The following is a 55,424-nucleotide window of genomic DNA, read 5'->3' on the forward strand; positions in this document are numbered from 1 at the left end:
GGCGCATCCGATCATCCCGTTCATCACCGAAGAGCTGTGGCAGAAGGTGGCCCCGCTGGCCGGCCGCGCCAAGGGTGATGGCTCCGAAACCATTGCGCTGCAGCCCTACCCGCTGCCGGCGGTCGCCAAGATCGACGAGCAAGCCGAGCAATGGGTTGCGCGCCTGAAGGAAGTGATCGATGCCTGCCGCAACCTGCGCGGCGAGATGAACATCTCGCCGGCCCAGCGCATCCCGCTCTATGCCGAGGGCGACAGCGCCTTCCTGAAGGCGGCTAGCGCACATATCCAGGCACTGGCGAAACTTTCCGAGGTGCGCGTCTTCGAAGATGAAGCTGCCCTGCAGGCTGAAGGCGCCGGCGCGCCGGTCGCCATTGCCGGGGGCAACCACCTGCTGCTGAAGATCGAGATCGATGCCGCCGCCGAGCGCGTGCGCCTGTCGAAGGAAGTCGAGCGCATCGGTGGCGAAATCGGCAAGTGCCGCGCCAAGCTGTCCAACGAGAGCTTTGTCGCCAAGGCACCGCCTGCCGTGGTGGCGCAAGAGACGCAGCGCCTGGCTGATTTCGAGCAGACGCTGGCCAAGCTGCAGGGCCAGCTGCAGCGGCTGCCGGCCTGACGGCACGGCGGCCGCATTCACGCCCCTGCCTGCCGGGGGTTCTGTCCGGCTTCGTCAGACAGAACCGGACAGACGGCGCCCGCAATGGCTGGCAGGGTTATGGACTGGAATCTGAGAGGTACACCTGATATGGAAAATCGCGTCACCAAGGCTGTGTTCCCGGTTGCGGGCCTGGGCACTCGCTTCCTGCCGGCCACCAAGGCCAGCCCCAAGGAAATGCTTCCGGTGGTGGACAAGCCGCTGATCCAGTACGCCGTGGAAGAAGCCATGGCCGCCGGCATTACCGAGATGATCTTTGTCACCGGCCGCTCCAAGCGCGCCATCGAGGACCATTTCGACAAGGCCTACGAGCTGGAAGTGGAGCTTGAGGCCAAGAACAAGCAGGCGCTGCTGGACGTGGTGCGCTCGATCAAGCCCGCCAACGTCGAGTGCTTCTACGTGCGCCAGCCCGAAGCGCTGGGCCTGGGCCATGCGGTGCTGTGCGCGGCCAAGCTGGTCGGCGACACCCCGTTCGCGGTGATGCTGGCCGATGACCTGATCGACGGCAACCCGCCGGTGATGAAGCAGATGGTGGATACCTTCAACCACTACAACTGCTCGGTGCTGGGCGTCGAGGAGATCACGCCGGAGCAAAGCCGCTCCTACGGCGTGATCGACGGCCGCGAGTGGGATGCGGACGTGATCAAGGTCTCGGGCATCATCGAGAAGCCGGCACCGGAAGATGCCCCGTCCAACCTGGGCGTGGTTGGCCGCTACATCCTGACCCCGCGCATCTTCGAACACCTGCGTGACCTGAAGCCGGGCGCCGGCGGCGAGCTGCAGCTGACCGACGCGATCCAGTCGCTGCTGGGTCAGGAGCAGGTGCTGGCCTACCGCTACCAGGGCCGCCGCTATGACTGCGGCAGCAAGCTGGGCTACTTGAAGGCGACCGTTGAATTTGCCTTGAAGCACCCGGAAGTCGGGGCTGACTTCAGCGCCTACCTGGAATCGCGCGAGCACCTGACCGGCATCGGCAGCTGATCGCGCTGGCCCTGCAAACAAGGAAAAAGCCGCTTTCGAGCGGCTTTTTCCTTGTGCAGTCCCGCCAGGTGCGGGAGCCGTATGCCGGTCAGCGGCGGCGCATGTAGAACACAAACACCTTGTCCACTTCCGAGTGCGACAGCAGCTCATTGCCGGTCTGCTTGGCAAAGGCCTGGAAATCGCGCGTGGCGCCGGGATCGGTGGCCAGCACCTTGAGCACGTCGCCGCTGGCCATGTCGGCCAGGGCCTTCTTGGTGCGCAGGATCGGCAGCGGGCAGTTCAGGCCGCGCGCATCCACTTCTTTCTGGAACTCCATTCGTCTCTTCCTTCGATTCTGGGGGCTGGGCGGCTGGCCGGAGGCCAGCCTCACCACCGGTATTGTAGCGAACCCCCGACCAGGCTGAAGTCGTGCGGGCGGCGCGGGTCGGGAATGTCGGCGCCGGTCTGGCGGTCGAAGAAGCGCACCGGATAGCCGCGCGCGGCCAGCCAGTCGGCCACCGCGAAGCCGGTGCCGGCCGACCAGACGCGCACATCCTCCGGCGCCACCAGCTTGTAGTCGGCCAGCTCCTCGGACAGCGCCACGGTGCCGGTCGCCTTGACGTGGTAGGCGATGATCAGCTCGTTCTTGCGCATGAACTCGTAGACGCCGATCAGCGACACCGACTCGGTATCGAGGTTGGTCTCTTCCTTCAGTTCGCGCGCCACGCCCAGCTCGGGCGGCTCGTCGCGCTCCAGGAAGCCCGTCACCAGCGCGAACATGGTCTCCGGCCAGGCGGCATTGCGCGCCAGCAGCAGCTTGTCCTGATACTCCACCACCGCCGCCAGCACCGGCAGCGGGTTGTTCCAGTGCACGAAGCCACAGTCCTGCTGCACGCAGGCGTGGCGTTCGCGCCCGGACAGCGGCAGCACCTCCAGCGGCGCGCCGCACTGCGGGCAGAATCGGTATTGCATTTGGGGGCTCCTGAAGGGGTCTCGTCGTTATAGGTATGGGATGCCGGTCAGGCGCCGCACGCCGTGCGCATATCGGTGGCCAGCGCCTCAACCGTCTGCGGCTGCAGGTCCCATGAACACATGAAACGGCAGCCGCCAGCGCCGATAAAGGTATAGAAGCGCCAGCCCCTGGCGCGCAGCGCCTCGATCGCGGGCAGCGGCAGCTCGGCGAAAACGGCGTTGGACTGCGTCGGGAACATGATGCGAACGCCCGGAATATCGCTGATGCGCTGCTGCAGCAACTGCGCCATCGCATTGGCATGGCGCGCGTTGGCGAGCCATACGTCGTTCTCGAGCAAACCCAGCCACGGCGCGGAGATAAAGCGCATCTTCGACGCCAGCTGCCCGGCCTGCTTGACGCGGTAGGCAAAGTCCTCGGCCAGGCGGCGGTCGAAGAACACCACCGCCTCACCCACCGGCAGGCCGTTCTTGGTGCCGCCGAAGCACAGCACGTCGACGCCGGCGCGCCAGGTGATCTCGGACGGATGCACGCCCAGCGACGCCACCGCATTGGCAAAGCGCGCGCCATCCATATGCACGCGCAGCTGGCGGCGCTTGGCGATGGCGGCGATCGCGCGCACCTCTTCCACGCTGTAGACGGTGCCAACTTCAGTCGACTGCGTCAGCGACACCACCTTGGGCTTGGGGTAATGGATATCGGAGCGGCGCGTGACCAGCGCCTCGACCGCGTCCGGCGTGAGCTTCCCGTCGGCGCCGGGCGCGGTCAGCAGCTTGGAGCCGTTGGAGAAGAACTCCGGGCCGCCGCATTCATCGGTCTCGATATGCGCCAGCTCGTGGCAGATCACCGAGTGGTACGACTGGCACAGCGCCGACAGCGCCAGCGAGTTGGCCGCCGTGCCGTTGAACACGAAGAATACTTCGCAATCGGTCTGGAACAGCTCGCGGATACGGTCGCAGACCTTCTGCGTCCAGGTATCGTCGCCATAGGCCTGTTCGTGGCCGCTCGCGTTGGCTTCCAGGAAATACTTGAGCGATTCGGGGCAGAAGCCGGCGTAGTTGTCAGAGGCGAAGTGCTGCATGGTGTTCAGTGTGGGGCTGCGTGGAACCTTACTTCACTTCTTGTCGGCCCAAAGCTCGCCGCCGGTGGCCCAGTTCTCGCGCTTGATGTCGGTGATGATGATGTCGACGGCCGAGGCCGAGCAGCCCAGGGTTTCGCAGCTGACGCGGGTCACTTCCTCGACAAACTTGCGCTTCTGCTCGATGGTACGGCCCTCAAACATTTCGACGTGGAAAGTCGGCATGCAATGCTCCTTTGATGAATGTGGTTGAGTCGCGGCGGGAAACCAGTCCCGCTCAGTCCCGGTATGAAGGATCGATTCTATCCAGTTTGCGCAGCAGCGCGGGCCACTCCATCACGCCTTCGACGGCGCCGTTGTCGTAGAGCTGCTCAGAGGTCTTGTCCGCCACGGCCGCGCCGGGCTGCACCAGCGCACCGCCCGCCTGCGCGGCAATCTGGACCTCGCAGGCCTTGATCAGCGTCGCCATCAGCACATAGGCCTCGGCCACGGTGCGGCCCACCGTCAGCGTGCCGTGGTTGCGCAACAACATGGCCGGATGCGCACCCAGCGATGCGGTCAGCCGCGCGCCTTCGGCCGGGGTGAAGGCCAGGCCCTCGTAGTCGTGATAGGCCATGCGGCCGTGGAAGCGCATCGCATGTTGCGACAGCGGCAACAGCCCGGCGGCCTGTGCCGATACGGCAATGCCGGCGGTGTTATGCAGGTGCATCACGCACATCGCGTCGGCGCGTGCCGCATGCACCGCGGCGTGCAGCGCAAAGCCGGTCACATTGACCGGATGCACGGTCTCGCCGACGACCTCGCCGCGGCCATTGATCTTGACCAGGTCGCTGGCGCGGATCTCGTCGAACGCAAAACCGAAGGGATTGATCAGGAAGTGGCCGGGCTCGCCCGGCACCGTGGCGGAGATATGGGTGTAGATCAGGTCATCCCAGCCCTCGCGCGCGGCCAGGCGGTAGGCGGCGGCAAGGTCGACGCGCACGCGCTGTTCTTCGGCGGAAACGGGCTGGATGGGGGCACCCGCGGCACGCGCGGGCTGCAAGGCAAAAGACATGGGGTCGCTCCTGCGCCGCCCGGTCTCGCGTGCCGGGTACGGCCCCGGCCTTCTGTGCCGCGCCACGGGCTGCGCGCTGGGCGCGGCAGCCGCTCGCGTGGCGCGCCTGGCGGCAAAGGCAATACTTTAGCGCACCTTGCCGATCAGCTCCGGGCGGTCCCCGCCGGCCAGGCGCGGCGCATCCAGGCGAACACCAGCGCGCCGAGCAGCAGCGCCGCCGCCGCGCACGCCAGTGAACTGGCGAAGCCCCCGGTGCGTGCCACCAGCGCGGTCGCCAGCGGCGGCCCGGCGATCTGGCCCAAGCCGTAGGATGCCGTCATCAGGCCCATCAGCCGCGCCGCGTGCGGCCCCCACAGGCGCCGCGCCTCGCGCATCGCAAAGGCCACCAGCGCGGTGAACGGCAGCCCCGCCAGCAGGCTGCTCAGGGCAAAGCCGGCCACGGTGGGGAACACCACCGCGATCGCCACGCCCAGCGCCTGCATGCCGTACAGCAGCGTCAGCAGCTTGCGGTTGTCGTGCGCCATGCCGACCCGCGTGGCCAGGAACGCGCCCACCGCCACGCCCGCGCCGAAGATTGGCCAGAACAGGTCGGCCCAGACCGTGCCGGGCAGCGCCTCGCGCGCAATCACCGGCAGGAAGGTCGCGGTGATGATGTAGCCGAAGCCGGCCAGGCCGTAGGCAAAGGTCAGCGCCCAGGTCTGGGCATCGAGCCGCGCGGCGGCGGTATCGGCTGCCGCCTGGGACGGTGCAGCCGCTGCCGCCACCGCAGGCTCCGCGACGAAGATCCGCCAGACCGCCGCCACCAGCACCACCGCCAGCGCCGTGAAGGCGAGCCAGCCGTAGTCCGCGTTCCAGCCCGCGCCCACCATGCCGGATGCACCGAGCCCGGTGACGACAATGCCCAGCCCCGGCCCGCAGAAAATCAGCCCGGCGAGTTCCGGCTTGCCCAGTTCGGCCAGCCGCTGCAGGCACCAGCCCGAGGTGTAGACCAGCACCACTGCGCTGGCCACGCCTGCGGCGGCGCGCCACAGCGACCAGGCCGGCATGCCGCCCGGCAGGGCCATGCCCAGCGTCAGCAGCACCGTTGCGACCAGGCCCCAGCGCACCATGCGCACCGCGTCGGGCCGGATGAACATGCACACGGCGGCGCCGGCGAAGTAGCCAATGTAGTTGACCGTGGCCAGCCAGCCGCCCTGATGCAGCGTGACGGTGCCGTCATGCAGCATCATCGGCAGCAGCGGCGTGAAGGCAAAGCGGCCGATGCCCATCACCACCGCCAGCGACACCAAGCCGGCCATGGCTACCGCCACCGCGCCGGCTTCGCGCCGTGCCGACGCCCGGGTGGCCAGGCGCGCAGCGGCGGGGTGTTCAGGGTCGAGGCTGTGGGGGTTCGGCATGGCTGGGGCTGGCGGGGGCAGCGGTTGCATTGCGATGCCTGTATGCTACGCTGGCTTTATCATCCCCAAAAATGAATTATCAAGATGCCATGCATCTTGATAAGAGATGGATAGCCTCAGGAGTCCCGCATGGACCTTGCCGCCCTCGAAATCTTCCGCGCCGTCGTCGAAGCCGGCGGCATCACCCGTGCGGCCGAGCGGCTGCACCGGGTGCAGTCCAATGTCACCACGCGCATCCGCCAGCTGGAGCAATCGCTTGGGGTCGACCTGTTCGTGCGCGACGGCCGGCGCATGGTGCTGACGCCATCTGGGCAGACCCTGTTCGACTATGCCTGCCGCATCCTCAGCATGACCGAAGAGGCACGCCAGGCCGTGCTGCCGGCGCGGCCGCACGGCCGGCTGCGCATTGCCTCGATGGAGAGCACCGCCGCCAGCCGCCTGCCCAATGTGCTGGCCGCGTACCACCAGGCCTGGCCCGACGTGCAGCTGGAGCTGGTGACGCTGGCCACGCGCCAGGCGCTGGATGCGCTGGCACGCTTCGAGGTGGAATGCGCCTTTGTCGCCGAGCCACTGACCGACCCGGGGCTGAGCGCGGTCCCGGTGTTCGAGGAAGAGCTGGTGGTGATCACGCGCGATCGCCATCGCCCGGTACACACCGCGGCCGACCTGGAGGTGCCGACGCTGCTGGCGTTCGAGCCCGGCTGCAACTACCGCGCCCGGCTGGAGAACTGGTATGTGATCGGCGATGCGCCGACGCCGCGCGTGCTGCAACTGAGCTCGTACCATGCCATCGTCGCCTGCGTGGCAGCCGGCATCGGTGCGGCGATCGTGCCCCGCTCGGTGCTGGGGCTGTACCGCGACCTGCCCGCCATCCGCCAGCACAGCCTGGGCGCGGCCGGCCGCGTGCGCACGCTGCTGGCCTGGCATCCGTCCATGGCCAGCGCGGCCCTGCATGCGCTGATCGACACCCTCACCACCGAATCACCCGGCCCCTCGGCCAGGCCCGACCTGGCGGCGGCCTGAGCGCCTGGCGCGGGGGCCCGAGGCAGCCCGCGTGCAAGATGTGCCCGGTGGCCTACACTTGAAGTGGCGCCATCACGGCACCTCGCGTGCCCCGCCCCCCTCATGAAACCTGCCACCGCGCTGCTGCGGGTCCTTCGGCCGATGTCCGGCCGGCTGCTGGCCGGCCTGGCCATGGTGTGCGCCGCGCTCGCCGCCCTCGCCGGTCCAGGCGCCCGTGCGGGACCGCCCTCCGGCGCCTCGGCGCCCGCCGCCACGGTCACGACCACGGCAACCGCGCCGGTCTACGTGATTCCGCTCAAGGGTGCGGTCAGCCCCGCCAGCGCCAGCTTTATCCTGCGCAGCATGGAACGCGCGCGCGCGGGCGGCGCTCAGCTGGTGGTGCTGGAAATGGACACCCCGGGCGGGCTGGACGCGTCGATGCGCGAGATCATCCAGGCCATCCTGGCCTCGCCGGTGCCGGTGGCCAGCTATGTCTATCCCGGCGGCGCGCGCGCGGCCAGCGCCGGCACCTACATCCTCTACGCCAGCCATATCGCGGCGATGGCGCCGGGCACCAACCTGGGCGCGGCCACCCCGGTGCAGGTCGGCATTGGCGGGCCGCAGAAGCCCGAGGCCCTGCCTGGCGCCAAGCCCGCCTCGGCCCCCGCCAGCGAGCCCGCAGCGGGCGACACCATGGCGCGCAAGCAGATGCACGACGCCTCGGCCTATATCCGCGGCCTGGCGCAGCTGCGCGGACGCAACGCTGAATGGGCTGAGCGCGCCGTGCGCGAGTCGGTCAGCCTGTCCGCTGACGAGGCCCTGGCCCAGCGCGTGGTCGACCTGGTCGCCCCCGACCTGCCCGCGCTGTTGCGCCAGGTTGAAGGCCGCACGATCACCGCTGCCGGCGGCAAGGCCAGCGTGCTGCGCACTGCCAATGCGCCGGTGGTGACGCTGGAACCCGACTGGCGCAACCGCTTCCTGGCCGTGATCACCGAGCCCAGCGTGGCGCTGCTGCTGATGATGATCGGCATCTACGGCCTGATCTTCGAGTTCTCCACGCCGGGCATGGTGGTGCCCGGCGTGGCCGGTGCGATCTGCCTGCTGGTGGCGCTGTTCGCGCTGCATATGCTGCCCGTGAACTACGCCGGGCTGGCGCTGGTGGCGCTGGGCATCGGCTGCATGGTGGCGGAGCTGTTCCTGCCGACTTTCGGCGCATTGGGCGTGGGCGGCATCATCGCCTTCGCCTTTGGCGCGGTGATGCTGATCGAAACCGACGTGCCGGGCTTCGGCGTGCCGCTGCCGATGGTGGCGGCCATGTCGGCATTGTCCGCGATCTTTGTGTTTGGCATGTCGGCGATGCTGGTGCGCGCGCGCAAGCGCCCGGTGGTCAGCGGCGCCGAGGCGCTGGTCGGCATGCGGGGCGAAGTGCTGGACGACCTGCGCGAAGAAGGCTGGGCCTCGGTGCGCGGCGAGACCTGGCGCGTGCACAGCGCCAGCCCTTTGCCGCGCGGCACGCCGGTGGTTGTCACCGCGCGCAACGGCCTGGTGCTTGAAGTCATCGCGGCCGGCAACGCCCCCCTTGCTCCGCCCCCCCCATCCCAAACGACGCCAGACAAGGGAGCCTGACCATGGCCTACGGATTCAGCTTCGGCGGTGTGATCTTCCTGCTGGCACTGCTGGTGATCACCTCGTTCCGCGTGCTGCGCGAATACGAACGCGGCGTGGTGTTCATGCTCGGACGCTTCTGGCGGGTCAAGGGCCCGGGCCTGGTGCTGCTGATCCCCGCCGTGCAGCAGATGGTCAGGGTGGATCTGCGCACGGTGGTGATGGACGTGCCGCCGCAGGACGTGATTTCGCGCGACAACGTCTCGGTGAAGGTCAATGCGGTGGTGTACTTCCGCGTGGTCGATCCGGAGCGCGCCATCATCCAGGTGGCGAACTTCCTGGAAGCCACCAGCCAACTGGCGCAGACCACGCTGCGCTCGGTGCTGGGCAAGCACGAACTGGACGAGATGCTGGCGGAGCGCGAGAAGCTGAATCTGGACATCCAGCAGGCGCTGGACGCCCAGACCGACGGCTGGGGCATCAAGGTCTCGAACGTCGAGATCAAGCATGTCGACCTGAACGAAACCATGATCCGCGCGATTGCGCGGCAGGCCGAGGCCGAACGCGAGCGGCGCGCCAAGGTGATCCATGCCGAGGGCGAACTGCAGGCTTCGGTGAAGCTGCTTGAAGCGGCCCAGATGCTGGCGCGCGAACCGCAGGCCATGCAACTGCGCTACCTGCAGACGCTGACACAGATTGCCGGGGACAAGAGCTCTACCATCGTCTTCCCGCTGCCGATCGACATTCTCAACCGGCTCGCCGGCAAGCCGCCCGGCGACGAGCGCCCATAGAAAATGGCGCCGAAGCGCCATTAGCAGTTGCCGGGCCTGAGAGGGTCGCCCCCCTCAGCCAGTCAGATCTTGCCCGCCACCCACTCGCTGACACCTGCCAGCGCCTGCGGCAGCTTGGCCGGCTCGGTGCCGCCAGCCTGTGCCATGTCGGGACGGCCACCACCCTTGCCGCCCACCTGCTGGGCGACAAAGTTGACCAGCTCGCCAGCCTTGACCTTGCCCGTGGCATCGGCCGTGACGCCAGCGATCAGGCTGACCTTGCCGTCGGACACCGCACCCAGCACAATGGCCGCGCTCTGCAGCTTGTCCTTGAGCTTGTCCATGGTCTCGCGCAGGGTCTTGACGTCGGCGCCGTCCAGTTGCGCGGCCAGCACCTTCAGGCCCTTGATGTCGACCGCCTGCGCGGCCAGCTCGTCGCCCTGCGAGGCGGCCAGCTTGCTCTTCAGGCGTTCCAGCTCCTTCTCCAGCGCGCGCACCTGGTCCTGCACCTGGCCGATGCGCGGCACCAGCTCGGACGGCTGGGCCTTCAGCACGGCGGCGGCTTCGTTCAGCCTGGCATCCAGGCCCTGCAGGTAGTGCAGCGCGTTGTCGCCGGTAATGGCTTCGACGCGGCGGATGCCGGCGGCAACGCCGCCTTCCACCACGATCTTGAACAGGCCGATATCGCCGGTGCGGTGCACGTGGGTGCCGCCGCACAGTTCCTTCGAGGTGCCGATCGACAGCACGCGCACGTCGTCGGCATACTTCTCGCCGAACAGTGCCATCGCGCCGCTCTTGACCGCGTCGTCGAACGGCATGATCTCGGCGTGCGTGTCGTCGTTGCGCAGGATCTCGGCGTTGACAATCTCTTCCACGCGGCGGATCTGCTCGTCGGTCAGCGCCGCGTTGTGTGAGAAGTCGAAGCGGGTCTTGTCCGCATCCACCAGCGAGCCCTTCTGCTGCACGTGGCTGCCCAGCACTTCACGCAGGGCCTTGTGCATCAGGTGGGTGGCCGAGTGGTTGCGCACGGTGCGCGCACGGCGCTGCGCGTCGACCTGGGCCGACACGGCGTCGCCCACCTTGAGCGCGCCGCTTTGCAGCGTGCCCTGGTGGCCAAACACGTCGGCCTGGATCTTGGTCGTGTCAGCCACGGTGAAGACAGCATTGCCTGCCTTCAGCACGCCCTGGTCACCGGCCTGGCCGCCGGATTCGGCGTAGAACGGGGTGTTGTCGAGCACTACCACGCCAGTCTGGCCCGGCTGCATGGCGTCGACCGCGGCGCCGTCCACATATAGCGCGGTGACCTTGGCCTGCGGCAGTTCCAGCTTCTCGTAGCCGTGGAACACGGTCTTGTCGCCGGCGTACTCCAGGCCGGCGGCCATCTTGAACTTGCCGGCGGCGCGCGCCTGCTCGCGCTGGCGGTTCATGGCCGCGTCGAAGGCGGCCTCGTCCACGCCGATTTCCTGCTCGCGGCACACGTCCTGCGTCAGGTCCAGCGGGAAGCCGAAGGTGTCGTGCAGCTTGAATGCGAGTTCGCCGTCCAGCGTCTTGCCACCCTTGAGCTTCAGGTCGGCCAGCGCGGCGTCCAGGATCGACATGCCGTTCTCGATGGTCTCGAAGAAGCGCTCTTCCTCGGCCTTCAGCACTTCGGTCACGCGCGACTGCGCCTCGGCCAGCTCGGGATAGGCCTGGCCCATCTGCTCGACCAGATCGGCCACCATCTTGTGGAAGAACGGGGTCTTCTGGCCCAGCTTGTAGCCGTGGCGGATGGCGCGGCGGATGATCCGGCGCAGCACGTAGCCGCGGCCTTCGTTGCCGGGGATCACGCCATCGACGATCAGGAACGAGCACGCGCGGATATGGTCGGCAATGACCTTGAGCGAGTTCTGGTTCAGGTTGTCGATATGCGTTTCACGCGCGGCGGCCTTGATCAGTGCCTGGAACAGGTCGATCTCATAGTTGCTGTGCACGTGCTGCAGCACCGCGGCAATGCGCTCCAGGCCCATGCCGGTGTCCACGCACGGCTTGGGCAATGGCGTCATGTTGCCCTGCTCGTCACGGTTGAACTGCATGAACACCAGGTTCCAGACCTCGATGTAGCGGTCGCCGTCTTCCTCGGGCGATCCGGGGGGGCCGCCCCACACGTCCGGGCCGTGGTCGTAGAAGATCTCCGAGCACGGGCCGCACGGGCCGGTGTCGGCCATCTGCCAGAAATTGTCCGACGCGTAGCGCGCGCCTTTGTTGTCGCCGATGCGCACGATGCGCTCGGCCGGCACGCCCACTTCCTTGGCCCAGATGTCGTAGGCCTCGTCGTCTTCCGCGTAGACCGTCACCCACAGCTTTTCAGCCGGCAGCTGGTAGGTCTTGGTCAGCAGTTCCCACGCGTACAGGATGGCATCGCGCTTGAAGTAGTCGCCAAACGAGAAGTTGCCCAGCATCTCGAAGAACGTATGGTGGCGCGCGGTGTAGCCCACGTTCTCCAGGTCATTGTGCTTGCCGCCGGCGCGCACCGAGCGCTGCGCCGACGTGGCGCGGGTGTACGGGCGCTTGTCGGTGCCCAGGAACACGTCCTTGAACTGCACCATGCCGGAGTTGGTGAACAGCAGCGTCGGGTCGTTCGCCGGCACCAGGCTGGACGAGCGGACCACGGTATGGCCCTTCGATTCGAAGAACTGCAGGAACTTGCTGCGAATGTCTGAGACTTTCATGGGATGGCGGACGCTTGCCCTGGCGTGGCCGGGCGCGACGAATCAGTATGGGATTTGCAAACCGTTGATTATACGGGCAAGGCAGCCTGCCGGGCACGCCAGGCATGGCGCCGCGGAGCCGGCCGGCTATCGCCCAAATCCCATCGCCGAAAGAGCCCCCTAAAGCACTCAAAGCCGCACCGGCGATTTGCCGGTGGTACAGTGCAGCCAACCCGCGCCGGCCTCTGTTTGCAGGGGCGCGCCGACCTCGCGCTGTTCCGACCGATCCCCCGCCTTACCCACTGCACTGACTACCGCCATGGGAGCTTTAAGCCATCTCCGCGTCCTCGACCTGACCCGCGTTCTCGCCGGGCCGTGGTGCGCCCAGAACCTTGCCGATTTCGGCGCCGACGTGATCAAGATCGAGCGCCCCGGCGCCGGCGACGACACCCGCACCTGGGGCCCGCCCTGGCTCAAGGACGAGGACGGCCGCGACACCGCCGAAGCCGCCTACTACCTGGCCGCCAACCGCAACAAGCGCTCGGTGACCTGTGACATCAGCACGCCGGAAGGCCAGCAGATCGTGCGCGAGCTGGCGGCGCAGAGCGATGTGGTGCTGGAGAACTACAAGGTCGGCCAGCTCAGGAAGTACGGCCTGGACTACGAGACGCTCAGGCAGGTCAAACCCGACCTGATCTACTGCTCGGTCACCGGCTTCGGCCAGACCGGCCCGTACGCCGCACGCCCCGGCTACGACTTCATCATCCAGGGCATGGGCGGCTTCATGAGCCTGACCGGCGAGCGCGACGACCTGCCTGGCGGCGGCCCGCAGAAGGCCGGCGTGGCCATTTCCGACCTGATGACCGGCCAGTACGCCACCATCGCCGTGCTGGCGGCGCTGGCGCACCGCGACCGCACCGGCGAGGGCCAGTACATCGACATGGCGCTGCTGGACGTGCAGGTGGCGATGCTGGCCAACATGAACACCAACTACCTGGCCAGCGGCGAGGCGCCGCGCCGCTGGGGCAATGCGCACCCCAATATCGTCCCCTACCAGACCTTCCAGGCCGCCGATGGCTGGATCATCGTGGCGGTGGGCAACGACGGGCAGTTCCGCAAGTTCGTCACCGACGGCGGCAAGCCCGAGCTGGCCGACGACCCGCGCTTTGCCACCAACCCGCAGCGCGTGGCCAACCGCGACGTGCTGGTGCCAATCCTGGCCGAGATGGTGCGCCCGCGCACCCGCGCCCAATGGATCCGCGACCTGGAGGCCGCCGGCGTGCCGTGCGGCCCGATCAACACCCTCGACGACGTGTTCGAGGACGACCAGGTCAAGGCGCGCGGCCTGCGCGTGGACCTGCCCCACCCCAGCGCCGGCGAGGTCAAGCTGGTGGGCAGCCCGATCAAGATGAGCGCCACGCCGCCGCAGGCGCTGCGCCACCCGCCGCTGCTGGGCGAGCACACCGACACGGTGCTGGCCGACACGCTGGGCTACAGCCCTGAGCAGATCGAAGCACTGCGTGCAAAGGGTGTGCTGTAAGATTCTCCTCCTGCCGGCGGCCGGCCCTGGTGTCCTGGCCTGCCGCCGGTGCCTTCCCGAAGCAGTTCAGTCCCCACTGAAGCAAAGGCAAAGGAGAACCCATGCTGACCGACGCCATACTGGCTTTCCTGCATTTCCTTGCGATCTTCGTCCTGATCACCCTGATGGCTGCCGAGGCGGTGGTGTTGCGCCCGGAAATCACGCCAGCCGCGGTGCGGCGCCTGTCGCTGTACGACCTGTTCTATTTCCTGTCGGCGATGGTGGTGCTGGGCACCGGCCTGCTGCGCCTGTTCTACGGCGCCAAGGGCGTTGACTTCTACCTGCACAACCCGTGGTTCCACGCCAAGCTGGGTGTGTTCGTGCTGATCGCGCTGTGCTCGCTGCCGCCGACCTTTGCCATCGCGCGCTGGCGCAAGCAGGCGCGCCGGCTGCTGGATTACGTGCCGCCGCCGTCCGAGCTGAAGGCCGCCCGCCGCTGGGTGATGATCGAAGCCCACCTGCTGATCCTGCTGCCGCTGTGCGCGGTCATGATGGCGCGGGGCATCGGCGCCAGATAAATATTCCAATCCCCCTGAAGTCCGAGACATGCTGAAGAAACTGCTTGCCGCCGCGCTGACCGCGGCCCTGCTGCCCGCCGCCGCCGTGGCGGCCACCAATGCCTACCCGACCAAGCCGGTCCGCTTCGTGGTGCCCTACCCCGCCGGCGGCCCGCTCGACACCGTCGCGCGCGCCATCGGCGAGAAGCTGCGCGACAGCCTGGGCCAGCCGGTGGTGGTCGAGAACAAGCCCGGCGCGGGCGGCAACCTGGGCGCGGACTACGTCGCCAAGCAGCCGGCCGACGGCTACACCATCGTCATGGGCGCGGTGGCCACGCACGCCATCAACCCGACGCTGTTCAGCAAGATGCCGTACGACCCCGTCAAGGACTTCGCGCCGATCACGCTGGTGGCCGACGTGCCTAACGTGCTGGTGATGCACCCGGGCAAGGCCGCCGAGCTGCACATCAACAACCTGCGCGACCTGGTCGCGTACGCGCGCAAGAACCCGGGCAAGCTGGACTACGCCTCGGGCGGCAACGGCAGCGCCGGCCACCTGTCGGGCGAGCTGTTCAAGAGCATGGCGAAGATCAGCATGGTCCATATCCCGTACAACGGCGCGTCGCCGGCGCAGCTGTCGGTGCTGTCGGGCCAGACCGACCTGATCTTCGACAACCTGGCTTCGGCCTCGGCCAATATCAAGGCGGGCAAGCTGAAGGCCTTTGCGGTCACCACTGCCAGCCGCGCCGCGGCCTTCCCGGAACTGCCGACCATTGCGGAAGCCGGCAAGGGGCTGGGCCTGGAAGGCTTCGACATCTCGACGTGGTTCGGCGTGTTCGCGCCGGCCAACACCCCGCGCGAGATCGTCGAGCGGCTTAACCATGAGATCGTGGCAATCCTGAAGACCGACGAGATGAAGGCACGCCTGGCCCGCATCGGCGCACAGCCGGCACCGACCACACCCGAGCAGTTCGCGGCGCTGATCCAGCGCGAACTGAAGAAATACGCGCAGATCGTGAAGGTGTCCGGGGCGAAGGTGGACTAGCGAAAAAGGCGGCCATGGCCGCCTTTCTTGTTCCTACTCCGCTTCGGCGCCCTCGCCACTGCGCGCGCCGCCATCCTTTTTCCGCCGCGGCCATAGCCGCCCGCCCGAATCCCCCTCCAGCCGCGGCAGCAACAGCCCCACCTGCAGGATTTGCGCGCCCTCCATGCGCGTCACCGTCAGCGGCAGGCCGGCGATCTCGACGCTGTCGCCCTCCACCGGCGGCGAGGTGAACGCTCGTAGCATGGCAGCCTCCAGCGTCAGCGGCGCTTCTTGCGGCGTCAGCGCGCGCGTGCCGTACAGCACCGCCACATCGCGCAGCAGCGCATCGCCCGACAACAGGAAATCATGCGAGGCCTGCTCCCAGGTGGGCGCGCGGCCCAGCGCCTGGAACAGCGCCGACAGCATCGGCAGGGTCGTCACCGGCGCCAGCACCGAGACGCTGTCGCCGGCGCGCAGCACGGTCTGGTCCAGCGCCGCCAGCGCATCGTCGCGCGCCACCGTCAGCAGCCGGCAGCGCGGCGGCAGCTCCAGCTGGTCGGCGCGCACGTTCTCCACCGGCGCATTGGGCCCCACCTCGAACTGCATCACCTCCAGGATCGGCGCGCGCGTGCCGCGCAGGCGCGAACGCGCCAGCGGCTCGGGGTAGCCGGGGCGCCGCACCCGCGCCAGGCGCGCGGCCACCGACACCGTGGTGCCCTGGAACAGCAGGCTGGCCAGCACCACGGCAAAGGCGATGCGGAACAGCAGCCCCGCTTGCGGCACCTCGCGCAGCAGCGGAAACAGCGCCAGTACGATCGGCACCGCGCCGCGCAGGCCCATCCAGGCGATAAAGCCGGTCTCGCGCGCATTGAAGCGGAACGGCAGCAGCGCCAGCCACACCGCCACCGGCCGCGCCACCAGCATCAGGAAGGCCGCCACGGCCACGGCCGGGCCGGCCACCTCCCAGATCCGGTGCGGCGCCACCAGCAGGCCCAGCAGCAGGAACATGGCCGACTGCGCCAGCCAGGCCATGCCGTCCATGGCGCGCATGGTGTCCGACGTCACCGCGCGCTCGCGGTTGCCGATCAGCATGCCGGTCAGGTACACCGCCAGGAAACCGCTGCCGCCGGCGCTCTGCACGAGCGCGAACACCATCGCGCCGCCCGAGCACAGCAGGATCGCCTGCAGCCCTTCGGCCACGCGGATGCGCTCCAGCACGCGGGCCAGGCAATAGCCGAGCGCCAGGCCGAGCAGCCCGCCCACGCCGAACTGCACCAGCAGCCGCGTGACCAGGCCCAGCGGCGTCAGACCGTCAGGCGCGGTCAGCCATTCGATCAGTGTCAGGGTCAGGAAGATCGCCATCGGGTCGTTGATGCCCGACTCGATCTCGAGCACGCTCGCCACCCGGTCCTTCAGCCGGATGCCGCTGCTATTGAGCATCGAGAACACCGCGGCCGCGTCGGTCGAGCCGACGATGGCGCCAAGCAGCAGCCCGAGCCGCCAGTCGATGCCCAGCAGCCACGCGGCGAACACGCCGACCAGCGCTGCCGTCACCAGCACCCCCACGGTCGCCAGCGACAGCGAAGGCTTCAGCGCCACCCTGAAGGTGGCAAAGCGCGTGCGCAGCCCGCCATCGAGCAGGATCACCGCCAGCGCCAGGTTGCCGACCAGGAAGCTGAGCCAGGTGTCGGAGAAGCGGATGCCGCCCGGGCCGTCCACGCCGGCCAGCATGCCCACGGCCAGGAAGACCAGCAGGAACGGCACGCCCAGGCGTGCCGAAAAGGCGCCCAGCACGATGCCCAGCGACATCACGACGGCGCCGATCAGGATGACGTGGTCGATGCTCTCCAAACCGCTCCTTGCGTTGCATTGTGGTCCCGTTGCGGAACCTTTCAGCCAGTCTTCGGCCGTGCGGCGGAAGAACGCCCCGGATGATAGCGCAGCGGCCCCGCCACAGCCGGGCGCTTTGGCCGCCAGGCCGCCTCCAGCCTGGCTCGGCAGTGCTTTTAAGCGCTAATTCACTAGGGGATACCCTCAGCATGACCCTGTTTGCAGACATCTGAAAGGTAGCTGAAAGGTCGTCCCCTTAACTTCCACCCTGCCCGCGGGAGGGCCCCGCCCACGGCCTGCATTCATGCAGTGCAGCAAGGGACCCGCCACAGATTTCATGTGTCTTATCGAGGAGATTCACTTTGCGCATACGTAGCCAAAAGGACTTCGCCTCCGGCCTGCTGTTTATTCTGGTCGGATTCGGCTTTTCCTGGGTCGCACGCGGCTATTCCATGGGAACCGCCGCAAAAATGGGACCGGGATACTTCCCGTTCTGGCTTGGCATTGTGCTCGCCCTGCTGGGCGCGCTGGTGCTGTGGGGTTCGCTGTCTTCCAAGATGGAAGAAGACAACCTCGCCCGCTGGGACATCAAGACGCTGCTGTGGATCCTCGGTTCGGTGGTGCTGTTCGGCCTGCTGCTCAAGCCGCTGGGCATGGTGCTGTCGGTGCTGGTGCTGGTGCTGGTGTCGTCGATGGCCAGCCACGAGTTCAGCTGGAAGGGCGCCATCCTCAACTCGATCATCCTGGTGCTGATCAGCCTGGGCGCGTTCGTGTACGGCATCAACCTGCAGATGCCGGTGTGGCCGGCTTTCCTGGCAAGCTAAGGAGGCCGCCAACATGGAACTTCTCGCCAACCTGGGTCTGGGCTTTTCCACCGCCCTGACCTTCCAGAACCTCGCGTACGCCTTCCTGGGCTGCGTGCTGGGTACCCTGATCGGCGTGCTGCCGGGCCTGGGGCCGCTGGCCACCATCGCCATGCTGCTGCCGGTGACCTACACGCTGCCGCCGGTGGCCGCGCTGATCATGCTGGCCGGTATCTACTACGGCGCCCAGTACGGCGGCTCGACCACCGCCATCCTGGTGAACCTGCCTGGTGAATCGTCCTCGGTGGTGACAACCATCGATGGTTACCAGATGGCAAGACGAGGGCGAGCGGGGGTGGCGCTAGCGACAGCGGGCCTAGGCTCGTTCTTCGCCGGCTGCGTGGCCACCCTGATCCTCGCCGCCTTTGCCGCGCCGCTGTCGGAACTGGCCTTCAAGTTCGGCCCCGCCGAATACTTCTCGCTGATGGTGCTGGGCCTGATCGGCGCCGTGGTGCTGGCTTCGGGTTCGCTGGTCAAGGCCATCGCCATGATCGTGCTGGGCCTGCTGCTGGGCCTGGTCGGTACCGACGTGAACTCGGGCGCCGCGCGCTTCTCGTTCGACGTGCCTGAACTGACCGACGGCCTGAACTTCGTCTCGGTGGCAATGGGTGTGTTCGGCTTCGCGGAAATCATCGCGAACCTGGAGCAGAAGGAACATCGCGAAACCTTCACCGACCACATCACCAACCTGTTCCCGACCAAGGAAGACTTCAAGCGCATGATCCCGGCCGTGCTGCGCGGCACGATACTGGGTTCGGCACTGGGTATCCTGCCCGGCGGCGGTGCGGCGCTCGCTTCGTTTGCAGCCTACTCGCTGGAAAAGAAGACCTCGAAGTACTCGCATGAATTCGGCAAGGGTGCGATCGAAGGCGTGGCGGGTCCGGAATCGGCCAACAACGCCGCGGCACAGACTTCGTTCATCCCGCTGCTGACGCTGGGCATTCCGCCCAATGCCGTGATGGCGCTGATGGTCGGTGCGATGACCATCCACAACATCCAGCCCGGTCCGCAGGTGATGACCAGCAACCCGGCGCTGTTCTGGGGCCTGATCGCTTCGATGTGGATCGGCAACTTCATGCTGATCGTGCTGAACCTGCCGCTGATCGGCATCTGGGTAAAGCTGCTGAAGGTGCCTTACCGCTACCTGTACCCGGCCATCCTGACGTTCTGCTGCATCGGCGTGTACTCGGTCCAGAACACCACCTTCGACGTGTTCCAGACCGCGGCCTTCGGCGTGATCGGCTACCTGTTCATCAAGCTCAAGTGCGAACCCGCGCCGCTGCTGCTCGGCTTCGTGCTGGGGCCGATGATGGAAGAGAACTTCCGCCGTTCGCTGCTGCTGTCGCGCGGTGACTTCAGCGTGTTCGTGACCCGTCCGCTGTCGCTTGGTCTGCTGATCGCGGCTGCGGTGCTGGTGCTGGTCGTGGCAATGCCGTCGATCAAGTCCAAGCGCGAGGAAGCGTTCCAGGAAGAATAAGCAGGGAATATCGTCGGCCCCAGGGCTGGCGGCACAACACACTAAGGGCACCGCAAGGTGCCCTTTTTTTGTGCTTGCCGACTACGTTATGGCTGGTTCCGCCCCACCGCCACCCGCCCCCCGACAACCTATATTGATAGGACTCGGACAACGGTCGCGCTGCGCGCGTCGGAGGTTGAAATCATGACCATGTCTACCACGCTGGCGAGATGCCTGAGCAAGAAGCAGAGCCAGTTCGACACCGTTCGGCACCCCTACAGCCTCAGCAGCATGGCCACTGCGCAGGCCGCACACATTCCCGGAGACCGATTGGCCAAGACCGTCCTGCTGGAAGACGGCAGCGGCTACGTCGCAGTCGTGATTCCTTCGACTCACCACCTGAAACTGTCGGAGATCTGCGAGCAGACCGGCCGCAAGCTGTCGCTGGCGCATGAGGATGGCGTGCGCGAAGTGTTCCGCGACTGCGACCACGGCGCGATCCCGCCGGTTGGCATGGCGTACGGCACGCAGACCTGGCTCGACGACAGCCTGCTGACGCACCCCGACGTCTACTTCGAGGCGGGCGACCACCAGGAACTGGTGCACATGAGCACCGGGCAGTTCCTCGACCTGATGGCCGACGCGCGGCGCGGGCATTTTGCGCACAGGATGATGTAGACCGGGCATGCCTTGGCAGGCCACGCGGCCGGCGCTTGCCGGCCGCTTTTCTTTGCGTTGGCAATCGCTTCGCCAAGCCGCTCACGCGCGGATGGCAAAAAGCTGCCGCCGCCGGCCACGCTGACCGGCGAAGAATCTTCGCTCACCTCGCGGACCCGGCCCCGTCAGGGCAATGACAGCCCTGACGGGACCCGGCGACCGCTCAAGCGACGTCGAACCGGTCGAGGTTCATCACCTTGACCCAAGCGGCGACGAAGTCCCGGACAAACTTCTCCTGCGCGTCCTCGCTTGCGTAGACCTCGCAAAGCGCCCGCAACTGGGCATGCGAACCGAACACCAGATCGACCCGGGTACCGGTCCACTTCTTCGCACCGGTCTTGCGGTCAAGCCCCTCGAACACGTCGCGGGCTTCCGACAGCGGCTTCCATTCCGTGCGCATGTCGAGCAGGTTGCGGAAGAAGTCGTTGGTCAGCGTTTCCGGCCGGTCGGTGAAGACGCCATGCGCATCCTGCCCGGTATGGACGTTCAGCACGCGCAGCCCGCCGATCAGCACCGTCATCTCGGGCGCGGTCAGGGTCAGCAATTGCGCCTTGTCGATCAGCAGCGCCTCCGCCGGGATGCTGTACTTCTGCTTGAGGAAGTTGCGGAAGCCGTCTGCCTTCGGCTCGAGCGCACCGACCGATTGCACGTCGGTCTGTTCCTGCGAGGCGTCCATGCGGCCCGGCGTGAATGGTACGGTCACGCGATGGCCGGCCTTCTGCGCCGCCTGCTCGATCCCGGCACCGCCGGCCAGCACGATCAGGTCGGCGAGCGAAATTTTCTTGCCGCCGGACTGCGCACCATTGAACTCAGCCTGGATCCCTTCGAGCACCTTCAGCACCTTGGCCAGCTTCTCGGGTTCGTTGGCTGCCCAGTCCTTCTGCGGCGCCAGGCGGATGCGCGCCCCATTGGCGCCACCACGCTTGTCCGAACCGCGGAAGCTGGAGGCCGAGGCCCAGGCGGTCTGCACCAGTTGCGAGACCGGCAGCCCCGACGCCAAGATCTTCTGCTTGAGCGCGGCGATGTCCTGCTCGTTGACCAGCGGATGGTCGACCGCCGGGATGGGATCCTGCCAGATCAGCTCTTCGGCCGGCACTTCCGGGCCGAGGTAGCGGGCGCGTGGGCCCATGTCGCGGTGGGTCAGCTTGAACCAGGCGCGGGCAAAGGCATCGGCGAGCTGGTCAGGATTCTCCAGGAAGCGCCGCGAGATCTTCTCGTAAACCGGGTCCAGACGCAGCGAAAGATCCGTGGTCAGCATCGTTGGCCGCAGCTTCTTCGACGGATCGTAAGCGTGCGGAATGGTTTCCCCGCCATCCTTGGCCACCCACTGGTTGGCACCGGCGGGACTCTTGGTCAGCTCCCATTCGTGGCCGAACAGATTCTCCAGATAGCTGTTGCCCCACTTTGTCGGCGTATTGCTCCAGGTCACCTCCAGCCCACTGGTGATGGTGTCGACGCCCTTGCCGGTGCCAAAGGTGCTTGACCATCCCAGGCCCTGGTTTTCAAGGTCGGCGCCCTCGGGCTCGGCCCCGATGTTGTCCCCGGCGGGACCGGCACCGTGCGTCTTGCCGAAGGCATGCCCGCCGGCAATCAGCGCGACGGTCTCCTCGTCGTCCATGGCCATGCGCGCAAAGGTTTCGCGGATATCGTGCGCCGCGGCGAGCGGGTCAGGGTTGCCTTCCGGGCCTTCCGGGTTCACATAGATCAGGCCCATCTGCACGGCGGCCAGCGGGTTCTCCAGGTTGCGTTCCTGGTCGGTGCGGCTGGCCTCGGCGCCATGCATTTCCTCGTCGGCGACGATCACGCCCTCGTCGTCGTACTTGCCGGCGGCACCCTTGCCGTAGCGAAAGTCACCGCCCAGCCAGGTCTTTTCATTGCCCCAGTACACATCCAGGTCCGGCTCCCAGGTGTCTTCGCGGCCACCGCCGAAGCCGAAGGTCTTGAAGCCCATGGTCTCGAGCGCGACGTTGCCGCTCAAGATCATCAGGTCGGCCCAGGAGATCTTCTGGCCGTACTTCTGCTTGATCGGCCATAGCAGGCGGCGCGCCTTGTCCAGGCTGACGTTGTCCGGCCAGCTGTTGATCGGCGCGAAACGCTGCTGGCCGCGCCCACCGCCGCCACGGCCATCGCCAATGCGGTACGTGCCGGCACTATGCCAGGCCATGCGGATGAGCAGCGGGCCGTAGTGGCCGAAGTCCGCCGGCCACCAGTCCTGCGATTCAGTCATCAGCGCCGCCAGGTCCTTCTTCACCGCCGCCAGGTCGAGGCTCTTGAAGGCTTGCGCATAGTTGAAGTCCGCCCCCAGCGGGTTGGACTTGCTGGAATGCTGGCTGAGCAGGTCCAGGCGCAGTTGCTTTGGCCACCAGTCGCGATTGGTCGTACCGCCGCCAGCGGTATGGGTGACGGGACACTTTGCTTCGTTTGACATGCGTTCTCTCCTTGTGGGACGTACTGAACACACCTGCAGCGATGGCGCGGGGGGTCGTTGTTGCATCAGCGATCCCGCTCCGGCGGATCTTGCGGATCCACGCCGGGAATCTCCTTCAAAAGCATGCCGGCTGATGACTGCCGGCGCGCTGGGCATGCTCCGACGCGGTAGCGTCGGGCGCCGCCCCATGGCAATGCGGCCGCGGCAGTCCGCAACCCAAATATATGCACAGCTGAGCGCCAGGAGAATGCGTTTCTGACTATCCTCCCGATAGATCCCGGTTATGGCGTGGACGCAACCCGCACTAGGCGCCGAACAGCTCGCTGCAGGCCGCCCGTACCGCCGCGGTCACCTGCCCGCGCCCGTGGTCGCGCCGTTCCAGCATGCCGATGTGACGCATCACCGGCTCGCCGTTGACCAGCAGCGGCAGGATGCGCAGCGCCTCGTCGTCGCGCCAGCGCGCGCGGCGCAGCAGCGGCACCACGGTCACGCCGACTTCCTGCCGCACCAGCTCCACCAGCGCCTCGATCGCGTTCAGTTCAAGGAACTCGTTGACCTTCAGGTGCGCGCGGCGCAGCGCGCGCTCGACCAGCACGCCGGTGCGCTGGCTGCGGTCGAAGCGCAGGTAGGGATTGGTGGCAAGCGCCTCGCGCGCATCGCGGCCCGGGCTGCCGCGTGCCGCGATCGCCACCAGCGGCTCCTGGTACAGCGGCGTCCAGCGCAGCGTGCCGGGCACGCGCGCGGCGCCCTCGACCAGGATGGCGGCATCCAGCTCGCCGGCCTCGACCTGCGCCGCCAGCTCGATCGACTTGGCGCCGACCAGGCGCACGTCGAGCGCAGGATAAGTGCGCTTCATATGCGCTACCGCATGTGACAGCCCGCCCATCACCGACACCACCGCACCCACCGCCACCGCGCCCGCCATGGCCTGGTCCGAGGCCAGCGGCAACCGCATCTCGTCATACAGCGCCAGCATGCGCCGCGCCTGCGGCAGCAGCGCGCGGCCGTCGGCATTGAGCACGGCCACGCGGCCGTTGCGGTCGAACAGCTCGCGGCGCAGCTCGGTCTCCAGTGCGCGCATCTGCAGGCTGACGGCGGCCTGGGTCAGTGCCACCTGGCCGGCGGCGGCGGCAAAGGAGCCGTGCTCGGCCACGGCAACGAAGGTACGGAGAAAGCGGACAGTGCTCATCGGTGCACACAAGAGAAGAGTCAGGCATATGCCGGCAAGGCGCGATTCTTAAGATTTCCTTGTGACATTGGAAAGAAATATTAGCTTTCTTTGTGACCGGCAGCACGGAATAATGAAGACCGGCTCATGAATCGGGGCCAATCGCCTGACACCGGAGACAAGTATGAAATCCTGGCTGCGCCGCTTCGGCATCGGCCTTGGCTGCGGGCTTTGCCTGGCCGCCACGCCCGCACTGGCCGACACCTATCCCAGCAAGCCGATCCGCCTGATCGTGCCCTTCCCGGCCAGCGGCGCGACCGACCTGCTGGCACGCGCCATCGCGCAGAAGGTGGGCACCAGCATGGGCCAGCAGATCGTGGTCGACAACCGCCCCGGCGCCGGCGGCGCGATCGGCTCGGACATGGCCGCCAAGGCTGCGCCCGATGGCTATACGCTGCTGATCGCCACCACCAGCACGCATTCGATCGGGCCGTATATCAACACCCGCCTGCCGTACAACACCGAGACCGACTTCACCCCGGTCAGCCAGGTGGCGATCGCCACCAACCTGCTGGTGGTGCCGAACAGCCTGCCGGCGAAGAACGTGCGCGAGCTGATCGACTACGCCAAGAAGCATCCCGGCGAACTGAACTACGCCTCCAGCGGCAACGGCACCGTGGTGCATCTGACCGCTGAGGCCTTCAAGGCGCAGGCGGGCGTGTTCATCACCCACATTCCCTACCGCGGCACCGCGCTGGCCGTGCCGGACCTGATCTCGGGCAAGGTGCAGGTGCTATTCGACAGCATCGTGTCGGGCCTGCCGCATGTGAAGGACGGCAAGCTCAAGGCACTGGCGGTGACCAGCGCCAAGCGCTCGCCGCTGGCGCCGGAAATCCCCACGGCGAGTGAGTCGGGCCTGCCCGGCTTCGAGTCCGATACCTGGTTCGGCATCTATGGCCCCAAGGGCCTGCCGGCGGATATCGTCAACCGCCTGAATGCAGAATTCAACAAGGCCATCCAGTCGCCCGAGGTCAAGGAACGCCTGGGCAAGCTGGGCGCCGAGCCGGTCGGCGGCACGCCGGCGCAGTTCGCCGCGATGGTGAAGAAGGACAGCGCGCGCTGGGGCAAGCTGATCAAGGATCGCAAGATCACGGCAGAATAAGGGCCGCTGAGCGCCCAAGCACAAGGACACAGACAAGCATGCAGAACTTCAACTGGACCAACCCCTACCCCTCCGTGCGCATCCCGCTGTTTGCGCGCAACGTGGTCTCCACCTCGCACCCGCTGGCCGCGCAGGCCGGCCTGCGCATGCTGCTCAAGGGCGGCAATGCGGTCGATGCCGCCATCGCCGCGGCCGCCGCAATCACCATCGTCGAGCCGGTGTCGTGCGGCCTGGGCAGCGATGCCTTTGCCATCCTGTGGGACGGCAAGGAACTGCACGGCCTGAACTCATCGGGCGTGGCCCCGGCGGCGTGGAGCCCGGAGTACTTCAAGAACAAATACGGCACCGATGCCAACGGCCTGGCCAACCGCCCGATCCGCGGCTGGGACTCGGTCACCGTGCCCGGCGTGGTCGCCGGTTGGGCCGCGCTGCATGAGCGCTTCGGCAAGCTGCCGTTCGCCGACCTGATGGAGCCGGCGATCGAGATCGCCGAGCGCGGCTATGCCGTGCCGCCGGTGGTGGCGCACAAGTGGGCCGCCGCGGTGCCTGAGCTGAAGGACCAGCCCGGCTATGCCGAGACCTTTATGCCCAATGGCCGCGCCCCCGCCGTGGGCGAGAAGTTCACCATGAAGGCTGCCGCCGAAACCCTGCGCAAGATCGGCGCGACCCGTGGCCGCGCCTACTACGAAGGCGAGATCGCCGAGCAGATTGCCGCCTTCAGCCAGCAGTGCGGCGGCGCCATGACGCTCGATGATCTGCGCAACTACCGCCCCGACTGGGTCAAGCCGATCAGCAAGTCCTACCGCGGCTACGAGCTGCACGAGATCCCGCCCAACGGCCAGGGCATTGCCGCGCTGATCGCGCTGGGCATCCTGGACCAGTTCGACATGTCGTCGATCCCGGTGGATTCGGTCGACTCGCAGCACCTGCAGATCGAGGCAATGAAGCTGGCCTTTGCCGACCTCTACCGCTACGTGGCCGACCCGCGCAGCATGGAGGTCACGCCGGAAGAAATGCTCGATGACGCGTACCTGAAGTCGCGCGCGAAGCTGATCGACATGCAGCGCGCCACGCATTTCAACTTTGGCATGCCCAAGGTCGGCGGCACCATCTACCTGACCGCCGCCGACGAGAACGGCATGATGATCTCGTTCATCCAGTCCAACTACATGGGCTTCGGCTCGGGCGTGGTGGTGCCGGGCACCGGCATCAGCCTGCAGAACCGCGGCGTGGGCTTCTCGATGGATCCGAAGTCGGCCAACGTGGTCGCGGGCGGCAAGCGTCCGTTCCACACCATCATCCCGGCCTTCCTGACCAAGGACGGCCAGCCGGTGATGAGCTTCGGCGTGATGGGCGGCGACATGCAGCCGCAGGGCCACCTGCAGACCGTGGTGCGCATGCTGGATTACAACCAGCAGCCGCAGGCCGCGTGCTGCGCGCCGCGCTGGAAAGTCAACCGCGACTTCACGCTGGATGTGGAAAGCACCATGGACCCGGCCACGGTCGAGGGCCTGAAGGCGCGCGGCCACCAGCTCAAGTCGGTGGACGATCCGTACATGGACTTTGGCTCGGGCCAGTTCATCTGGCGCCTGTCGGACGATGCCGAGCACGGCTATGTCGCGGCCAGCGACAGCCGGCGCGATGGCCAGGCGGTGGGGTTCTGAGCCGGCTGACTCAGTTGCCTGCGCCAGCGATACGCCCGGGTCCGCCCGGGCGTTTTTCATGGTGCGGCAGAATTGTCCGCAACTGGCCCGCCCGCGATCGGCCCAACTGTGCATGGTGTGTCCGCGCCCGCTCCGTACACTGGTGACCCACCAGCCTCCGGAGCCCCCCGCGCCATGACCACCTACGCTTTCCGCCTGCTCAACGTCTTTGCCGAATCCACCTTCGGTGGCAATCCGCTGTGCGTGTTCGAGGATGCGCGCGGCATGGACAATGCCACCATGCAGGCGCTGGCGCTGCAGTTCAACCTGTCGGAGACCACCTTTATCCTGCCGTCGGAGCGTGCCAGCGCGCGGGTGCGCATCTTCACGCCGGGCTATGAGATGCGCTTCGCCGGCCATCCGACGCTGGGCACCGCGCACGTGGTGCGCGAACTGACCGGCACCGGCGACGCGCTGACGCTGGAGTTCCCGGCGGGCGTGGTGCCGGTGACCGCGCAGGGCGATGTCTGGACCTTCACCGCCCCTCACAACGGCAAGCCGAAGACCGCGCCGGCCGGCCTGCCCGATGCCGACATGGCCAGCCTGCTCGGCCTGCAGGAACGCGATCTGCTGGTGTCGCCGATGTGGGTCGACACCGGCGCCGATCAGCTGCTGGTGGCAGTGCGCAGCACCGATGCCGTGCGCCGCGCCAATCCCGACAGCGCGCGCCTGCAGATCTGGCCGCAGAGCAGCCTGGGCCGCAAGACCGCCTACGTCTTTGCCTTCGACCCGGAACGGCCCGGCCGCGTGCTGTCGCGCTACTTCTTCACCAAGCAGGGCGGCGGCGTGGCCGAGGATCCGGGCACGGGCTCGGCCTGCGCCAACCTGGGCGGCTGGCTGCTGGCCACCGGCCACGCGCTGCCGGCCGAATACGCGATCGATCAGGGCGAGGCCGTTGGTCGCCCCTGCCGGCTGCACCTGGCCGTCAGCGCCGACGGTGCAATCCACGTGGGCGGCCGCGTGCTGGAGATCGGCCGGGGTACCGTGACCGTGTAACGGCATCTGCGCTACATTGACGGTTTCGCCCCCGCCGACCCACGCCCCGCCTGCCATGACCTCGCACGCCATCACCACGCTGGCCGACCTGGAAGCGCTCTACGCGCAACCGGCGGCCCCGTCGCTGTCCAAGGAAGTCGACTACCTGCACCCGCACTACCGCGACTTTATCGAGGCGGCACCTTTCTGCCTGCTGTCGACGGTGGGCGAGGACTGGGCCGAATGCTCGCCGCGCGGCGATGCGCCGGGCTTTGTGCAGGTGCTGGACGAACGCACGCTGCTGCTGCCCGACCGGCGCGGCAACAACCGCATCGACAGCCTGCGCAATATCGTTGCCGATCCGCGCGTCGGGCTGCTGTTCGTGATCCCCGGCATCAACGAGACCATCCGCGTCAACGGCACCGCGCAGATCAGCGTCGACCCGGCGCTGGTCGCGCGTTGCGTGGTCGACGGCAAGGCCCCGACCACGGTGCTGGTGGTCACGGTGCAGGCAGTGTTCTTCCAGTGCGCCCGCGCGCTGATCCGCTCGCGCCTGTGGGCAGCGGATGCGCAGGTGGCGCGCCAGTCGCTGCCCAGCAACGGCGAGATCCTGTCCACGCTGACCGACAACGCCATCGACGGCGCCGCCTACGACCGCGACCTGCCCGAGCGGCAGCGCACCACGCTCTACTAACCGCGCGGCAGCCACTCCGGCGCGTGCGTGCCGAGCGGCTCGGACGGCAACGTCCAGCGCGCCGGCGTTTCCGACAGATGCGCCGCATGGCGCACCACAGTCAGCATGCCGAAGCCCGACGGCACCGCCTCCAGCAGGTCGGCCACGTCGTCGATCTTCTGCTCGGGCGCCTTGGGCCCGTCCGGCACGCGCCCCAGGCCGCGCAGCCACTGCCCCACCTGCGCCAGCGACACCCGCACATGCCAGCTGCCGCCCTCCACCGCGCGCCGGTGCAGCGCGGCCATCGCGCCGAAGGCCAGCAGGTAGCCCGCGGCGTGGTCCAGCACCTGCGCCGGCAACGGACGCGGTGTGTCGCTGCCGGCCGCCTGCGCTTCGGCATCATTGAAGCCGGTGGCGGTCTGCACCAGCGAATCGAAGCCGCGCTTGTGCGACCACGGCCCGACGTGGCCATAGGCGCTCAGCGACACATAGACGATGCCCGGACGCGCGCGCGCCGCGGCCTCCGGCCCCACCCCCAGCTCGGCCAGGCCGCCGGGGCGATAGCCCTGCACCATCACGTCGGCACCGTGCAGCAGCTTGTGCAGCGTGCGCTTGTCGTCCGGATCGCGCAGGTCCAGCTGGCAGCTGCGCTTGCCGCGGCCGGTGTCGATCACCAGCGGCGGGATCGACGGCAGGTGCGAGGCGGTGACCAGCAGCACGTCGGCGCCATGCGCGGCCAGCGTGCGGCCCGCCACCGGGCCAGCGATGATGCGGGTGAAATCGAGCACGCGCACGCCCGACAGCGGCTGCGCGTCCGGGGATGCGGGCGCCGGCAGCGGTTGCGGCGGGGCGTCGCCGATGCGCTCCAGCGTCACTGGCGGCAGGCCGCGCAAGGCGGCCGCCTGCGGATGGCGGTCCCATTCCTCAAAGCTGCGCAATGCCGCAACGACCAGGCCCGCGTCGGACGCCGCGGTCTCGAAGGCTTCGGCGTCTCGCTTGTCCAGCGCGGCCTGCACGGCTGCCTTGTCATTGGCGCAGCCCAGCAAGCGCACCACGCCGTCGCGGTGGTGCGGGAAATTGGTATGCAGGCGCACCCAGCGGCCGTCGCCGCAGCGGTAGATGCCGGCCAGCTTGTCCCACAGTTCGGGCGCGGGGCCGCCGTCGACGCGCAGGTAGCGTTCGCTGCGGAATTCGGTGATGGCATGGCGCATGTCGACGCTGACGTCCTGCCAGCGGCCGGTGCGGCTGTGCCACAACGCGGCGGCCGCCAGCGCCGCGGCGCCAAGGCTGGCCTGGGCGGCGGTGCCCACGGCAAAGCTCGACGGCAGCACCGGCTCGGCGCCGTCCAGCTTCAGGTGCGCCAGCGCCTCGGCGGGCAGGCCGGCATCGCGCCACAGCGCGGCAACGACTTCAGAGGGCTCAAGCGGCACTGGCGCCGCATCGGGTTGGGCGTTCATGGGCATTCCTGCAGCGATGGACCAAAGCCGGCCACCGCGGGCCGGCACGCTTCCATGCTACTCCGACACATCACTTTCGTCGCAGCCAGGCGCGTCCGCGCGGGCGCAAATCCGGGAGATGGGCGGAAATCCGCGGCGGCTCGCGGCGTGCGGCGGCTCCGGCACGGTAAAATCCCGTTATTGGCATTCCGCCACGCAATCTGACGACCCGGCCCAAGCACCCAGACGCATCAGGCCGGCCAACCGGCGCCATCATGAGCCACGACAACAAGCCTACCGACAGCACCCCCGCCGCCTCCAACTTCCTGCGGAGCATCATCGACCAGGACCTCGCCGCCAGCACCTATGCCGGCCGCCAGGACAAGGCCGGCGAACCGCTGCCGACCGTGATCACCCGCTTCCCGCCGGAGCCCAACGGCTACCTGCATATCGGCCACGCCAAGAGCATTTGCCTGAACTTCGGGCTGGCGCGCGACTACGGCGGCCGTTGCCACCTGCGCTTTGACGACACCAACCCGGTCAAGGAAGACACCGAATACGTCGATTCGATCATCGACGCGGTGCACTGGCTGGGCTTTTCCTGGGACAGTGAGGGCAAGGACGGCGCCAAACAGCCGCACCTGTACTACGCCAGCGACTACTTCGACCAGCTCTACGCCTTTGCCGAGACCCTGATCGAGCGCGGCGCCGCCTATATCGACAGCCAGACCGCCGAACAGATCGCCGCCAGCCGCGGCAATTTCTCCGAGCCGGGCAAGCCCTCGCCCTACCGCGACCGCAGCGTCGAAGAGAACCTGCAGCTGTTCCGCGACATGCGCGCCGGCAAGTACGCCGACGGCGAGCACGTACTGCGCGCGAAGATCGACATGACCGCGCCCAATATCGTGATGCGCGACCCGGTGCTCTACCGCATCCGCCATGCCCATCACCACCGCACGGGCGACAAGTGGTGCATCTACCCGATGTACGACTTCACCCACTGCATCTCGGACGCGCTGGAGAACATCACGCATTCGCTGTGCACGCTGGAGTTCGAGAACAACCGCCCGCTGTACGACTGGGTGCTGGAGCACCTGCGCGACAGCGGCGTGTTCCGCGACCCGCTGCCGCACCAGTATGAGTTCGCGCGCCTGAACCTGACCTACGCCATCACCAGCAAGCGCAAGCTCAAGCAGCTGGTCGATGAACAGCGCGTGGACGGCTGGGACGATCCGCGCATGCCCACGCTGGTGGGCGTGCGCCGCCGCGGCTACACCCCGGAATCGATCCAACTGTTCTGCGACCGCGTGGGCGTGGCCAAGGCCGACAGCTGGATCGACATGAGCACCCTCGAAGGCGCGGTGCGCGACGACCTGGACGGCCGTGCCGCGCGCGGCGTGGCCGTGCTGGACCCGCTGCGCCTGGTGATCGACAACTACCCCGAAGGCCAGAGCGAAGAATGCTCGGCGCCGGTGCACCCGAAGAAGCCGGAACTGGGCCGCCGCGTGTTCCCGCTGTCGCGCGAGCTGTGGATCGAGCGCGAGGACTTCAACGAGACCCCGCCCAAGGGCTACTTCCGCCTGTTCCCGGGCAACAAGGTGCGGCTGAAGTACGGCTACGTGATCGAGTGCACCGGCGTGGACAAGGATGCCGACGGCAACGTGATCGCCGTGCACGCCAACTACCTGCCCGAAACCAAGAGCGGCACGCCGGGCGCCGACAGCGTCAAGGTGAAGGGCGTGATCCACTGGGTCAGCGCGGCGCACGCGTACCAGGCCGAAGTGCGCCTGTACGACCGCCTGTTCAACGACCCCAACCCGGATGCCGGCGGCAAGAACTTCCTGGATGCGCTCAACCCGGATTCCAAGCAGGTGATCACCGCCTACCTGGAGCCGGGCCTGCGCGAAGCGCAGCCCGAAGACCGCTTCCAGTTCGAGCGCCATGGCTACTTCGTCGCCGACCGCACCGATTCGCAGCCGGGCAAGCCGGTCTTCAACCGCACCGTCGGTCTGAAAGATAGCTGGGGCAAGTGATGGCCAAACCTGGCAAGGCAGCCGTGCAGACCATCACCTTCCCACTCGAGGGCGAGTTCATCGCGCTCAATGACCTGCTCAAGCTGGCGGGCGTGTGCGACAGCGGCGGCGCCGGCAAGGCGCTGGTCGCCGCCGGCGAAGTCTCGGTGGACGGTGCGCCCGAATCGCGCAAGACTGCCAAGATCCGCGCCGGGCAGGTGGTGGGCCTGGCGGGCATCGAGATCCGCGTGGTCGCCGCCTGACCGCGCGGGCCGGGCCGGTGGCGCCAGTGATGGCGCGCCGGCATTGCAACCGAAAGGACTGGACTATGCCGATCGCTTTCTGGTGCGTGCTGCTGGCCGGCATCCTGCCGCTGGCGACGGTGGCCATCGCCAAGGCCAGCGGGCCTGGCTATGACAACCATGACCCGCGCGGCTGGCTGGAGCAGCAGTCCGGCCGCGCGCGCCGCGCCGACATGGCGCACCGCAACCACTTCGAGGCCTTCCCCTTCTTTGCCGCCGCCGTGCTGGCCGCCAGCCACCTGCAGGCGCCGCAGGCCCGCATCGACGAGCTGGCCGTGGTCTTCATCGTGGCCCGCCTGCTCTACACCGTGTGCTACGTGACCGACCGCGCCACGCTGCGCACGCTGTGCTGGACCATCGGCTACCTGTCGGTGGTAGGGATGTTCCTGCTGCCCGTGTTTGTCCACTGAGCGCCGACTGAGCCATGGCCGCACGCGCGCTGGCACTTGCTGCCGCCCTGGGAATCACCGCTGCGCAGGCGGCGCCGCTTGAATACACCATCGATCCGGCGCACACCACCGTCTATTTTTCCGCCAGCCATTTCGAGCGCAGCTCGGTGCGCGGGCGCTTCGGCAAGATCGACGGGCGCCTCGTCTATGACGCGGACAGCGGCGCCGGTGCACTCGATGTGACCGTGGACCTGGCCTCGGTCGATACCGGCAACCGCACCCTGGATGGCGTGCTGCGCTCGGCACAATTCTTCGATACTGCCCAGCACCCGGTGGCGCGGCTGCGCGCGAACCGCTTCCTGATGGAAGGTGGCCGGCTGGCCGCGGTGGAAGGTGAGCTGACGCTGCACGGCGTCACGCAGCCGCTGCGCCTGCAGGCCGAGCGTTTCCGCTGCGGCGAGGTGACTTTCTTCGGCGTGAGCCGGCAGGTCTGCGGCGGCGACTTCCGCGCCGAGGTGCCGCGCAGTGCCTTTGGCATGACCCGCTTCCTGCCCGAGGTAGGCGACACCGTGACGCTGCAAGTGGCGGTCGAGGCATCGCCCGCGGGCGGCACCCCACAGTAACCCTATTCGTCACCTCCGGCGCAAATTTCTCTTGTAGAATCAGCGCTTTGCCCAATTCCCGCCACGCTCGTCTGCGTGTGCCTGGTGGGGGCGCGCGAGACCGAGACCATGTTCGACATCCATTCCGGCGACATCGTGGCCGCCGCACTTGCAGCTGCCGGTGCCTGCCTGGCCTGCAGCATTCCGGGCGACTTCCTGCGCCGCTTCCCGCTGTGGGCAGTGCAGACTTACGGCCGCGGCGCGCTGCTGATGCCGTTCCTGGCGATGATGGTCGGCACCTGGCTGTTCCGCCTCGGGGTGGCCGGCCAGATCGACACCACCGCCGGGCAGGCGCTGATCGTTGCCGCCGGCTTCCTGAGCACGCTGCTGCTGTCGGCGCTGCTGCGCTTCTACCTCAAGGAATACCGCAAGCGCTGAGCCGTTGGGCGAGTATGCCGGGCCCGCAGGCGGTGTCCGGCAAATGGCGTATGATGCGGCCTTTTGCGTCTCCCGCACCCCAGCCGGGGCGCCTGCCGCACACTTCACCTCATGGCGCTCAAATCCACCATCTTCAAAGCTGACCTGTCGGTCTCCGACATGGACCGGCCCTACTACGGCAGCCACAGCCTGACCATCGCCAAGCACCCGTCCGAGAATGACGCGCGCATGATGGTGCGCCTGCTGGCCTTTGCCTGCGAAGCCACCGAAACGCTGGCCTTCACGCGCGGCCTGGACGAACCCGACGAACCCGACCTGTGGGACAAGCGCCTGACCGGCGACATCGCCCACTGGGTCGAACTGGGCCAGCCCGACGAAGCGCGCCTGAAGCGCGCCGCCGCCCGGGCCGAGCGTGTGACCGTCTACACCTACAACGCCGCCAGTGCGCGCGAATGGTGGAAGGGCATGGCGGGCAAGGCCGGCAAGCTGCGCAACGTCACCGTCTACAATGTCCCGGCGGAAGCGGTCGAAGCCCTGGCCGCGCTGGCGCAGCGCGCCATGCGCCTGTCGGTGACGATCCAGGACGGCGACATCTGGGTGGCCGACGACGACCGCAATGTGCAACTGACGCTGGATGTGCTCCAGCGCGCCCAAGCCTGAACGCAGCCGCGCTGCGTTCTCCTCTCACCACGTCTGTTCCCATCGGAAGGAAATACGCCATGCAAACCACGCCCTCGGGCCTGCAATACGAAGACACCACCGTCGGCGCCGGCGCCGAAGCCACCGCCGGCAAGCACGTCACCGTGCACTACACCGGCTGGCTGTACGAGAACGGCCAGGCTGGCCGCAAGTTTGATTCGAGCAAGGACCGCAACGACCCGTTCGTGTTCCCGCTGGGTGCCGGCCATGTGATCCGCGGCTGGGACGAAGGCGTGCAGGGCATGAAGGTGGGCGGCGTGCGCCGCCTGGTGATCCCGGCCGACCTCGGCTACGGTGCCCGCGGCGCCGGCGGCGTGATCCCGCCGAACGCTACCCTGCTGTTTGAAGTGGAACTGCTGGCGGTCTAAGCCGGCAGGAAGGTTGTCGCGCCTGCAAAGGCAGGGGCGACAACCGCGGCAACTACCCGTTTTGCTGGCGCGCCCGCGCCTCAGAACCCGATGGCGGCGTTGCCGACATCGACGCGGACCTTGTCCCGGTCCAGCAGCCGCGCCGCATGGCGGGCATAGTCCTGCGCCCAGGCAGGATCGCCGGAAAAGCGCGCTTCTCCGGAAAACTTGGCGACATTCAGGATCTTGTCGATCACCAGCACCTTGCCGACCGGGCTCGACGCCTGGCAGTCCAGCTCGGTGTATTCCCGGTCGAACCAGCGCCACGCGGCGTCCTCGGTGACCGCGGCCAGTTCGTCCGTGCCGATCGTGAAGTCATATTCCTTGCCACTGCCGAACACCACCGTAAGCGTACGTGCCATCGCGGGTTCCCCCTATGGATTGAGGCCACCATTGTAAGGACATGGCAGCCGCGCGGGCCAGCAATTCACGGCCGTCTGATCGCGGACAAAGGTGCGGCAGCACTCGTCCGCGGCGAGTGACAGAGGCAGCACGCTGCCGCAACCGTTGCGAACCGCCCACACCCGACCCGCTCGCTCAGACAATTCCGAGGAAAACTGGCACTTATGTCATTTCCCCCACCTTCCCGTGGCGCAGCTTTGATTTATGCTTGCACCATGGCCATCACGCGACAGGACCTCGAATCCGACCGTCTGCGCACCTCGCTGTGCAGTACTCCGGTTGCGTCCTCGCTGCTGCCGGAAGCCGTGCTGGAGCAGTCCCTGTCCGATGCGCTGGCGCGCCGCCCGGAAGATCCCGCGCTCGGCGGCGATGTCTGGCTGTTCGGCTATGGCTCGCTGATCTGGAACCCGATGGTGGTGCACACCGAGCGCCAGCGCGCCACGGTGCACGGCTACCACCGCGGCTTCTACCTCTATTCCCGCATCAACCGGGGCACCTGGGACAACCCGGGCCTGGTGCTGGGCCTGGACCGGGGCGGCTGCTGCCACGGCATGGTGTTCCGCGTCCCCAGCCATGTGGTCGAGCAGGAATTCCGCGTGCTGTGGCGCCGCGAGATGCTGACCGGGGCCTACCATCCGCGCTGGCTGCGCATCCGCACCGGTGATGCCCGCGCGCCTGAGCAGCGCGCCCTCGCCTTCGTCATGAACCGCTCGCATGAGGCCTACGCTGGCCGGCTGCCGGATATCCGCGTGGTCGAGCGCCTGCGCCATGCTGCCGGACTGTACGGCCCCGCGCGCGAATACCTGCAGCAGACCCTGCTGGGCCTGGCCACCAACGGCGTCGACGATCCCTACCTGGGCCGGCTCTGGCGCCAGTTGCAGGCCGACGATGCCGCCGATGCCGAGCGCGCTGCGCACGCCGCCCTCGACCACGCAGCGCCCCTGCCGGCCAGCCCCCACGAAACCGTCTGAGCCCAGGAGCTGCCGCCATGACGCGCCCCGCCGCCCGCACCCGCAGACAGGCACTCAACGAGTTGCTGGGCCTGATGGGATTGCTGATGGGCGGCGGCCTGCTGGCGGCCCAGGGCGGGCAGACCCTGGCCGCACGGCCCGCCGGCGGCGCGGCCAGCCAGCCCGCCGCCCGCCCGCCGCGCAGCGCGGCCATGCAGCCGCCGCTGCACCGCGACGCCATCGGCACGCTCGACCGCAACCTGATCACCGCCGCCAGCGCCGGCGACCAGGAACTGGTGGCGCGCCTGCTGGCCGCCGGCGCCTCGGCGCGCGCCGCAGATGAACGCGGGCGCAGCGCGCTGCTGGCGGCCGTGCAGAACCGACGCGCCGAGGTCGCGCGCACACTGCTGCTGGCCGGTGCCGACGTGAACCTGAAGGACGCCGAATCCAACAGCCCCTTCCTGCTGGCCGCCGCCACCGGCCAGGCCGATGTGGTGCGCCTGGCCCTGGCCAACGGCGCCGACCTGGCCAGCACCGACCGCTATGACGGCACCGCGCTGATCGTCGCCAGCCAGCACGGCCATGTCGAGGTGGTGAAGCTGCTGCTGAAGGCCGGCGTTGCCGTGGACCATGTCAACGACCTGGGCTGGACCGCGCTGCTGGAAGCGGTGATCCTGGGCGATGGCAGCACCCGCTACGAGGAAACGGTGCAGCTTCTGCTGGATGCCGGCGCTGACGCCAACCTCGCCGACCGCGAAGGCGTGACCCCCACGCGCCATGCGCGCGAGCGGGGCTACAAGACGATGGTGAAGATGCTGATGCGGGTGCGGGGGCATTGAGGGCCGGCACCGTGTAAATGAAAAAGGCTGATCGGTCGACCAGCCTTTTTCATTGGCTACCCGGCTGCCTCAGGCCGCGGGCTTCTCCGCTGCGCCGGTGTTTCGCGCATTCTCGCTTTCCTGCAGATGGCGCCACATCACCTTGCCGGTGCCCGACTTCGGCAGCGCCTCAACGAACTCCACCACGCGCGGGTACTTGTAGGCGGCCATGTTCTCCTTGGCCCATTCGATGATCTGCTCCGGCGTGGTCTTGCCTTTAGCATGGGCGCGCAGCACCACCACCGCCTTGACGGTCTCGCCGCGGTACGGGTCGCGCGTGCCGATGATGCAGGCCTCCTGCACGTCCGGATGCTTGTACAGCAGGTTCTCCACCTCGGCCGGCCACACCTTGAAGCCAGACGCATTGATCATGCGCTTGAGGCGGTCGGTGATGAAGAAGTAGCCCTCTTCGTCCATGCGGCCCAGGTCGCCGGTGCGGAAGAAGGTCTTGCCCTCGAACTCGATAAAGGCGTCGCGGGTGGCGTCTTGCTTGCCCCAGTAGCCCTTGAACACCTGCGGGCCGCTGACGATGATCTCGCCGATCTCGTTGGGCGGCAGTTCCTTGAGAGTGACCGGGTCGACCACGCGCGCATCAGTGTTGAAGGTCGGCACGCCCAGGCACTGCAGCTTGGGCCGGTCCGACGGGTTGCTGTGCGTCGGCGCCATGGTCTCGGACAGGCCGTAGCCTTCCAGGTAGTTCAGCCCGAACTGCTCGCGCAGGCGCTCGGCCACGGCCTGCGGCATGGCCGCGCCGCCGCCGCCGATATAGCGCAGGCTGGACAGGTCGAACTGGGCCAGGTTGGGACTGGCCAGGAAGTCGATCACCATGGTCGGGATATTGGTCCAGTGCGTGACCTGGTAGCGCGAGATCAGGCGACCGGCGACCTCCCGGTCCCAGCGCGGCAGCATCACCACGGTGGCGCCGCTGTAGATCGGGCCGTTCATGCCGTACTGCATGCCGGTGACGTGGAACAGCGGCAGCACCGACAGGATCACCGATTCGGCACCCGAGCCCGACCAGGTCGCGCCGCCGACGATGTTGTGCATCACCGAGCGGTGCGTGTGGATGCAACCCTTGGGGAAGCCGGTGGTGCCCGAGGTGTATGGCATCACAGCCATATCGTCCGGGCCGGCGGTGTGCGGGCCGGGCTGCAGGCCGGCGCCCAGCGCCTCGGGCCACGCGGTGGCGCCCGCGGGCAGCGGATGCGGCGTGGTCAGCCAGGCCGGCGGCGCGTCTTCCGGATGTTCGTGCGTGGGCGGCAGCGCGTCGGCATACTGGGTCACCAGCAAATGCTGCAGGCGCTCGGCCGGCGCCAGCTCCGCCTGCGCCTGCTCGACCCCGGCGGCCAGGTCGGCGGTGAAGATCGCCACGCGTGCCTGCGCGTCAGTGACGTAGTGCTTGAATTCCTCGGCGCGGTTCATCGGGTTGACCGGCACCACCACCGCGTCGGCGCGCAGGATGGCGTAGTAGCTGACGATGAACTGCGGGCAGTTCTGCATGTACAGCAGCACCCGGTCACCCTTCTTCACGCCCGCCTTCTGCTGCAGCCAGCCGGCCACCGCGGTGGCCTGCGCCTCCAGTTCACGGAAGGTGATGGCATTGCCGAAGTAGCGGATCGCGGCCTTGTCGGCATAGCGGAGCGCCGAAACTTCCAGGTTGGCCCAGAGCGAGGTCTCCGGCAGCACGATGGCGGTCGGCAGGCGCTTCGGCCAGAACTGGAAATGCGGGCGAACTGGGGTCTGCATGCAACGTCTCCTGTGCGGTCTCGCGGACCGGGTCTTTCGGTATGGTCAAGGACTATAACCGAACGATCGTTCTATTTTCAACCACAGACTTTCCCGAACCCCGCGGGCGCGGTATCGGCACAGGCCGTTGCATTCGGCGCCTTCGCCCTCACAATAGAGGTATAGATTGCTTGCCCCCCGCGGGCGGGCGGCCCAGGCTGGCCGCTCCCGCCTCTCCCCCGATCCAGGATTCCCCATGAGCGACGTCACCCTGCAGAATTTCGAAACCGAAGTGATCGAGGCCTCGCGCCAGGCGCCCGTGCTGGTCGACTTCTGGGCGCCGTGGTGCGGCCCCTGCCGCACGTTGGGCCCGATGCTGGAACGGCTGGAGGCCGAGGCCAGCGGCCAGTGGAAGTTGGTCAAGGTCAATGTCGACGAGAACCAGGACCTGGCCGCGCACTTCGGCGTGCGCAGCATCCCGCACGTGGTGGCAATTGCCGACGGCCAGGCGGTGGACCAGTTCATCGGCGTGCTGCCTGAGTCCGGTCTGCGTGAATTCCTAGGGCGGCTGATGCCCAAGCCCGCGCAGATGGCCCTGCATGACGCGCTGCAACTGGCCGCCGAGGGCGACCGGGCCGGCGCCGAGGCGAAGTTTGACGAAGCCATTGCGCTCGACCCCGAGACCGACGCCGCCCGGCTGGCCTATATCGGCTTCCTGCTGGACGGCAATGCGATTGCCGAGGCCAGGTCGCAGTTCGAGGCCCTGTCGCCGCAGGCCGCGCAGCAGGACGCCCATGCCGCGCTGCGCATGCGCATGGACGCGATGGAGGGCCTGTCCGGCCTGCCGGACGAGTCCACCCTGAGCGCGCGCATTGCCGCCGACCCGCGCGACCTGGCCGCGCGGCTGGACCTGTCCAGGCTGCTGATCGCGCGCCAGCAGTACGAGCCGGCGCTGGAGCAGTTGCTGGAAATCGTGCGCACCGACCGCACCTTCGAGGACGATATCGGCCGCAAGACCATGCTGTCGGTGTTCGAGATGCTGGCCGACCGGCCCGACGTGGTGTCGCGCTGGCGCCGCCAGCTGAGCACGGCGCTGAACTGAGCGGCCGGGCCGCGGCCCCGGCGCGGTAAACTGGCGGACTCAGTTCCGCCATATTTCCTGCCATCCGCCATGCCAGCGCCCCGCCTGATCGACTTCAAGACCGAGCCCGCCCCCAGCCACGACCGCCCGCGCCCGGACCGGCTGGTGTCAGGCAACCCCGACCGCACCACCTGGACGCACTACAGCGCGCAGCACGGCGATTTCGACTGCGGCATCTGGGCGTGCGAGCCGGGGGCGTGGCGCATCGCCTTCCCGGCCGGCAAGGAAGAGTTCTTCCATGTCATCAGCGGCCGGATCCGCATCAGCGACGATGCCGGCCAGGCCAGCGACTTCGGTCCCGGCGACGCATGCGTGATCCCGGCCGGCTTTACCGGGCTGTTCGAGGTGCTGGCGCCGGTGCGCAAGTATTTCGTGGTGATCGACCGCGACGCCGCGCACCCGGCCTGACGGTGCTCAGGCCGCGGTGACGGGGCCTTCGACCAGCGTGAAGCCGTGTTCGCGCATATGCTCCACCATCATCGCGTCCATCGACTTGACATGATGGTCGAACCAGCCCGAGAGCTCGGCCACCAGGCGGCGGCCCAGCTGGAACTCGGCATCGGTGTGCACCTTGTCGCGTACCGCGACGGCCACGGCCAGCACCTGCTGGTGCTCGCCCGCGTGGCAATGGCGCGGGCCGAAGCCCATCGCCGCCATCCACTGCTCTTCCTGGGCGAAATGATGGCGGGTATGGTCGATCCATGCGTCCATCGCCGCCAGGAAGCCGGCGTCGTCGGCGCCGGCCACCGCGGCCAGCAGCTGCACGAACTCGGCATGGGTGGCGTCGGTGACCGGTTCGCCCAGATGGAGGTGGTCCGGCAGGCCGGCGGAGGAAAGCTGGTCTTTGGCGTCCATGGGATCGACGGCAATCGTGGGGAAAAACGGCAAGGATACCGAATCGGCGCGGCCCGGGCCTGATCTGGCGCAAGCCAGGGGTATGCTGTGAGCGATGCGCCCTGTCCGCTACACCTATCCCTCATGCCACGACTGATCTTCTTCTGCGGCCATGCCGGCACCGGCAAGACCACCCTCGCCCACCGCCTGATCGGCCCGCTGATGCAGGCCACCGGCGAGCCCTTCTGCCTGCTCGACAAGGACACCCTGTACGGCCGCTACAGCGCCGCGGCCATGGCCGCGATCACCGGCGACCCCAATGACCGCGACAGCCCGGCCTACCTGGACAACCTGCGCGACCCGGAATACCAGGGCCTGCTCGACACCGCGCGCGAGAACCTGGCGCTGGGCATCAGCGTGATCGTGATCGGCCCGCTGTCGCGAGAGGTCAAAGCCCACCTGCTGCATGACCCCGACTGGCTGCACGTGCCCGCCGGCACCACGGTGCGCACGGTCTGGGTCCATCTGCCTGAAGACGAGGCCCATGCGCGCATCATCCGGCGCGGCAATCCCAACGACGCCTACAAGCTGAGCCACTGGGAGGCCTACCGCACCCGGCGCTTCATGCCGGCACCCGCGGACTATCCGGAACTGATCTTTTTCGACAACCAGGCACCCGGCGACGCCGAGATCGACGGGCTGCTGAGCGCGCTGAGCGCCTGAGCGCCTGAGCGGCCCGCGCGGCCTTCAACCGCGCGCGATCTCGCCGATCACCGCCGACGCCGCGACAAAGCCGAACACCGCCGTCACCGCCACCGACGAGCCAAAGCCCGCGCACGCCAGCCCCTGGGGGCCGCGCATGGCTGGCTGGCCCGGCTGCCCGTCCAGCGGCGGCGCCTCGTCGATCTCGCAGGCCTGCTGCTCGGGTTCGGGGTATTGCAGCGGCTCGTCCGAATAGACCGCAGCGATGCCGAACTTCTTCTTCGGGTCGCGCGTAAAGCCCCATTGCTTGCGCAGGCCGGCGCGCACCTTGGACAGCAGCGGGTCCTGGATCGTGCGCGCCAGGTCGTCGATACGCACGCGCGTGGGGTCGAGCTGGCCGCCCGCGCCGCCGCAGGTGATCACCGGCACGCCCTGGCGCCGGGCCCAGCCGAGCATCCCGGTCTTGACGCGCACCGCGTCGATGGCGTCGATCACGTAGTCATAGCCGGCGCCAAGCAGCTCGGGCACGTTGTCCGGCGTGACGAAATCATCGACCTGCGTCACCTGGCAGCGCGGGTTGATGGCCACGATGCGCTCGGCCATCGCCTCGACCTTGGCGCGCCCGTAGGCATCGCCCAGCGCATGGATCTGGCGGTTGGTGTTGGACAGCGCGATATGGTCCAGGTCGATCAGCGTGATGCGCCCGACCGCATTGCGCGCCAGCGCCTCGGCCGCCCAGCTGCCGACGCCGCCAATGCCGACCACGCACACGCTGGCCGCCTCCAGGCGGGCCAGGCCGGCGGCGCCATAGAGCCGTGCCACGCCGCCGAAGCGGCGGTGGTAGTCATCTTCGGCCGGGCTTTCGTGGGTCAGCGGCTCGGGCAGGCCGGCCAGCTCGTGTGCGGCATCGTTCATGCTGGAGGAATCGGGTCGATGGAGATCGGCAGGGTCGGCGCCCGGCTGCAGCGGGGCAAGAATCCGGCATTTTCCGGCGGCGATGTCAGCCAATCCCCGACAAAGACAGGAAGCGCGCAACTATACAATAGACGTGCAGTGGTCCGTTCGCCGCCCCGCGCTGGCGTGGGCGGCCCCGGCCCTGCCCCCGCCAGACAGGAGAGCCCGCCTCATGCCCGTGCGCCGCAAGGTTGTTCTGTGGAGTGTGCTGACACCGGTTGCGCTGATCGCGCTGCTGGTGGTCGTGATCCTGACCTTCGACTGGAACCGCCTCAAGCCCTGGCTCAACGACCGCGTCTCGGAGGCCATCGGCCGGCCCTTCGCCATCAATGGCGATCTGACCGTGACCTGGCGCCACGGCGAGGGCGAGAAAGGCTGGCGCACCCTTGTGCCGTGGCCGCGGCTGTCGGCGCGCGACATCACCATCGGCAATACCGACTGGGCCAAACAGCCGCATCTGGCAACCGTGCGCGAACTGATCTTCGTGCTGCGTCCGATACCGCTGCTAGCGCACCAGATCGCGGTGCCGACCATTGTCGTCGACAGCCCGGCGGTGTGGCTGGAACGCCTGCCGGACGCCCGCAACAACTGGACCCTTGAGTTCGGCCCCAAGAAGGGCCCGTCCGAATGGGAGCTGGATATCGGCGAGGTGGTGCTGGCGCGCGGCAACCTGGCGCTGACTGACCAGTTCAAGAAGATCGAGCTGCAGGCGGAGCTCGACACGATCGGCGACAACCCGCTCTATGACAAGGCCCGCGACGGCGCACTGGTGGCACCCGAGGCCTCCCAGGTGCCGCCCGGGCCGCCCGCCAGTGCCGGCGCGGCAGCCTCCGCACCGGTGGCTTCGGCGTCCGGCGGAGCCAGCGCACCCGGCGCATCGGGCCCGCCGGCGTCGGCCATCGCAGCCAACGGCCGCTACGGTGTGCGCTGGAAAGCCACCGGCCGCTACAACGAGGCCACCATCAACGCCAGCGGCAAGGCCGGCACGGTGCTGAGCCTGCGCAACACCGACGTGCCCTTCCCGATCCTGGCCGATGTGCGGGTTGGCACCACCCGCGCCGTGATCGAAGGCACCGTGACCAACCCCGCGCATCTGGCCGCGCTGGACGTGCATCTGACGCTGACCGGCGACAGCATGGCCAAGCTCTATGCGCTGACCGGCGTGGTGCTGCCGTCCACGCCGCCATACCAAACCCGCGGCCGCCTGATGGCGACGCTGCGCAAGCAAGGCTCGATATACGAGTACCAGAAGTTCACCGGCCGCGTCGGCGGCAGCGACCTGTCCGGCACGCTGACCTTCACCAAGCGTGACCCGCGTCCACTGCTGGCGGGCAACCTGGTGTCGAACCAGCTGCGCTTTGTCGACCTGGCCCCGCTGATTGGGGCCGATGCCAGGCCCGGCCGCCCCGCCAAGGACAGCCCGGTAGCCCAGCCCGCCGACAAGGCGCTGCCGGTGGCCCCGTTCCGAACCGAGCGCTGGGACGAGATCGATGCCGACGTGCACGTTACCGGCAAGCGCATCATCCGCGACGCCGAACTGCCGATCAGCGACCTGGTCACCCACCTGAAGCTGCAGGACGGCGTGCTGCTGCTCGACCCGCTCAACTTCGGCGTGGCCGGCGGCAACCTGGTGTCGACCATGCGCCTCGATGGCAAGCGCGAGCCGATGGGGGCCACGGTCGACATGACCGCGCGCCACATGAAGCTCAAGCAGCTGTTCCCCACCTTTGACCTGATGCGCGCCAGCATCGGCGAACTCAACGGCAGCGCCAAGCTCTCGGCCACCGGCAATTCAGTGGCGGCGCTGATGGCCTCTTCCAACGGCGAAGCCAAGCTGCTGGTCGAGAACGGCACGGTCAGCAAGTTCCTGCTTGAAGCGATGGGGCTGAACGTGGGCAGCGTGGTGATCCGCAAGCTGTTCGGCGACAGGCCGGTGCGGATCAACTGCGGCGTCAGCGACTTTGCCTTCACCGACGGCATCGCGCGCGCGCGCACCTTCGTGCTGGATACCGACGATGCGGTGATCGAGACCACCGGCGGCATCGACCTGCGCAATGAAAAGCTGGCGCTGACCATCCACCCGGACTCCAAGGGCCTGCGCGTGTTCTCGCTGCGCTCTCCGCTCTACGTGGGCGGCACCATGAAGAAGCCGTCCGTCAGCCCCGATATCGGCGTGCTGGCACTGCGCGCCGGCGGCGCGCTGTCGCTGGCCCTGCTGGCACCGGTGGCGACGGCGGTGCTGCCGCTGGTGGACCTGTCGCCGGGCGGCGAAGACAACCTGTGCGCAACGCTGCTGGCCGACCTGCGCAAACGCCCGGTCGCGCCGCCGCCGGGCAAGACCTACAAGGATCCCAGGACCGGCAAGACCGCCGGCATGACCGCCGGCAAGCCGATCCCGAAGGAAACGCCGGGCACCGCCGCGCAGGCTGACGCCCAGACCCGCGAGCCGGCACGCGCCAGCGAGCGCGAGGTGCGCAAGCCGGCGCCAGCACCGGCGCGCCCGGACAACGACGCCCTGTACAAGGGCGGTTGAGGCGCGTGCGAACCAAGGCGCGTCGCCTGGCGGCCACATGGCCGCCCTTGTCTGAAGCAAAATCGCAACACTTTGCCCCGCTGCGACATCGTGCCGCACGCAGCCGTTGTGCCGCGCCCACGCCCGGCGCATAATTAAACGGCCATTTATAAGAAGTTTAAGCATGGCAAGCATCGGGTGCGGTGCGGGTTCGCCCGTTGCATCCTTCTGAAGGCGCGGCTGCGGCCGCCCTTTGTTTCCTCTTTGTTTCCCGCCTCGGCACGGCCGCCGGCCGCCATGAGCGCGGCCACTGCGAGCCCCCGTTCCCATGTCGCTGCCGCACGCCGCCGTCCCGCCGATCACCTGGCTGATCGCGCTGACGGTGTGCAACCACGTGGCCTTCAATGCCAGCCGCGTGGTGGTGTCGCTGTTCGCGATTTCCCTCAAAGCCTCCACCGTCACGCTCGGCGTGCTGATGTCGCTGTATGCGGTGCTGCCGATGCTGCTGGCAATCCGCGCCGGCAAGCACATCGACGAGATCGGGCCGCGCAAGCCGATGACCGCGGGCTCGCTGATGGTGGTGGCGGGCACGCTGCTGCCGGTGCTCTGGCACGACCTCGGCGCGCTGTACCTGTCATGCGCGCTGATCGGCGTGGGCTTCATGCTGGTGCAGGTGGCGATGCAGCTGCTGATCGGCCAGGTTTCCACCAATGAGACCCGGCTGCGCAACTACACCTGGCATGCGCTGGGGCTGTCGGTGTCCGGCACGCTCGGGCCGGTGACGATGGGCTACGTGATCGAACATGCGGGCTTCCGCCCCGCCTTCATGGTGCTGGTGACGGTGGCGCTGGTCGGCCAGGCCGGCCTGCAATGGCTGCGTCCGCGCCTGCCGGCGCAAGGCGGCAATGCCGGGCGCATCGCCATCGAGGACGGCAGCCGCCACTCCACGCTGGACCTGCTGCAGCAACCCGAGCTGCGCGCGGTCTTCATCGCCAGTGCGGTGCTGTCCGCCGCATGGGACCTGCACGCCTTCCTGATCCCGATCCAGGGCTCGCGCATCGGCCTGTCGCCGTCATCGATCGGCTGGGTGCTGGGCGCTTTCGCCATGGCCACCTTTGCCATCCGCGTGGCGATGCCGGCGGTGTCGCGCCGGCTCTCGGAGTGGAAAATCATCCGCAGCGCGCTGCTGGTGGGCGCGCTGGCCTACCTGGCCTACCCCTTCGTCACGCACTTCTGGCTGATGTGCGGGCTGGCCTTCGTACTGGGCCTGGCACTGGGCAGCGCCCAGCCCAATGTCATGAACATCCTGCACACAGCGTCGCCGCACGGCCGCGCCGGCGAGGCACTGGGCCTGCGCTCGGCGGTGCTCAATACCGGCCAGGTGGTGTGGCCGCTCACGTTTGGCGTGGTCGGCACGGCGCTGGGCATGCTGCCGATCTTTTTGTCGATGGCGGGCGCGATGGGCGCGGCCGGTTACTACTCGCGGCGCCAAGGGCGCAAGGTGCTGCCGCCGCCGGTTTAGCCCCCGCGGCAGGTGGCGCTGCCGATACACTTGTCGCCACGCAAATGCGATCCCCGATGCATTCGCTATACTCGAATCAGCCGGACCTGCGGCCCCCGCCCCCGGGCGCACCGCGCATCCCGACCGATATCCTGATGATTGCGACATGACTCAACTTGCCGACCTTCGCCGTACCTATGTGCTGGGCTCTCTGTCCGAAACCGACGTAGCGCCCGACCCGATGAGCCAGTTCAAACGCTGGTTCGACGAGGCGGTCACGGCCAAGCTGCCCGAACCCAATGCCATGACCCTGGCCACGGTCGACGCCGACGGCCAGCCGTCCGCGCGCATCGTGCTGCTCAAGGGCATCGACGACCGGGGCTTCACCTTCTTCACCAACTACGAAAGCCGCAAGGGCCTGGACCTGGCGGCAAACCCGCGCGCGGCGCTGCTGTTCCACTGGGTGCAACTGGAGCGCCAGGTACGCGTCGAAGGGCGCGTCGAGAAAGTCTCGGATGACGAGAGCGACGCCTATTTCGCCACGCGCCCGCTGGGCTCGCGCGTGGGCGCCTGGGCCTCTGCGCAAAGCCGCGAGGTGCCCGGCCGCGACGTGCTGGAGCAGCGCGAGCAGGAATACCGCAGCAAGTTCGGCGAAAACCCGCCGCGCCCCCCGCACTGGGGCGGCTACCGCCTGGTGCCGACCGCGCTGGAGTTCTGGCAGGGCCGCCCGTCGCGGCTGCACGACCGCATCGCCTTCCGCCTGCAACCCGGAGGCGACTGGCAGATCGTGCGGCTGTCGCCCTGAAGCGGTTGGCGCGCACCTGAACATGCGCCAACAGCGCCGAACGGGTCGGTAGTTGGGTCTTCTGGACGGTGCGCTGCACAAGCTGCGGAATTGGACTAAAGTGAGACAGGCGTCGCTTGGTTACTTTTTTCTTGCAGCGTTCGCGACGGATTGGGCAAGGTTCCAGCTCAGTACCAACCCTTGCCTGATGCGTCGACCGAAGCGTGTGCCGCAACCCATCAGGAGGTAAAGCGCATGTTTTTCAAGCAAGCCCTGGAAAAGCAACTCGACAACTGGATCGCCGACCTGCGAGAGAATGCCAATCTGCCGGTCAGCTTGCGGCTGTGGAATGGCACCGAATACCCGCTCGGGCACTTCGACAAGCCGGCTGTCACGCTGACCGTACGCGAGGCCGCAGCCCTGCCGCTGCTGCTGACGCCGAGCCTGGACAACCTCGGCGAAGCGTATGTGCAGGAGAAAATCGACTTCGAGGGCAGGCTGACGGACATCATCAAGGTCGCCTACGGCTTCTCGGCCGCGGCCACGCACCGCGCTGGCGGCGCTCTGTTCAAGGTGGCGCAGCACTTCACGCATACCAAGCAGGAAGACAAGAACTCGATCCAGTACCACTACGACGTCTCCAACGACTTCTACAAGCTCTGGCTCGATCCCAACATGGTCTACTCCTGCGCCTACTTCGAGCACGGCGACGAAGACCTGGCCACGGCGCAACTCAAGAAGATCGACCACATCCTGACCAAGATCCGGCTGCAGCCGGACCAGACGCTGCTGGACATCGGCTGCGGCTGGGGCGCGCTGGTGCTGCGCGCCGCGCAGAAGTTCGGGGCGCGGTGCGTGGGCATCACGCTGTCGCAGAACCAGTTCGACCTGGCCACCGAGCGCGTCAGGGCCGCGGGCCTGTCCGACCGCATCGAGATCCGGCTGCAGGACTACCGTGACACCGCCGGCACCTTCGACCGCATCACCAGCGTCGGCATGTTCGAGCATGTGGGCAAGGACAACCTGCCCGGCTACTTCAGCCGCATCCGCGAACTGCTGGCCGACGACGGCTATGCGATGAACCACGGCATCACCTCGCCCGACCCGGACAACGGCTCGACGCCGATGGACGGCGCCGAGTTCATGGACCGCTATGTGTTCCCGCAGGGCGAGCTGCCGCATATCGGGCTGGTGCTGCGTACGCTGCAGCAAGGCGGCCTGGAAGCCTTCGACGTCGAACTGCTGCGCCGCCACTACGCGCAGACGCTGCACCACTGGGCCGACAACTTCGAGGCCCGCGGCGACACCATCCGCAGCCTGGTCGGCGAGAAGAAGTACCGCATCTGGCGGGTCTACCTGGCCGGCTGCGCGCATGCCTTCGAGACCGAGAAGATGTCGATCTACCAGGTGCTCTGCCACAAGGCCGGGCTGCCGGCCGATACGCTGCCGTGGTCGCGCCGCTATATCTACGGCCAACCCATTGGCCGCAACGACTGAAGGCAACGCTGGCGATTGACTGAAGACCTCTTTGGGGGGCTGCCCCTGCCCACCCCACCTGCCCCTCCGGAACGGCCCGCCTCCCACCCGGGCGCGGCCGTCCCGCCCGCTCCCTCCGGCAAACCCGCGCGCGGCAAGAGCGTGCAACCCGCACAGGCGGACGAAGCCCTGCGCGCGCTCGCCGCGAAGCTGCCATCGAACCTGTACTTCGGCACGTCCTCCTGGGCCTACCCCGGCTGGAACGGGCTGGTCTATGACGGCGAGTACGGCGACAGCCTGCTGTCGCGCAAGGGCCTGGCCGCGTATTCGCGCCATCCGCTGCTGCGCGCCGCCGGCATCGACCGCGGCTTCTACGGGCCGATCCCGCTGGCGGACTACCTGTCCTACGCCGCGCAGGTCCCCGATGGCTTCCGCTTCCTGGTCAAGGCGCCCGCCAGCGTCTGCGATGCCTGGCTGCGCGGCCCCGACGGCGCCGGCCGGCTGGCCAATGCCGCCTTCCTGGATGCGGAGATCGCGGTGCGCGACTTCATCGTGCCCGCCACCAGCGGGCTGGGCAGCAAATGCGGGCCGCTGCTGTTCCAGCTGTCGCCGATGGGGCCGCTGGCCGACAGCGCCATGTTCCTGGAACGGCTCGACGCCTTCCTGGGCGCGCTGCCGGCGCTCGACCCGTCGATCACCCCGCATGCGTGCTACACGGTTGAGCTGCGCGACCCGGCACTGCTGACACCACGCTACATCCGGCTGCTGCGCCGCCGCGGCGTGCGCTTCTGCCTGTCGGCACGCGACCGCCTGCCGCCGGTGCCGCGCCAGGCCGCGGCGCAGGCGCTGATGGACGAGGAAGCGCCGGGTCCGCTGGTGCTGCGCTGGATGCTGCATGGGGGCCGGCCCTACGCCTACGCGGAAAAGCTGTACGCACCCTTCGACCGCATCGTCGACGACGACCCCGACACCCGCCATGCCATCGCCGATGTGGTGGCGCGCACGCTGCGCGCGGGGCAGCCTGCCATCGTCATTGTCAGCAACAACGCCGAGGGCTGCGCGCCACTGAGTTGCGTGCGGCTGGCCGAGGCGATCATTGCGAGGCTGGCGCGGTGAATGACTGACGGCCGGCGCACGGTGACCGATAGGCCGCTCCCGCAGGCAAGGGCCGCCACTGCCTGAAGACTTGTGCACAATGTGCACAGCCGGAGACCATGCGCTTGTCGCCACCCACGCGATCGGATTGAATCGGGGCACCTTCCGACCGAGGAAGGATGGAGACGACGATGCCCCTTTCCACTTCGGCGCGCACACCGGGCCGCGCCGCCCTGCCGCAGCTGCTTGATCCTGCCTCGATAGCCATTGTCGGCGCCTCGCGCGATACCAGCCGCATCGGCGGCGTGGCGCTGGACCACCTGCAGCGCCTTGGATACCAGGGCCAGGTGTATCCGGTCAATCCGCGCTATGCGGAGATCGCCGGCCTGGCGTGCTATCCCGATATCGAATCCGTGCCGCAGGTGCCTGACGTGGCGGTGCTGGCGCTCGGCGCGGACGAGGTGCTGCCGCAGTTGCAGCGCTGCCATGCTTGCGGCGTCCGTGCCGCCATCGTCTACGCCTCGGGCTTTGCCGAGGCCGGTGAAGCGGGTGCCGGGCGCCAGGCCGCACTTGCGGCCTTCGCCCGCGAGAGCGGCATGGCAATCGCCGGACCCAACTGCATGGGGCTGGCCAACCTGACCACGCGCGCCATCACCGCATTTGCCACCACGTTCCGCGCGTTCCCGCCGCAGGACGGCCCGGGTGCCGTGAGCCTGCTGACCCAGAGCGGCAACGTCTGCGCCATCGTCTACGCCACAGGCAGGCAGATGGACGTGGGCTTCCACCAGTTCATCAATACCGGCAACGAAGCCTGCCTGGACTATTCGGATTACCTCGACTACCTCGCGGACGATCCGCAAACCGCGGCCGTGGTCGGTTACGTGGAAGGCCTGCGCAACGGCAGTGGCTTCATCGAAGCCGCTGCGCGCCTGCGCGCGGCAAACAAGCCACTGATCCTGCTGAAGGCCGGCGAAAGCGAGGCCGGTTCGGCGGCCACGCAATCCCATACCGCCGTGCTGGCCGGCAACCAGGCCATCTACCGCGCCGCCTTCGCCCAGATCGGCGCGATGCAGGCGAGTGATCCGGCCCACCTGACCGACCTGGCATACCTGGCCGGCTTCCGCCATCGCAGCGCGGGGCGCCGGGTGGTAGTGGCTTCCGTGTCGGGCGCGATGGGTGCCCTGTCGGCCGACCTGCTCAGCGCGGCCGGACTCGACGTGCCGCGCCTGCACGAGGCGGTCCAGCAGCGCCTGCTGGCGGTCGTGCCGGAGCTCGGCGCGGTGGCGAACCCCGTCGACCTGACCGGCCAGCTGTTCAACCGCAGCGGCCTGGCCTACGCCGTGCTCGACCACCTTGCCGCCACTGACGGCATCGACGTCATTTTCCTCTACGCCACCGCCTACCTGCTGGATCGCGTGGCCGACGAGCTGATCGAGGTGGCGGGCAAGACCGACCGCCTGATCATCGTCGCCACCACGGGCGAGCCGGCCAGCCGCGCACGGCTGGCCGACGCCGGTGTGGCACTGTTCCCGGACTGCGCACGCGCGGCCCGGGCCCTGGGCACGTACGTGGGCTGGCTCGGCACGGCGGCGCCGACCGCGCACTGGATGGCGCTGCGCGCGCGGGCCGGCGGCGACGCGGCCGCCCGTGCGCCCGCCGCCGCCATGGACGAGCACCAGGCCAAGCAGTGGCTGGCGGGCTTCGGCGTGCCGGTCGGCGCGGAGGCGGCCGCGGCCACGCCCGAGGACGCCGCGCGCGCCGCCGAAGCCATCGGCTTCCCGGTCGCAGTGAAAGTGCTGAGCCCGGACATTGTGCACAAGACCGAGGTTGGCGGCGTCCGGCTGGGACTGGCCAACGCGCGGCAGGTGCGCGAGGCGGCGGCCGAGGTGGCTGCCGCCGCCGCGCAAGCCCTGCCGCAGGCACGACAGCGCGGCGTGCTGGTGCAGCAAATGGCAAGCGGCGTGTGCGAGCTGATCGTCGGCGTGACGCGCGACCCGGTCTTCGGCCTGGCCATGACGGTAGGCATGGGCGGGATCTTCACCGAGATCTTCCACGACGTCGCGCACCGACTGCTGCCGGTGGACCGCGCCATGGCGCGCGACATGCTGGCCAGCCTGCGCGGCTACCGGCTGATGACAGGCTTCCGCGGCAAGCCCGCGGCCGACCTCGACGCGGCGGCCGACGCGATTGCCGCGCTCTCCGACGCCGCCATGTCGCTGGGCGACAGCCTCGCCGAAATGGAAGTGAATCCCATGCTGGTGCGCGCTGCCGGGCGCGGTGCCGTCGCCCTCGACGCGCTGGTCCTGATGCAGCCTCAGAACCCCGAGGGAGGTGCGCAATGACGCGGGATATCACCAGACCCGGGATCGTGGACGGCCGGCGCCGCGAAACGCTCACGCTGCTGGCAATGGGCGCCCTGGCCCCGCTCGGCGCCCTGGCATCGCGCAAGGCACTGGCGCACAGTTTTCCCACCCAGCCGGTCACGCTGATCGTCCCCTTCGCGGCGGGCGGCGCCACCGATACGCTGGTGCGCACGCTGGCCGATGGCGCGGCCAGGACGCTGGGCCAGCCTGTCGTCGTGGAAAACCGCCCGGGCGCGGCGGGCGTACTGGGCGCCAATGTCGTGGCGCGGGCCAGGCCGGATGGCTACACCCTGACCGTGATCCCTGAACCGGTGTTCCGGCTGCCTCACCTGCAGAAGACGCAGTTCGACCCGCTGCGGGACTTCACCTATGTGATCCACCTGACCGGCTACACGCTGGGGGTGGCGGCGCGCGCCGACGCGCCATGGAAATCCTGGCAGGACATGGTCGAGGATGCCCGGCGCCGTCCTGGCAAGATCAGCTATGGCAGTACCGGCACCAACGGCACCATGCATGTGACGATGGAAGAGATCAGCGGGAAGCTCGGCATCGAGCTCAACCATGTGCCCTACAAGGGCGAGTCCGAGATCATCACCGCAATGCTCGGCGGCCATATCGACCTGGCGGTCACCGCCGGCGGCATCGGTCCCTACGTCGATAGCGGCAAGGCGCGCTGGCTGGTGCTGTGGACCGCCGAGCACTCGCGGCGCTGGGCCCGCGTGCCAACGCTGCGCGATGTCGGCATCGACATGGTGTCAACCTCGCCGTTCGGCATCGCCGGGCCGCGCAACATGGACCCGCAGTCCGTGCAGGTGCTGCACGATGCGTTCCGCAAGGCCTTGAACGACCCCGCCATGCAGAAGGTGCTGGAGCGGTTCGACCAGGAGAGCGCCTACCTGAACAGCGCCGACTACGCCGCCTTCGCGCGCCAGCGCTACGAGAGCCAGGGCAGGCTGGTGAAGCGCCTCGGCCTGACGGCCAATCCATGACCGCGGAGACTGCAATGTCCTATCGTTCCGTATTCCATCGCGGCCTGTTCGCCGGCCGCACGGTGCTGGTAACCGGCGCCGGCAGCGGCATCGGCCGTTGCACGGCACACGAACTGGCCAGTCTTGGCGCGCGCCTTGCGCTGGCCGGCCGCAAGCTCGAGAAGCTTGAGCAGGTGAAGGCCGAGATCATCGCCGTCGAGCCGGAAGCCGCCAGCCGCATCACGCTGCACAGCTGCGACATCCGCGACGAGGCCCAGGTGCGCGAGACCGTAGCCGCCGTGCTGGCCGCGCACGGCGCCATCAACGGCCTCTTCAACAACGCCGGCGGGCAGTTTCCGTCGCCGCTGCGCGATATCAGCCTGAAGGGCTGGGAAGCCGTGGTGCGCAACAACCTTACTGGCGGCTTCCTGGTGGCACGTGAATGCTTCACGCAATGGATGGAAGCCAACGGCGGCGCCATCGTCAACATCATTGCCGATATGTGGAATGGCATGCCGGGCATGGGCCATTCGGGCGCCGCGCGCGCCGGCATGTTGTCTTTCACCGAGACCGCCGCCTGCGAATGGGCCGCTGCAGGAGTGCGCGTGAACGCGGTGGCGCCCGGCTGGATCGCTTCCAGCGGCTTTGACACCTACCCGCCGGAATTCCAGGCCAAGATCCGCCAGCTGGCGCGCAAGGTGCCGCTGCAGCGCCTGGGCACCGAAGCCGAAGTCTCAGCGGCCGTGGTGTTCCTGCTCTCGCCGGCGGCGGCCTTCATCACCGGCTCGACCATCCGTGTCGACGGCGGCGTGCCCAACGCCAAGCACACCTGGCCGCAGCCCGAGCACCAGCGCTCGGAGCCTTTCAACGGCTTCCCGCTCTACACGCTGCCGCAGTGCCTGACGCCAGCCACCGAATCAGAGACACCATGACCCTGCAACCGCCAAATCCACGCTACTACAGCGCCGACCACGAAGCCTTCCGCGCCAGCGTGCGGCGCTTCTTCGAGAAAGAGGTGGCGCCCAACGCCGAGGCCTGGGACGAAGCCGGCAGCTTCCCGCGCGAGCTGTACCGGAAGGCCGCCGCAGCCGGCCTGCTGCAGCCGGGCTTTCCGGAAGCATACGGTGGCGCCCCATGCGATGCCTTCTATCGCATGATCCTGTTCGAAGAGCGCGCCTGGGGCGGCTCGGGCGGCATCGCCTCGGGGCTGTTCTCGCACACCATCGGTGCGCCACCGATCGCCGCGGTGGGCAGCGAGGCGCTGAAGGCGCGCGTGCTGCCGCAGATCCTTGCCGGCGAAAAGATTTCCGCGCTCGCCATCACCGAGCCCGACGCCGGCTCCGACGTGGCGCAGCTGTCCACCAGCGCGCGGCGCGAGGGCGACCACTACGTGGTCAACGGCACCAAGCTCTACATCACCTCAGGCATGCGCGCGGACTACTTCACCGTGGCCGTGCGCACCGGCGGCCCGGGTTCCAGCGGCGTGTCGCTGCTGCTGATCGAGGGCGATACGCCGGGCCTGACGCGCACGCCGCTGAAGAAGATGGGCTGGTGGGCATCCGACACCGCGCAGCTGTTCTTCGACGGGTGCCGCGTGCCGGTGGAAAACCTGATCGGCGAGGAAGGCAAGGGCTTTGCCGCCATCACGAAGAATTTCAACCACGAGCGGCTGGCGCTGGCCGCGGCCGCCTGCGGCTATGCGCAAGTCTGCTTCCATGACGCACTGACGTGGGCGCGCGAACGGCGCACCTTCGGCAAGCGGCTGGCCGACCATCAGGTAGTGCGCCACCAGCTGGTGGACATGGCCACGCGCATCGAATCCACGCGCGCCCTGCTGGACGACCTGGCCGCGCGCCTGGACGACGGCGTCGCGCCGGTGGCGCAGATCGCGATGGCCAAGAACATGGCCACGCGCACGTTCCAGTTCTGCGCGGACCGCGCGGTGCAGTTGCTGGGCGGGATGGGCTATATGCGCGGCAGCCGGGTGGAGCGCCTGTATCGCGAGGTCAAGGTGATGATGATCGGAGGCGGCGCCGAGGAAATCATGAAGGACCTGGCGGCGAAGCAACTGAGCCTGTAGCAAGCCGCGGACGGTGCCGACAGGTGCCGTCCGCAGCCGCCTTCCTCTTACTCCAGCCGCAGTCCGCTCTTCTTCACCACTTCACCCCATCGCACCGCTTCGGCCTTGATGAACGCCTGGAACTGCTCCGGCTTGCCGCCGACCGGATCAATCCCATAGTCGATCAGCCTTGCCCGTACGTCGGGCTGCTGCAGGACCGCTTCCATTTCCCGGGCCAGCTTTGCCTGCACCGCCGGCGGCGTCATCGCCGGTGCGATCAGGCCGATCCAGCTGCCTGCCGTGACGCCCGGATAACCGGCCTCGGCCATGGTCGGCACCTCCGGCGCGGCCGGCCAGCGCGTCGGGCTGGAGATCGCCAGCGCGCGCACCTTGCCTGCCTTCACCTGCGGCATCATGGTCTGCACCGAATCGAAGATGATGGCAACCTGCCCCGAGAACAAATCAGGCAGCGCCGGCGAAATGCCCTTGTAAGGCACGTGCGTCATCTGCATGCCGACCGACTGCGCGAACAGCTCGCCCGCCAA

52 protein-coding genes (2 of these 52 cut by a window edge) are annotated in these 55,424 nt (G+C 68.1%); 36 read left to right on the forward strand and 16 right to left on the reverse strand.

All coding sequences use genetic code 11. From position 1 onward, the window contains the following. Both AC1Q7H_RS00800 and galU read left to right on the forward strand, forming a co-directional pair. Window positions 1–613 carry the 3' portion of a valine--tRNA ligase gene (locus AC1Q7H_RS00800; protein WP_013957549.1) on the forward strand. It extends 2,255 nt beyond the left edge of the window, so 613 of the gene's 2,868 nt are visible here — the last part of the coding sequence; the start codon falls outside the window, past its left edge; it ends in the stop codon at window positions 611–613. A gap of 129 nt (window positions 614–742) precedes the next feature. Next, entirely contained in the window at window positions 743–1,633 is an 891-nt protein-coding gene (gene galU / locus AC1Q7H_RS00805; RefSeq protein WP_013957550.1) for a UTP--glucose-1-phosphate uridylyltransferase GalU, read from the forward strand. An 88-nt stretch (window positions 1,634–1,721) separates the two neighbouring features. Here galU and AC1Q7H_RS00810 read toward each other — a convergent pair whose 3' ends face one another. The 6 genes from AC1Q7H_RS00810 to AC1Q7H_RS00835 form a co-directional block, all read right to left on the reverse strand. Further along, entirely contained in the window at window positions 1,722–1,949 is a 228-nt protein-coding gene (locus AC1Q7H_RS00810) for a sulfurtransferase TusA family protein (RefSeq protein WP_010813669.1), read from the reverse strand. A 50-nt stretch (window positions 1,950–1,999) separates the two neighbouring features. Next, on the reverse strand, window positions 2,000–2,584 hold the full coding sequence (locus tag AC1Q7H_RS00815) for an NUDIX domain-containing protein (protein WP_013957551.1): 585 nt from the start codon (window positions 2,582–2,584) through the stop codon (window positions 2,000–2,002). A 47-nt stretch (window positions 2,585–2,631) separates the two neighbouring features. Continuing rightward, window positions 2,632–3,663: a threonine aldolase family protein gene (locus AC1Q7H_RS00820; RefSeq protein WP_013957552.1), complete on the reverse strand. Its 1,032-nt coding sequence runs from the start codon at window positions 3,661–3,663 to the stop codon at window positions 2,632–2,634. A 33-nt stretch (window positions 3,664–3,696) separates the two neighbouring features. Next, window positions 3,697–3,885: a 4-oxalocrotonate tautomerase gene (locus AC1Q7H_RS00825; protein ID WP_010813672.1), complete on the reverse strand. Its 189-nt coding sequence runs from the start codon at window positions 3,883–3,885 to the stop codon at window positions 3,697–3,699. Window positions 3,886–3,937: 52 nt separating this feature from the next. Then, a complete protein-coding gene (locus tag AC1Q7H_RS00830) occupies window positions 3,938–4,714 on the reverse strand; it encodes a class II aldolase/adducin family protein (protein ID WP_211980036.1) in 777 nt (258 codons plus the stop codon). A gap of 143 nt (window positions 4,715–4,857) precedes the next feature. Then, a complete protein-coding gene (locus AC1Q7H_RS00835; protein ID WP_013957554.1) occupies window positions 4,858–6,111 on the reverse strand; it encodes a YbfB/YjiJ family MFS transporter in 1,254 nt (417 codons plus the stop codon). Window positions 6,112–6,240: 129 nt separating this feature from the next. On the opposite strand from AC1Q7H_RS00835, the gene AC1Q7H_RS00840 reads away from it, so the two are divergent. The 3 genes from AC1Q7H_RS00840 to AC1Q7H_RS00850 all read left to right on the forward strand — a co-directional run bounded on the left by AC1Q7H_RS00840 (window position 6,241) and on the right by AC1Q7H_RS00850 (window position 9,509). Beyond that, window positions 6,241–7,134, forward strand: a complete 894-nt coding sequence (locus AC1Q7H_RS00840) for a LysR family transcriptional regulator (RefSeq protein WP_211980038.1) — start codon at window positions 6,241–6,243, stop codon at window positions 7,132–7,134. 102 nt (window positions 7,135–7,236) lie between these two features. Further along, window positions 7,237–8,739 (forward strand): NfeD family protein, encoded by a 1,503-nt coding sequence (locus AC1Q7H_RS00845; protein ID WP_371827375.1) that lies wholly within the window; start codon window positions 7,237–7,239, stop codon window positions 8,737–8,739. Window positions 8,740–8,741: 2 nt separating this feature from the next. Further along, window positions 8,742–9,509, forward strand: a complete 768-nt coding sequence (locus AC1Q7H_RS00850) for a slipin family protein (protein WP_013957557.1) — start codon at window positions 8,742–8,744, stop codon at window positions 9,507–9,509. A 62-nt stretch (window positions 9,510–9,571) separates the two neighbouring features. On the opposite strand, the gene alaS is transcribed toward AC1Q7H_RS00850, so the two are convergent. Further along, window positions 9,572–12,196 carry an alanine--tRNA ligase gene (gene alaS, locus AC1Q7H_RS00855; protein ID WP_492380831.1) on the reverse strand — a complete coding sequence of 875 codons (2,625 nt, stop codon included), beginning with the start codon at window positions 12,194–12,196 and terminating at the stop codon, window positions 9,572–9,574. Window positions 12,197–12,494: 298 nt separating this feature from the next. On the opposite strand from alaS, the gene AC1Q7H_RS00860 reads away from it, so the two are divergent. From AC1Q7H_RS00860 to AC1Q7H_RS00870, 3 genes are all read left to right on the forward strand, one after another. Further along, window positions 12,495–13,715 (forward strand): CaiB/BaiF CoA transferase family protein, encoded by a 1,221-nt coding sequence (locus AC1Q7H_RS00860; RefSeq protein WP_013957559.1) that lies wholly within the window; start codon window positions 12,495–12,497, stop codon window positions 13,713–13,715. 101 nt (window positions 13,716–13,816) lie between these two features. Then, the gene (locus AC1Q7H_RS00865) at window positions 13,817–14,272 is read left to right on the forward strand and encodes a DUF2214 family protein (RefSeq protein ID WP_492380832.1); all 456 of its coding nucleotides are present in this window, start codon (window positions 13,817–13,819) and stop codon (window positions 14,270–14,272) included. Between the two features lie 28 nt (window positions 14,273–14,300). After that, window positions 14,301–15,296 (forward strand): tripartite tricarboxylate transporter substrate binding protein, encoded by a 996-nt coding sequence (locus AC1Q7H_RS00870; RefSeq protein WP_013957561.1) that lies wholly within the window; start codon window positions 14,301–14,303, stop codon window positions 15,294–15,296. A gap of 33 nt (window positions 15,297–15,329) precedes the next feature. Here AC1Q7H_RS00870 and AC1Q7H_RS00875 read toward each other — a convergent pair whose 3' ends face one another. Further along, on the reverse strand, window positions 15,330–17,126 hold the full coding sequence (locus AC1Q7H_RS00875) for a potassium/proton antiporter (protein WP_013957562.1): 1,797 nt from the start codon (window positions 17,124–17,126) through the stop codon (window positions 15,330–15,332). A 341-nt stretch (window positions 17,127–17,467) separates the two neighbouring features. Between AC1Q7H_RS00875 and AC1Q7H_RS00880 the strand changes: the two genes are divergently transcribed. The 3 genes from AC1Q7H_RS00880 (at window position 17,468) to AC1Q7H_RS00890 (ending at window position 20,102) form a co-directional block, all read left to right on the forward strand. Further along, window positions 17,468–17,929 (forward strand): tripartite tricarboxylate transporter TctB family protein, encoded by a 462-nt coding sequence (locus AC1Q7H_RS00880; RefSeq protein WP_013957563.1) that lies wholly within the window; start codon window positions 17,468–17,470, stop codon window positions 17,927–17,929. A 13-nt stretch (window positions 17,930–17,942) separates the two neighbouring features. Further along, the gene (locus AC1Q7H_RS00885) at window positions 17,943–19,445 is read left to right on the forward strand and encodes a tripartite tricarboxylate transporter permease (protein ID WP_013957564.1); all 1,503 of its coding nucleotides are present in this window, start codon (window positions 17,943–17,945) and stop codon (window positions 19,443–19,445) included. 183 nt (window positions 19,446–19,628) lie between these two features. Continuing rightward, on the forward strand, window positions 19,629–20,102 hold the full coding sequence (locus AC1Q7H_RS00890; protein WP_013957565.1) for an aminoacyl-tRNA deacylase: 474 nt from the start codon (window positions 19,629–19,631) through the stop codon (window positions 20,100–20,102). 202 nt (window positions 20,103–20,304) lie between these two features. Here AC1Q7H_RS00890 and katG read toward each other — a convergent pair whose 3' ends face one another. Next, a complete protein-coding gene (katG, locus tag AC1Q7H_RS00895) occupies window positions 20,305–22,569 on the reverse strand; it encodes a catalase/peroxidase HPI (RefSeq protein WP_211980042.1) in 2,265 nt (754 codons plus the stop codon). A 304-nt stretch (window positions 22,570–22,873) separates the two neighbouring features. Then, a complete protein-coding gene (locus AC1Q7H_RS00900) occupies window positions 22,874–23,758 on the reverse strand; it encodes a LysR substrate-binding domain-containing protein (protein ID WP_013957567.1) in 885 nt (294 codons plus the stop codon). A 163-nt stretch (window positions 23,759–23,921) separates the two neighbouring features. Here AC1Q7H_RS00900 and AC1Q7H_RS00905 point away from each other — a divergent pair, with 163 nt between their 5' ends. The 4 genes from AC1Q7H_RS00905 (at window position 23,922) to AC1Q7H_RS00920 (ending at window position 28,271) form a co-directional block, all read left to right on the forward strand. Continuing rightward, window positions 23,922–24,899: a Bug family tripartite tricarboxylate transporter substrate binding protein gene (locus tag AC1Q7H_RS00905; RefSeq protein WP_013957568.1), complete on the forward strand. Its 978-nt coding sequence runs from the start codon at window positions 23,922–23,924 to the stop codon at window positions 24,897–24,899. A 38-nt stretch (window positions 24,900–24,937) separates the two neighbouring features. Further along, window positions 24,938–26,563: a gamma-glutamyltransferase gene (gene ggt / locus AC1Q7H_RS00910; protein WP_013957569.1), complete on the forward strand. Its 1,626-nt coding sequence runs from the start codon at window positions 24,938–24,940 to the stop codon at window positions 26,561–26,563. 174 nt (window positions 26,564–26,737) lie between these two features. Beyond that, complete coding sequence (locus AC1Q7H_RS00915; protein ID WP_013957570.1) at window positions 26,738–27,598, forward strand: PhzF family phenazine biosynthesis protein; 861 nt, start codon at window positions 26,738–26,740, stop codon at window positions 27,596–27,598. Between the two features lie 55 nt (window positions 27,599–27,653). Continuing rightward, on the forward strand, window positions 27,654–28,271 hold the full coding sequence (locus tag AC1Q7H_RS00920; protein ID WP_153953679.1) for a pyridoxamine 5'-phosphate oxidase family protein: 618 nt from the start codon (window positions 27,654–27,656) through the stop codon (window positions 28,269–28,271). Here AC1Q7H_RS00920 and AC1Q7H_RS00925 read toward each other — a convergent pair. Next, complete coding sequence (locus tag AC1Q7H_RS00925) at window positions 28,268–29,707, reverse strand: CoA transferase (RefSeq protein WP_492380833.1); 1,440 nt, start codon at window positions 29,705–29,707, stop codon at window positions 28,268–28,270. The two genes, AC1Q7H_RS00920 and AC1Q7H_RS00925, sit on opposite strands and share 4 nt — an antisense overlap. A gap of 254 nt (window positions 29,708–29,961) precedes the next feature. On the opposite strand from AC1Q7H_RS00925, the gene AC1Q7H_RS00930 reads away from it, so the two are divergent. From AC1Q7H_RS00930 to AC1Q7H_RS00960, 7 genes are all read left to right on the forward strand, one after another. Beyond that, entirely contained in the window at window positions 29,962–31,719 is a 1,758-nt protein-coding gene (locus AC1Q7H_RS00930; protein WP_013957573.1) for a glutamine--tRNA ligase/YqeY domain fusion protein, read from the forward strand. Further along, window positions 31,719–31,961, forward strand: coding sequence for an RNA-binding S4 domain-containing protein (locus AC1Q7H_RS00935; protein WP_010813694.1), 243 nt, complete (start codon window positions 31,719–31,721; stop codon window positions 31,959–31,961). The genes AC1Q7H_RS00930 and AC1Q7H_RS00935 overlap by 1 nt, the downstream gene beginning before the upstream one ends. A 65-nt stretch (window positions 31,962–32,026) precedes the next feature. Then, the gene (locus tag AC1Q7H_RS00940) at window positions 32,027–32,410 is read left to right on the forward strand and encodes an MAPEG family protein (RefSeq protein ID WP_010813695.1); all 384 of its coding nucleotides are present in this window, start codon (window positions 32,027–32,029) and stop codon (window positions 32,408–32,410) included. A gap of 14 nt (window positions 32,411–32,424) precedes the next feature. After that, window positions 32,425–33,012, forward strand: coding sequence for a YceI family protein (locus AC1Q7H_RS00945; protein ID WP_153953681.1), 588 nt, complete (start codon window positions 32,425–32,427; stop codon window positions 33,010–33,012). 108 nt (window positions 33,013–33,120) lie between these two features. Then, complete coding sequence (locus AC1Q7H_RS00950) at window positions 33,121–33,429, forward strand: hypothetical protein (protein ID WP_013957575.1); 309 nt, start codon at window positions 33,121–33,123, stop codon at window positions 33,427–33,429. A gap of 111 nt (window positions 33,430–33,540) precedes the next feature. After that, entirely contained in the window at window positions 33,541–34,089 is a 549-nt protein-coding gene (locus AC1Q7H_RS00955) for a YaeQ family protein (RefSeq protein ID WP_013957576.1), read from the forward strand. Window positions 34,090–34,148: 59 nt separating this feature from the next. Next, window positions 34,149–34,496 (forward strand): FKBP-type peptidyl-prolyl cis-trans isomerase, encoded by a 348-nt coding sequence (locus AC1Q7H_RS00960; RefSeq protein ID WP_010813699.1) that lies wholly within the window; start codon window positions 34,149–34,151, stop codon window positions 34,494–34,496. Between the two features lie 80 nt (window positions 34,497–34,576). Here the strand turns inward: AC1Q7H_RS00960 and AC1Q7H_RS00965 are convergent, their stop codons facing one another. Next, window positions 34,577–34,897 carry a hypothetical protein gene (locus AC1Q7H_RS00965; protein WP_013957577.1) on the reverse strand — a complete coding sequence of 107 codons (321 nt, stop codon included), beginning with the start codon at window positions 34,895–34,897 and terminating at the stop codon, window positions 34,577–34,579. Window positions 34,898–35,152: 255 nt separating this feature from the next. On the opposite strand from AC1Q7H_RS00965, the gene AC1Q7H_RS00970 reads away from it, so the two are divergent. Beyond that, a complete protein-coding gene (locus AC1Q7H_RS00970; protein ID WP_249221190.1) occupies window positions 35,153–35,908 on the forward strand; it encodes a gamma-glutamylcyclotransferase in 756 nt (251 codons plus the stop codon). 17 nt (window positions 35,909–35,925) lie between these two features. Further along, window positions 35,926–36,726: an ankyrin repeat domain-containing protein gene (locus AC1Q7H_RS00975; protein WP_013957579.1), complete on the forward strand. Its 801-nt coding sequence runs from the start codon at window positions 35,926–35,928 to the stop codon at window positions 36,724–36,726. A 69-nt stretch (window positions 36,727–36,795) separates the two neighbouring features. Here the strand turns inward: AC1Q7H_RS00975 and AC1Q7H_RS00980 are convergent, their stop codons facing one another. Then, on the reverse strand, window positions 36,796–38,511 hold the full coding sequence (locus AC1Q7H_RS00980) for a long-chain fatty acid--CoA ligase (protein WP_153953683.1): 1,716 nt from the start codon (window positions 38,509–38,511) through the stop codon (window positions 36,796–36,798). 235 nt (window positions 38,512–38,746) lie between these two features. On the opposite strand from AC1Q7H_RS00980, the gene trxA reads away from it, so the two are divergent. Next, complete coding sequence (trxA, locus tag AC1Q7H_RS00985) at window positions 38,747–39,592, forward strand: thioredoxin (protein ID WP_013957581.1); 846 nt, start codon at window positions 38,747–38,749, stop codon at window positions 39,590–39,592. Between the two features lie 69 nt (window positions 39,593–39,661). Beyond that, entirely contained in the window at window positions 39,662–40,039 is a 378-nt protein-coding gene (locus tag AC1Q7H_RS00990) for a cupin domain-containing protein (protein ID WP_013957582.1), read from the forward strand. Between the two features lie 6 nt (window positions 40,040–40,045). Here AC1Q7H_RS00990 and AC1Q7H_RS00995 read toward each other — a convergent pair whose 3' ends face one another. Then, complete coding sequence (locus AC1Q7H_RS00995) at window positions 40,046–40,486, reverse strand: bacteriohemerythrin (RefSeq protein ID WP_211980044.1); 441 nt, start codon at window positions 40,484–40,486, stop codon at window positions 40,046–40,048. A gap of 123 nt (window positions 40,487–40,609) precedes the next feature. On the opposite strand from AC1Q7H_RS00995, the gene AC1Q7H_RS01000 reads away from it, so the two are divergent. After that, window positions 40,610–41,188 (forward strand): P-loop nucleotide/nucleoside kinase family protein, encoded by a 579-nt coding sequence (locus AC1Q7H_RS01000; RefSeq protein ID WP_211980045.1) that lies wholly within the window; start codon window positions 40,610–40,612, stop codon window positions 41,186–41,188. Window positions 41,189–41,212: 24 nt separating this feature from the next. On the opposite strand, the gene tcdA is transcribed toward AC1Q7H_RS01000, so the two are convergent. Further along, window positions 41,213–42,082, reverse strand: a complete 870-nt coding sequence (gene tcdA, locus AC1Q7H_RS01005) for a tRNA cyclic N6-threonylcarbamoyladenosine(37) synthase TcdA (RefSeq protein ID WP_211980047.1) — start codon at window positions 42,080–42,082, stop codon at window positions 41,213–41,215. A 211-nt stretch (window positions 42,083–42,293) separates the two neighbouring features. On the opposite strand from tcdA, the gene AC1Q7H_RS01010 reads away from it, so the two are divergent. The 9 genes from AC1Q7H_RS01010 (at window position 42,294) to AC1Q7H_RS01050 (ending at window position 54,900) form a co-directional block, all read left to right on the forward strand. Then, window positions 42,294–44,654, forward strand: coding sequence for an AsmA family protein (locus AC1Q7H_RS01010; protein ID WP_492380834.1), 2,361 nt, complete (start codon window positions 42,294–42,296; stop codon window positions 44,652–44,654). A gap of 307 nt (window positions 44,655–44,961) precedes the next feature. Continuing rightward, on the forward strand, window positions 44,962–46,155 hold the full coding sequence (locus AC1Q7H_RS01015) for an MFS transporter (protein ID WP_492378350.1): 1,194 nt from the start codon (window positions 44,962–44,964) through the stop codon (window positions 46,153–46,155). 145 nt (window positions 46,156–46,300) lie between these two features. Continuing rightward, window positions 46,301–46,939, forward strand: coding sequence for a pyridoxamine 5'-phosphate oxidase (gene pdxH, locus AC1Q7H_RS01020; RefSeq protein ID WP_013957588.1), 639 nt, complete (start codon window positions 46,301–46,303; stop codon window positions 46,937–46,939). Between the two features lie 234 nt (window positions 46,940–47,173). Continuing rightward, window positions 47,174–48,415, forward strand: coding sequence for an SAM-dependent methyltransferase (locus tag AC1Q7H_RS01025; protein WP_211980049.1), 1,242 nt, complete (start codon window positions 47,174–47,176; stop codon window positions 48,413–48,415). Window positions 48,416–48,430: 15 nt separating this feature from the next. Continuing rightward, a complete protein-coding gene (locus AC1Q7H_RS01030) occupies window positions 48,431–49,510 on the forward strand; it encodes a DUF72 domain-containing protein (RefSeq protein WP_013957590.1) in 1,080 nt (359 codons plus the stop codon). Between the two features lie 170 nt (window positions 49,511–49,680). Further along, window positions 49,681–51,831 (forward strand): acetate--CoA ligase family protein, encoded by a 2,151-nt coding sequence (locus AC1Q7H_RS01035; protein WP_013957591.1) that lies wholly within the window; start codon window positions 49,681–49,683, stop codon window positions 51,829–51,831. Beyond that, the gene (locus AC1Q7H_RS01040; protein ID WP_211980054.1) at window positions 51,828–52,841 is read left to right on the forward strand and encodes a tripartite tricarboxylate transporter substrate binding protein; all 1,014 of its coding nucleotides are present in this window, start codon (window positions 51,828–51,830) and stop codon (window positions 52,839–52,841) included. Before AC1Q7H_RS01035 ends, AC1Q7H_RS01040 begins: the two co-directional genes overlap by 4 nt. Before the next feature lie 14 nt (window positions 52,842–52,855). Next, a complete protein-coding gene (locus AC1Q7H_RS01045) occupies window positions 52,856–53,752 on the forward strand; it encodes an SDR family oxidoreductase (RefSeq protein WP_013957593.1) in 897 nt (298 codons plus the stop codon). Next, complete coding sequence (locus tag AC1Q7H_RS01050; RefSeq protein WP_492380835.1) at window positions 53,749–54,900, forward strand: acyl-CoA dehydrogenase family protein; 1,152 nt, start codon at window positions 53,749–53,751, stop codon at window positions 54,898–54,900. The genes AC1Q7H_RS01045 and AC1Q7H_RS01050 overlap by 4 nt, the downstream gene beginning before the upstream one ends. A gap of 47 nt (window positions 54,901–54,947) precedes the next feature. Here AC1Q7H_RS01050 and AC1Q7H_RS01055 read toward each other — a convergent pair whose 3' ends face one another. Next, window positions 54,948–55,424 carry the end of a tripartite tricarboxylate transporter substrate binding protein gene (locus AC1Q7H_RS01055; protein WP_492380836.1) on the reverse strand. Its footprint extends 534 nt past the window's final position, so the window shows 477 of its 1,011 coding nt (coding positions 535–1,011); its start codon lies beyond the right edge, outside the window; it ends in the stop codon at window positions 54,948–54,950.

The organism is Cupriavidus sp. GW823-FHT06D04 (assembly GCF_058795055.1).

Excerpts from the sequence above, each read along its gene's own strand:
- galU (WP_013957550.1), top strand. The coding sequence starts at position 743 with ATGGAAAATCGCGTCACCAAGGCTGTGTTCCCGGTTGCGGGCCTGGGC.
- AC1Q7H_RS00810 (WP_010813669.1), bottom strand. The coding sequence starts at position 1,949 with ATGGAGTTCCAGAAAGAAGTGGATGCGCGCGGCCTGAACTGCCCGCTG.
- AC1Q7H_RS00815 (WP_013957551.1), bottom strand. The coding sequence starts at position 2,584 with ATGCAATACCGATTCTGCCCGCAGTGCGGCGCGCCGCTGGAGGTGCTG.
- AC1Q7H_RS00820 (WP_013957552.1), bottom strand. The coding sequence starts at position 3,663 with ATGCAGCACTTCGCCTCTGACAACTACGCCGGCTTCTGCCCCGAATCG.
- AC1Q7H_RS00825 (WP_010813672.1), bottom strand. The coding sequence starts at position 3,885 with ATGCCGACTTTCCACGTCGAAATGTTTGAGGGCCGTACCATCGAGCAG.
- AC1Q7H_RS00830 (WP_211980036.1), bottom strand. The coding sequence starts at position 4,714 with ATGTCTTTTGCCTTGCAGCCCGCGCGTGCCGCGGGTGCCCCCATCCAG.
- AC1Q7H_RS00835 (WP_013957554.1), bottom strand. The coding sequence starts at position 6,111 with ATGCCGAACCCCCACAGCCTCGACCCTGAACACCCCGCCGCTGCGCGC.
- AC1Q7H_RS00840 (WP_211980038.1), top strand. The coding sequence starts at position 6,241 with ATGGACCTTGCCGCCCTCGAAATCTTCCGCGCCGTCGTCGAAGCCGGC.
- AC1Q7H_RS00845 (WP_371827375.1), top strand. The coding sequence starts at position 7,237 with ATGAAACCTGCCACCGCGCTGCTGCGGGTCCTTCGGCCGATGTCCGGC.
- AC1Q7H_RS00850 (WP_013957557.1), top strand. The coding sequence starts at position 8,742 with ATGGCCTACGGATTCAGCTTCGGCGGTGTGATCTTCCTGCTGGCACTG.
- alaS (WP_492380831.1), bottom strand. The coding sequence starts at position 12,196 with ATGAAAGTCTCAGACATTCGCAGCAAGTTCCTGCAGTTCTTCGAATCG.
- AC1Q7H_RS00860 (WP_013957559.1), top strand. The coding sequence starts at position 12,495 with ATGGGAGCTTTAAGCCATCTCCGCGTCCTCGACCTGACCCGCGTTCTC.
- AC1Q7H_RS00865 (WP_492380832.1), top strand. The coding sequence starts at position 13,817 with ATGCTGACCGACGCCATACTGGCTTTCCTGCATTTCCTTGCGATCTTC.
- AC1Q7H_RS00870 (WP_013957561.1), top strand. The coding sequence starts at position 14,301 with ATGCTGAAGAAACTGCTTGCCGCCGCGCTGACCGCGGCCCTGCTGCCC.
- AC1Q7H_RS00885 (WP_013957564.1), top strand. The coding sequence starts at position 17,943 with ATGGAACTTCTCGCCAACCTGGGTCTGGGCTTTTCCACCGCCCTGACC.
- AC1Q7H_RS00890 (WP_013957565.1), top strand. The coding sequence starts at position 19,629 with ATGACCATGTCTACCACGCTGGCGAGATGCCTGAGCAAGAAGCAGAGC.
- katG (WP_211980042.1), bottom strand. The coding sequence starts at position 22,569 with ATGTCAAACGAAGCAAAGTGTCCCGTCACCCATACCGCTGGCGGCGGT.
- AC1Q7H_RS00900 (WP_013957567.1), bottom strand. The coding sequence starts at position 23,758 with ATGAGCACTGTCCGCTTTCTCCGTACCTTCGTTGCCGTGGCCGAGCAC.
- AC1Q7H_RS00905 (WP_013957568.1), top strand. The coding sequence starts at position 23,922 with ATGAAATCCTGGCTGCGCCGCTTCGGCATCGGCCTTGGCTGCGGGCTT.
- ggt (WP_013957569.1), top strand. The coding sequence starts at position 24,938 with ATGCAGAACTTCAACTGGACCAACCCCTACCCCTCCGTGCGCATCCCG.
- AC1Q7H_RS00915 (WP_013957570.1), top strand. The coding sequence starts at position 26,738 with ATGACCACCTACGCTTTCCGCCTGCTCAACGTCTTTGCCGAATCCACC.
- AC1Q7H_RS00920 (WP_153953679.1), top strand. The coding sequence starts at position 27,654 with ATGACCTCGCACGCCATCACCACGCTGGCCGACCTGGAAGCGCTCTAC.
- AC1Q7H_RS00925 (WP_492380833.1), bottom strand. The coding sequence starts at position 29,707 with ATGAACGCCCAACCCGATGCGGCGCCAGTGCCGCTTGAGCCCTCTGAA.
- AC1Q7H_RS00930 (WP_013957573.1), top strand. The coding sequence starts at position 29,962 with ATGAGCCACGACAACAAGCCTACCGACAGCACCCCCGCCGCCTCCAAC.
- AC1Q7H_RS00935 (WP_010813694.1), top strand. The coding sequence starts at position 31,719 with ATGGCCAAACCTGGCAAGGCAGCCGTGCAGACCATCACCTTCCCACTC.
- AC1Q7H_RS00940 (WP_010813695.1), top strand. The coding sequence starts at position 32,027 with ATGCCGATCGCTTTCTGGTGCGTGCTGCTGGCCGGCATCCTGCCGCTG.
- AC1Q7H_RS00945 (WP_153953681.1), top strand. The coding sequence starts at position 32,425 with ATGGCCGCACGCGCGCTGGCACTTGCTGCCGCCCTGGGAATCACCGCT.
- AC1Q7H_RS00950 (WP_013957575.1), top strand. The coding sequence starts at position 33,121 with ATGTTCGACATCCATTCCGGCGACATCGTGGCCGCCGCACTTGCAGCT.
- AC1Q7H_RS00955 (WP_013957576.1), top strand. The coding sequence starts at position 33,541 with ATGGCGCTCAAATCCACCATCTTCAAAGCTGACCTGTCGGTCTCCGAC.
- AC1Q7H_RS00960 (WP_010813699.1), top strand. The coding sequence starts at position 34,149 with ATGCAAACCACGCCCTCGGGCCTGCAATACGAAGACACCACCGTCGGC.
- AC1Q7H_RS00965 (WP_013957577.1), bottom strand. The coding sequence starts at position 34,897 with ATGGCACGTACGCTTACGGTGGTGTTCGGCAGTGGCAAGGAATATGAC.
- AC1Q7H_RS00970 (WP_249221190.1), top strand. The coding sequence starts at position 35,153 with ATGGCCATCACGCGACAGGACCTCGAATCCGACCGTCTGCGCACCTCG.
- AC1Q7H_RS00975 (WP_013957579.1), top strand. The coding sequence starts at position 35,926 with ATGACGCGCCCCGCCGCCCGCACCCGCAGACAGGCACTCAACGAGTTG.
- AC1Q7H_RS00980 (WP_153953683.1), bottom strand. The coding sequence starts at position 38,511 with ATGCAGACCCCAGTTCGCCCGCATTTCCAGTTCTGGCCGAAGCGCCTG.
- trxA (WP_013957581.1), top strand. The coding sequence starts at position 38,747 with ATGAGCGACGTCACCCTGCAGAATTTCGAAACCGAAGTGATCGAGGCC.
- AC1Q7H_RS00990 (WP_013957582.1), top strand. The coding sequence starts at position 39,662 with ATGCCAGCGCCCCGCCTGATCGACTTCAAGACCGAGCCCGCCCCCAGC.
- AC1Q7H_RS00995 (WP_211980044.1), bottom strand. The coding sequence starts at position 40,486 with ATGGACGCCAAAGACCAGCTTTCCTCCGCCGGCCTGCCGGACCACCTC.
- AC1Q7H_RS01000 (WP_211980045.1), top strand. The coding sequence starts at position 40,610 with ATGCCACGACTGATCTTCTTCTGCGGCCATGCCGGCACCGGCAAGACC.
- tcdA (WP_211980047.1), bottom strand. The coding sequence starts at position 42,082 with ATGAACGATGCCGCACACGAGCTGGCCGGCCTGCCCGAGCCGCTGACC.
- AC1Q7H_RS01010 (WP_492380834.1), top strand. The coding sequence starts at position 42,294 with ATGCCCGTGCGCCGCAAGGTTGTTCTGTGGAGTGTGCTGACACCGGTT.
- AC1Q7H_RS01015 (WP_492378350.1), top strand. The coding sequence starts at position 44,962 with ATGTCGCTGCCGCACGCCGCCGTCCCGCCGATCACCTGGCTGATCGCG.
- pdxH (WP_013957588.1), top strand. The coding sequence starts at position 46,301 with ATGACTCAACTTGCCGACCTTCGCCGTACCTATGTGCTGGGCTCTCTG.
- AC1Q7H_RS01025 (WP_211980049.1), top strand. The coding sequence starts at position 47,174 with ATGTTTTTCAAGCAAGCCCTGGAAAAGCAACTCGACAACTGGATCGCC.
- AC1Q7H_RS01035 (WP_013957591.1), top strand. The coding sequence starts at position 49,681 with ATGCCCCTTTCCACTTCGGCGCGCACACCGGGCCGCGCCGCCCTGCCG.
- AC1Q7H_RS01040 (WP_211980054.1), top strand. The coding sequence starts at position 51,828 with ATGACGCGGGATATCACCAGACCCGGGATCGTGGACGGCCGGCGCCGC.
- AC1Q7H_RS01045 (WP_013957593.1), top strand. The coding sequence starts at position 52,856 with ATGTCCTATCGTTCCGTATTCCATCGCGGCCTGTTCGCCGGCCGCACG.
- AC1Q7H_RS01050 (WP_492380835.1), top strand. The coding sequence starts at position 53,749 with ATGACCCTGCAACCGCCAAATCCACGCTACTACAGCGCCGACCACGAA.